Origin of the sequence: Streptomyces sp. NPDC047028, assembly GCF_040644095.1 — a bacterium.
In the GTDB taxonomy this organism is placed as follows: Bacteria; Actinomycetota; Actinomycetes; order Streptomycetales; family Streptomycetaceae; genus Streptomyces.
This window is the reverse complement of the sequence record NZ_JBEYVS010000001.1, coordinates 110,900-166,809: the sequence shown is the minus strand read 5'-3', so window position 1 is coordinate 166,809 and position 55,910 is coordinate 110,900. Positions and strand designations below refer to the sequence as shown.

Annotated in this window: 52 protein-coding genes, 3 tRNA genes, 2 pseudogenes and 1 riboswitch (2 of these 58 running past the window's edge); of the genes and pseudogenes, 21 read left to right on the top strand and 36 right to left on the bottom strand. The window is 71.0% G+C overall.

From position 1 onward, the window contains the following. The 8 genes from ABZ854_RS00830 to ABZ854_RS00795 form a co-directional block, all read right to left on the bottom strand. A protein-coding gene (locus tag ABZ854_RS00830) for a UDP-N-acetylmuramate dehydrogenase (protein ID WP_361202300.1) crosses the window boundary here: on the bottom strand, positions 1–687 show its 5' portion. The gene continues 369 nt to the left of window position 1, outside the view; the window shows 687 of its 1,056 coding nt (coding positions 1–687); it begins with the start codon at positions 685–687; the stop codon falls past the left edge of the window. A gap of 170 nt (positions 688–857) precedes the next feature. After that, positions 858–2,294: an MFS transporter gene (locus ABZ854_RS00825; protein WP_361202298.1), complete on the bottom strand. Its 1,437-nt coding sequence runs from the start codon at positions 2,292–2,294 to the stop codon at positions 858–860. A 117-nt stretch (positions 2,295–2,411) separates the two neighbouring features. Next, positions 2,412–2,981, bottom strand: a complete 570-nt coding sequence (locus ABZ854_RS00820; protein WP_361202296.1) for a helix-turn-helix domain-containing protein — start codon at positions 2,979–2,981, stop codon at positions 2,412–2,414. A gap of 121 nt (positions 2,982–3,102) precedes the next feature. Next, a complete protein-coding gene (locus tag ABZ854_RS00815) occupies positions 3,103–3,531 on the bottom strand; it encodes a MaoC family dehydratase (protein ID WP_361202294.1) in 429 nt (142 codons plus the stop codon). 7 nt (positions 3,532–3,538) lie between these two features. Continuing rightward, positions 3,539–3,991, bottom strand: a complete 453-nt coding sequence (locus ABZ854_RS00810) for a MaoC family dehydratase N-terminal domain-containing protein (RefSeq protein ID WP_129307426.1) — start codon at positions 3,989–3,991, stop codon at positions 3,539–3,541. Between the two features lie 146 nt (positions 3,992–4,137). Continuing rightward, positions 4,138–4,302, bottom strand: a complete 165-nt coding sequence (gene rpmG, locus ABZ854_RS00805; RefSeq protein WP_003948671.1) for a 50S ribosomal protein L33 — start codon at positions 4,300–4,302, stop codon at positions 4,138–4,140. A gap of 90 nt (positions 4,303–4,392) precedes the next feature. Continuing rightward, positions 4,393–4,465 (bottom strand) — tRNA-Met (locus tag ABZ854_RS00800). 45 nt (positions 4,466–4,510) lie between these two features. Then, positions 4,511–4,583 (bottom strand) — tRNA-Thr (locus ABZ854_RS00795). A gap of 356 nt (positions 4,584–4,939) precedes the next feature. Between ABZ854_RS00795 and ABZ854_RS00790 the strand changes: the two genes are divergently transcribed. Together ABZ854_RS00790 and ABZ854_RS00785 are read left to right on the top strand one after the other, a co-directional pair. Further along, positions 4,940–6,208, top strand: coding sequence for an amidohydrolase family protein (locus ABZ854_RS00790; protein WP_361202292.1), 1,269 nt, complete (start codon positions 4,940–4,942; stop codon positions 6,206–6,208). A 185-nt stretch (positions 6,209–6,393) separates the two neighbouring features. Next, entirely contained in the window at positions 6,394–7,050 is a 657-nt protein-coding gene (locus ABZ854_RS00785; RefSeq protein ID WP_361202290.1) for an SDR family oxidoreductase, read from the top strand. Between the two features lie 105 nt (positions 7,051–7,155). Here ABZ854_RS00785 and ABZ854_RS00780 read toward each other — a convergent pair whose 3' ends face one another. Next, positions 7,156–7,653, bottom strand: coding sequence for a hypothetical protein (locus ABZ854_RS00780; RefSeq protein ID WP_361202288.1), 498 nt, complete (start codon positions 7,651–7,653; stop codon positions 7,156–7,158). A gap of 554 nt (positions 7,654–8,207) precedes the next feature. After that, positions 8,208–8,831: a TetR family transcriptional regulator gene (locus ABZ854_RS00775; RefSeq protein ID WP_361202286.1), complete on the bottom strand. Its 624-nt coding sequence runs from the start codon at positions 8,829–8,831 to the stop codon at positions 8,208–8,210. A gap of 66 nt (positions 8,832–8,897) precedes the next feature. On the opposite strand from ABZ854_RS00775, the gene ABZ854_RS00770 reads away from it, so the two are divergent. Then, a complete protein-coding gene (locus ABZ854_RS00770; RefSeq protein WP_361202284.1) occupies positions 8,898–10,496 on the top strand; it encodes an FAD-binding oxidoreductase in 1,599 nt (532 codons plus the stop codon). 216 nt (positions 10,497–10,712) lie between these two features. On the opposite strand, the gene ABZ854_RS00765 is transcribed toward ABZ854_RS00770, so the two are convergent. Further along, positions 10,713–10,961, bottom strand: a complete 249-nt coding sequence (locus tag ABZ854_RS00765; protein WP_361202282.1) for a hypothetical protein — start codon at positions 10,959–10,961, stop codon at positions 10,713–10,715. Between the two features lie 974 nt (positions 10,962–11,935). Here ABZ854_RS00765 and ABZ854_RS00760 point away from each other — a divergent pair. Then, positions 11,936–12,964, top strand: a complete 1,029-nt coding sequence (locus ABZ854_RS00760; RefSeq protein WP_361202280.1) for a hypothetical protein — start codon at positions 11,936–11,938, stop codon at positions 12,962–12,964. 695 nt (positions 12,965–13,659) lie between these two features. On the opposite strand, the pseudogene ABZ854_RS00755 reads toward ABZ854_RS00760, so the two are convergent. Next, a pseudogene (locus ABZ854_RS00755) lies at positions 13,660–13,995 on the bottom strand (lamin tail domain-containing protein); the annotation flags it as partial. A gap of 1 nt (position 13,996) precedes the next feature. Here ABZ854_RS00755 and ABZ854_RS00750 point away from each other — a divergent pair. Then, positions 13,997–14,594, top strand: a pseudogene (locus ABZ854_RS00750) (tyrosine-type recombinase/integrase); the annotation flags it as partial. 155 nt (positions 14,595–14,749) lie between these two features. On the opposite strand, the gene ABZ854_RS00745 reads toward ABZ854_RS00750, so the two are convergent. Beyond that, positions 14,750–14,831 (bottom strand) — tRNA-Tyr (locus ABZ854_RS00745). 226 nt (positions 14,832–15,057) lie between these two features. Between ABZ854_RS00745 and ABZ854_RS00740 the strand changes: the two genes are divergently transcribed. Beyond that, positions 15,058–15,546 (top strand): YajQ family cyclic di-GMP-binding protein, encoded by a 489-nt coding sequence (locus ABZ854_RS00740; protein ID WP_129307430.1) that lies wholly within the window; start codon positions 15,058–15,060, stop codon positions 15,544–15,546. A 96-nt stretch (positions 15,547–15,642) separates the two neighbouring features. Here ABZ854_RS00740 and ABZ854_RS00735 read toward each other — a convergent pair whose 3' ends face one another. Next, entirely contained in the window at positions 15,643–15,909 is a 267-nt protein-coding gene (locus ABZ854_RS00735; protein ID WP_129307431.1) for a GlsB/YeaQ/YmgE family stress response membrane protein, read from the bottom strand. A gap of 162 nt (positions 15,910–16,071) precedes the next feature. Continuing rightward, a complete protein-coding gene (locus ABZ854_RS00730) occupies positions 16,072–16,641 on the bottom strand; it encodes an SMI1/KNR4 family protein (RefSeq protein WP_361202277.1) in 570 nt (189 codons plus the stop codon). A gap of 313 nt (positions 16,642–16,954) precedes the next feature. Between ABZ854_RS00730 and ABZ854_RS00725 the strand changes: the two genes are divergently transcribed. After that, positions 16,955–17,356 (top strand): YccF domain-containing protein, encoded by a 402-nt coding sequence (locus tag ABZ854_RS00725; protein ID WP_361202275.1) that lies wholly within the window; start codon positions 16,955–16,957, stop codon positions 17,354–17,356. Between the two features lie 74 nt (positions 17,357–17,430). Here ABZ854_RS00725 and ABZ854_RS00720 read toward each other — a convergent pair whose 3' ends face one another. Then, the gene (locus ABZ854_RS00720) at positions 17,431–18,330 is read right to left on the bottom strand and encodes a DMT family transporter (protein ID WP_361202777.1); all 900 of its coding nucleotides are present in this window, start codon (positions 18,328–18,330) and stop codon (positions 17,431–17,433) included. Between the two features lie 334 nt (positions 18,331–18,664). Here ABZ854_RS00720 and ABZ854_RS00715 point away from each other — a divergent pair, with 334 nt between their 5' ends. Next, a complete protein-coding gene (locus tag ABZ854_RS00715; protein WP_361202273.1) occupies positions 18,665–20,092 on the top strand; it encodes an MFS transporter in 1,428 nt (475 codons plus the stop codon). A gap of 40 nt (positions 20,093–20,132) precedes the next feature. Here ABZ854_RS00715 and htpX read toward each other — a convergent pair whose 3' ends face one another. The 11 genes from htpX to ABZ854_RS00660 all read right to left on the bottom strand — a co-directional run bounded on the left by htpX (position 20,133) and on the right by ABZ854_RS00660 (position 31,290). Further along, positions 20,133–20,996, bottom strand: a complete 864-nt coding sequence (htpX, locus tag ABZ854_RS00710) for a zinc metalloprotease HtpX (protein WP_129307435.1) — start codon at positions 20,994–20,996, stop codon at positions 20,133–20,135. A 165-nt stretch (positions 20,997–21,161) separates the two neighbouring features. Continuing rightward, positions 21,162–22,685 carry an NADH-quinone oxidoreductase subunit N gene (locus tag ABZ854_RS00705; RefSeq protein WP_361202271.1) on the bottom strand — a complete coding sequence of 508 codons (1,524 nt, stop codon included), beginning with the start codon at positions 22,683–22,685 and terminating at the stop codon, positions 21,162–21,164. Further along, entirely contained in the window at positions 22,682–24,256 is a 1,575-nt protein-coding gene (locus ABZ854_RS00700) for an NADH-quinone oxidoreductase subunit M (RefSeq protein WP_361202269.1), read from the bottom strand. Before ABZ854_RS00700 ends, ABZ854_RS00705 begins: the two co-directional genes overlap by 4 nt. A 6-nt stretch (positions 24,257–24,262) precedes the next feature. Continuing rightward, entirely contained in the window at positions 24,263–26,257 is a 1,995-nt protein-coding gene (locus ABZ854_RS00695; protein ID WP_361202267.1) for an NADH-quinone oxidoreductase subunit L, read from the bottom strand. After that, positions 26,254–26,634, bottom strand: a complete 381-nt coding sequence (nuoK, locus tag ABZ854_RS00690) for an NADH-quinone oxidoreductase subunit NuoK (RefSeq protein WP_361202265.1) — start codon at positions 26,632–26,634, stop codon at positions 26,254–26,256. The genes ABZ854_RS00695 and nuoK overlap by 4 nt, the downstream gene beginning before the upstream one ends. Continuing rightward, positions 26,634–27,362, bottom strand: coding sequence for an NADH-quinone oxidoreductase subunit J (locus tag ABZ854_RS00685; protein WP_361202263.1), 729 nt, complete (start codon positions 27,360–27,362; stop codon positions 26,634–26,636). The genes nuoK and ABZ854_RS00685 overlap by 1 nt, the downstream gene beginning before the upstream one ends. Further along, positions 27,359–27,934, bottom strand: coding sequence for an NADH-quinone oxidoreductase subunit I (locus ABZ854_RS00680; RefSeq protein WP_361202261.1), 576 nt, complete (start codon positions 27,932–27,934; stop codon positions 27,359–27,361). Before ABZ854_RS00680 ends, ABZ854_RS00685 begins: the two co-directional genes overlap by 4 nt. Then, entirely contained in the window at positions 27,934–28,902 is a 969-nt protein-coding gene (locus ABZ854_RS00675) for a complex I subunit 1 family protein (RefSeq protein ID WP_361202259.1), read from the bottom strand. The genes ABZ854_RS00680 and ABZ854_RS00675 overlap by 1 nt, the downstream gene beginning before the upstream one ends. Continuing rightward, positions 28,899–30,263 (bottom strand): NADH-quinone oxidoreductase subunit C, encoded by a 1,365-nt coding sequence (locus ABZ854_RS00670; protein WP_361202257.1) that lies wholly within the window; start codon positions 30,261–30,263, stop codon positions 28,899–28,901. The genes ABZ854_RS00675 and ABZ854_RS00670 overlap by 4 nt, the downstream gene beginning before the upstream one ends. Continuing rightward, positions 30,260–30,883 (bottom strand): NADH-quinone oxidoreductase subunit B family protein, encoded by a 624-nt coding sequence (locus ABZ854_RS00665; RefSeq protein WP_361202255.1) that lies wholly within the window; start codon positions 30,881–30,883, stop codon positions 30,260–30,262. The genes ABZ854_RS00670 and ABZ854_RS00665 overlap by 4 nt, the downstream gene beginning before the upstream one ends. Further along, positions 30,874–31,290 (bottom strand): NADH-quinone oxidoreductase subunit A, encoded by a 417-nt coding sequence (locus tag ABZ854_RS00660; RefSeq protein ID WP_129307445.1) that lies wholly within the window; start codon positions 31,288–31,290, stop codon positions 30,874–30,876. The genes ABZ854_RS00665 and ABZ854_RS00660 overlap by 10 nt, the downstream gene beginning before the upstream one ends. A 221-nt stretch (positions 31,291–31,511) precedes the next feature. Here ABZ854_RS00660 and ABZ854_RS00655 point away from each other — a divergent pair, with 221 nt between their 5' ends. The 5 genes from ABZ854_RS00655 (at position 31,512) to ABZ854_RS00635 (ending at position 38,598) form a co-directional block, all read left to right on the top strand. Continuing rightward, positions 31,512–32,750, top strand: a complete 1,239-nt coding sequence (locus tag ABZ854_RS00655; RefSeq protein WP_361202253.1) for a sensor domain-containing protein — start codon at positions 31,512–31,514, stop codon at positions 32,748–32,750. Between the two features lie 359 nt (positions 32,751–33,109). Further along, positions 33,110–34,465: a sensor domain-containing protein gene (locus ABZ854_RS00650; protein WP_361202251.1), complete on the top strand. Its 1,356-nt coding sequence runs from the start codon at positions 33,110–33,112 to the stop codon at positions 34,463–34,465. Between the two features lie 191 nt (positions 34,466–34,656). Further along, entirely contained in the window at positions 34,657–35,316 is a 660-nt protein-coding gene (locus tag ABZ854_RS00645; protein WP_361202774.1) for a response regulator transcription factor, read from the top strand. A gap of 299 nt (positions 35,317–35,615) precedes the next feature. Then, positions 35,616–37,544, top strand: a complete 1,929-nt coding sequence (locus tag ABZ854_RS00640) for a 2-oxoacid:acceptor oxidoreductase subunit alpha (protein ID WP_361202249.1) — start codon at positions 35,616–35,618, stop codon at positions 37,542–37,544. Continuing rightward, the gene (locus ABZ854_RS00635) at positions 37,537–38,598 is read left to right on the top strand and encodes a 2-oxoacid:ferredoxin oxidoreductase subunit beta (protein ID WP_361202247.1); all 1,062 of its coding nucleotides are present in this window, start codon (positions 37,537–37,539) and stop codon (positions 38,596–38,598) included. The genes ABZ854_RS00640 and ABZ854_RS00635 overlap by 8 nt, the downstream gene beginning before the upstream one ends. Before the next feature lie 28 nt (positions 38,599–38,626). On the opposite strand, the gene ABZ854_RS00630 is transcribed toward ABZ854_RS00635, so the two are convergent. Continuing rightward, the gene (locus tag ABZ854_RS00630) at positions 38,627–39,091 is read right to left on the bottom strand and encodes a helix-turn-helix domain-containing protein (protein WP_361202245.1); all 465 of its coding nucleotides are present in this window, start codon (positions 39,089–39,091) and stop codon (positions 38,627–38,629) included. A gap of 91 nt (positions 39,092–39,182) precedes the next feature. Between ABZ854_RS00630 and ABZ854_RS00625 the strand changes: the two genes are divergently transcribed. The 3 genes from ABZ854_RS00625 (at position 39,183) to ABZ854_RS00615 (ending at position 41,707) form a co-directional block, all read left to right on the top strand. Next, positions 39,183–40,037 (top strand): SDR family oxidoreductase, encoded by an 855-nt coding sequence (locus tag ABZ854_RS00625; protein WP_361202243.1) that lies wholly within the window; start codon positions 39,183–39,185, stop codon positions 40,035–40,037. Between the two features lie 126 nt (positions 40,038–40,163). Beyond that, positions 40,164–41,198 carry an EamA family transporter RarD gene (gene rarD / locus ABZ854_RS00620; RefSeq protein ID WP_361202241.1) on the top strand — a complete coding sequence of 345 codons (1,035 nt, stop codon included), beginning with the start codon at positions 40,164–40,166 and terminating at the stop codon, positions 41,196–41,198. 38 nt (positions 41,199–41,236) lie between these two features. After that, positions 41,237–41,707 (top strand): VOC family protein, encoded by a 471-nt coding sequence (locus tag ABZ854_RS00615; protein ID WP_361202239.1) that lies wholly within the window; start codon positions 41,237–41,239, stop codon positions 41,705–41,707. 16 nt (positions 41,708–41,723) lie between these two features. Here the strand turns inward: ABZ854_RS00615 and ABZ854_RS00610 are convergent, their stop codons facing one another. Beyond that, complete coding sequence (locus tag ABZ854_RS00610; protein WP_361202237.1) at positions 41,724–42,710, bottom strand: hypothetical protein; 987 nt, start codon at positions 42,708–42,710, stop codon at positions 41,724–41,726. A 195-nt stretch (positions 42,711–42,905) separates the two neighbouring features. Here ABZ854_RS00610 and ABZ854_RS00605 point away from each other — a divergent pair, with 195 nt between their 5' ends. Further along, entirely contained in the window at positions 42,906–43,499 is a 594-nt protein-coding gene (locus tag ABZ854_RS00605) for an NAD(P)H-dependent oxidoreductase (RefSeq protein ID WP_361202235.1), read from the top strand. A gap of 118 nt (positions 43,500–43,617) precedes the next feature. Here the strand turns inward: ABZ854_RS00605 and ABZ854_RS00600 are convergent, their stop codons facing one another. The 4 genes from ABZ854_RS00600 to ABZ854_RS00585 form a co-directional block, all read right to left on the bottom strand. Further along, positions 43,618–44,568, bottom strand: a complete 951-nt coding sequence (locus ABZ854_RS00600; protein WP_361202233.1) for an ABC transporter permease — start codon at positions 44,566–44,568, stop codon at positions 43,618–43,620. Beyond that, positions 44,555–45,547 carry an ABC transporter ATP-binding protein gene (locus ABZ854_RS00595; RefSeq protein ID WP_361202231.1) on the bottom strand — a complete coding sequence of 331 codons (993 nt, stop codon included), beginning with the start codon at positions 45,545–45,547 and terminating at the stop codon, positions 44,555–44,557. Before ABZ854_RS00595 ends, ABZ854_RS00600 begins: the two co-directional genes overlap by 14 nt. A 34-nt stretch (positions 45,548–45,581) precedes the next feature. After that, positions 45,582–46,784 carry a sigma-E factor regulatory protein RseB domain-containing protein gene (locus ABZ854_RS00590; RefSeq protein ID WP_361202229.1) on the bottom strand — a complete coding sequence of 401 codons (1,203 nt, stop codon included), beginning with the start codon at positions 46,782–46,784 and terminating at the stop codon, positions 45,582–45,584. 327 nt (positions 46,785–47,111) lie between these two features. Beyond that, positions 47,112–48,122 (bottom strand): polyprenyl synthetase family protein, encoded by a 1,011-nt coding sequence (locus ABZ854_RS00585; protein WP_129307458.1) that lies wholly within the window; start codon positions 48,120–48,122, stop codon positions 47,112–47,114. A 532-nt stretch (positions 48,123–48,654) separates the two neighbouring features. Next, positions 48,655–48,838: riboswitch (cyclic di-AMP (ydaO/yuaA leader) on the top strand. A 5-nt stretch (positions 48,839–48,843) separates the two neighbouring features. Here ABZ854_RS00585 and ABZ854_RS00580 point away from each other — a divergent pair. Further along, positions 48,844–49,332 (top strand): transglycosylase SLT domain-containing protein, encoded by a 489-nt coding sequence (locus tag ABZ854_RS00580; protein WP_361202227.1) that lies wholly within the window; start codon positions 48,844–48,846, stop codon positions 49,330–49,332. Between the two features lie 26 nt (positions 49,333–49,358). Here the strand turns inward: ABZ854_RS00580 and ABZ854_RS00575 are convergent, their stop codons facing one another. From ABZ854_RS00575 to ABZ854_RS00565, 3 genes are all read right to left on the bottom strand, one after another. Continuing rightward, positions 49,359–50,171, bottom strand: a complete 813-nt coding sequence (locus ABZ854_RS00575) for a Cof-type HAD-IIB family hydrolase (protein WP_361202225.1) — start codon at positions 50,169–50,171, stop codon at positions 49,359–49,361. A 301-nt stretch (positions 50,172–50,472) separates the two neighbouring features. After that, positions 50,473–51,675 carry an FAD-dependent oxidoreductase gene (locus ABZ854_RS00570; RefSeq protein ID WP_361202223.1) on the bottom strand — a complete coding sequence of 401 codons (1,203 nt, stop codon included), beginning with the start codon at positions 51,673–51,675 and terminating at the stop codon, positions 50,473–50,475. Between the two features lie 73 nt (positions 51,676–51,748). Beyond that, a complete protein-coding gene (locus tag ABZ854_RS00565) occupies positions 51,749–52,993 on the bottom strand; it encodes an ATP-grasp domain-containing protein (RefSeq protein WP_361202221.1) in 1,245 nt (414 codons plus the stop codon). A 316-nt stretch (positions 52,994–53,309) separates the two neighbouring features. On the opposite strand from ABZ854_RS00565, the gene fahA reads away from it, so the two are divergent. From fahA to ABZ854_RS00550, 3 genes are all read left to right on the top strand, one after another. After that, the gene (gene fahA, locus ABZ854_RS00560; RefSeq protein ID WP_361202219.1) at positions 53,310–54,527 is read left to right on the top strand and encodes a fumarylacetoacetase; all 1,218 of its coding nucleotides are present in this window, start codon (positions 53,310–53,312) and stop codon (positions 54,525–54,527) included. A gap of 211 nt (positions 54,528–54,738) precedes the next feature. After that, positions 54,739–55,677 (top strand): M56 family metallopeptidase, encoded by a 939-nt coding sequence (locus tag ABZ854_RS00555; RefSeq protein ID WP_361202217.1) that lies wholly within the window; start codon positions 54,739–54,741, stop codon positions 55,675–55,677. 120 nt (positions 55,678–55,797) lie between these two features. Beyond that, on the top strand, positions 55,798–55,910 hold the 5' end (the start) of the coding sequence (locus ABZ854_RS00550; RefSeq protein ID WP_361202215.1) for a GntR family transcriptional regulator. Its footprint extends 679 nt past the window's final position; only the first 113 of its 792 coding nucleotides appear in the window; it begins with the start codon at positions 55,798–55,800; the stop codon falls past the right edge of the window.

The following is a 55,910-nucleotide window of genomic DNA, read 5'->3' as shown; positions in this document are numbered from 1 at the left end:
GGGGTCGAGCACCATGCCCTTCCCGGCACGCAGCTTCAGCACGGTCTCGCGGGCCGCGGCGAGCGGCACGCGTGCGCCCGGTTCGACGCCGAGGGCCCGGGCGGTCTCGGCGTACTTGAGGGGCGCCGACAGTCCGGCCGCGTCCTCCAGCTCGAAGCGGACCCGCAGCACGACATGGCGCTCGGGGTCGGCCTTGAAGCGGCTGTGCCGGTAGGAGAAGGCGCACTCGTCGTTGGTCAGCGTCACGGTCTCGCCGGCCCGGCGGTCGTACGCGATCACCTCCGTGATCGTCGAGGAGACCTCCTGACCGTAGGCGCCCACGTTCTGGATGGGCGTCGCGCCCGCGCAACCGGGAATCCCGGCGAGGCACTCGATCCCGGCGAGCCCTGCCTCGACGGTGCGGGCGACGGCGTCCGTCCAGACCTCTCCGGCGGCCAGCTCCAGCGTCGTACCGCGCAGTTCGACGCCGCGCGTGGCGATCCGCAGGGCGGTGCCGTCGAATCCCTTGTCACCGATGACCAGGTTCGACCCGCCGCCGACGACCAGCAGCGGGGTCCCGCTGTCGTCGGCCTCCCGGACAGCGGCGATCACCTCGGCGTCGGTGGTCGCGGTGACCAGCCGAGCCGCGGGTCCACCGAGCCGGAAGGTGGTCAGCGGGGCGAGGGGGGCATCGTGGAGTACCTGCACGCGCCCAAGACTACGAGACGCCACCGACAGCCCCGCGTGGCGCTACGCACGCGCGCGCGTAGGGCCCGATTTCCGAATCGGGGCCCTACGCGCGCGTGCGTGCGGTGGCGGCGGCCGGCCGTCCCGCCGGCCGGGGCTGCCAGTTCACGGCCGACCCGCCGGGGGCGTCGTCAGTGGACGGCAGTGGCCGGTTCCGCGGTCCGCTCCGCCGTCTCGACCACCCGGCCGGTCCGGCGGCGCGCCGGGATCACCAGGGCCGCGACCGCCGCGAGTGCGACCACGGCGGCGCCGGTGACGAGGGCGGGCCGCAGGCCGTCGACGAAGTTCTGCGCGGACTCGTAGCCGCCCTGGGCGGAGAAGATCGACGACATGACGGCGATACCGAGCGCGCCACCCACCTCCCGGAGCGCGTTGTTGGCGCCGGAGGCTATGCCCTGCTCCTGCGGACGGACGCTGGACATCACCAGGTTGGCGGCTGGCGCGAAGTACAGGGCCATGCCGACACCGCTGATGATCAGACCGGGCAGCTGGGCGGCGTAGGAGGCGTCCGCGGTGACCACGTAGGCCAGGTAGCCGAGCCCGGCGGCCTGGAGGAACAGGCCCGCGGCGACGACCGGACGGCCGCCTGTGCGGTCGGAGAGGATCCCGGCGACGGGCGCGACCAGCATCGGCATCCCGGTCCAGGGCAGCATCCTCAGGCCCGCCTCGGTGGGCGAGTAGCCGAGCACGCCCTGCATGTACTGGCTGAGCAGGAAGATCGAGCCGAACATCCCGACGAACATCAACAGGCTGGCCGCGTTGATCCCGGAGAAGGCCCGGGAACGGAACAGCCGCATGGGCAGCATCGGGTTCTTCGCGCGGGAGCTGTACTGCACGAACCCGGCCAGCAGGGCCGCGCCGGCGAACAGGGCGGTCAGCACGAGGGAGTCGGTCCAGCCGTCGGCGGGGCCGCGGACCAGGCCGTACACGATTCCGAACAGTCCGCCGCTGGCCAGCAGCGTGCCGGGGACGTCGAGCCGTGCGCCGGCGCCGTACGACTCGGCGAGGCGGAGGCGGGCGAGCGGCAGCAGCGCCAGGCCGATCGGGACGTTCAACCAGAAGATCCAATGCCAGGACACGTGTTCGGTGAGGCTGCCGCCGATGAGCGGTCCGGAGGCGACCGCCAGCCCGTTGACGGCGCCCCATATGCCGTACGCCGTCCCGCGCTTCTCGGCGGGCACGGCCGCGGTCAGCAGCGTCAGGGTGAGCGGCATCATCACGGCCGCGCCGACGCCCTGGACCGCGCGGGCCGCGATGAGGGAGTCGATGCCGGGCGCCATGGCCGCCGCCGCGGAGGCGCCGGTGAAGACGGCGAGCCCGGCGAGGAAGAGCCGGCGGCGGCCGAAGCGGTCACCGAGCGCGGCGCCGAACATCAGCAGGACGGCGAAGGTGAGCGTGTAGGCGCTCACGGTCCACTCCAGGTCGTCCAGCGCGCCGCCGAGGTCCTGGCGGATGGAGGGCAGCGCGGTGGTGACGACGAGGTTGTCGAGGGCCGCCATGAACCCGGCGACGCTGGTGATGACGAGGGCCCAGGCTGCGCCCCCGCGACGTGCGGTCTGCTGTGACATCGCTCCCCCAGTGGGTGATGATCCCGCTGATTAGTTATTGCTGACTAACTTCTGTGGTCATGAGGCGGCCCCGAGGGCGCCCGGCAAAGGGGCGCCCACCCCTCTCGTTTCGTTCCGCTAATTCTCCAGCCGGCCGGTGATCCGGGCCGACGGGTACATCGACTGCCACACCCGGTGCCGGGGCGGAAACCCCATGGCCGTGAGGGTGTTGACGAGCATCCCGTACGCCAGGAAGGTCGTCGTCTCGTTGTCGTCCGCGCCGAGCGGCAGGTGCACGGTGTCCCAGAGGTTCATCCAGCCGGCCCGGACGGCCTCGCCGAACTCGTGGTCGCCCTCCGCCTCGGCCGCCGCCACCGTGATGTACGTCTGCATCTGCATCTGGAGCTTCTCGGGATGCTCCGTGATCAGCCGGACGTACGCGGCGGCCATGGCGTGCAGGGCCTCCTCGCCGTGCAGCCCTTCGGCCGCCTCCTCGAAGATCCGGCACGTGTCGGCCACGCACCGCAGCGACGCGGCCGCGAAGATCGCCTTCTTCCCCGGGAAGAGCCGGAAGAGGTACGGCTGCGACACACCGACCCGCTTGGCGATCGCCTCGGTGGAGGTGCCGTAGTAGCCCCTCTGCGCGAACTCCGCGATCGCCGCAAGAACGACGCTCTCGCGCCGCTCTTCTGCGCTCATCCTGACCATGAGAGAAAGTTAGTACTCAATCACTAACTAAGTCAAGAGGCAGTGCGAGCGGAGCAAGCGGTAAGGGGCGCTCCTCAAAGGGAGGACGCCCCTTACCGCACCACCTTCGTCGCGCCTCGACTCAGGCCAGTCGCACGACCGCTCGGGACATGCCGAGCACCTTCTGGCCGCCGCTCATGGCCGTGAGGTCCACGCGGACGGTGTTGTCGTGCAGCTTGGCCGCGACCTTGCCGCTGACCTCGATCACGGCGCCCTGGTCGTCGTCGGGCACGACGACGGGCCGGGTGAAGCGCACCCCGTACTCGACGACGGCGGCCGGGTCACCGGTCCAGTCGGTGACCACGCGGATCGCCTCGGCCATGGTGAACATGCCGTGCGCGATGACGTCCGGCAGACCCACCTCCTTGGCGAACCTCTCGTTCCAGTGGATGGGATTGAAGTCCCCGGAGGCACCCGCGTACCGCACGAGCGTGTCGCGGGTCACGGGGAAGGTCTGCGCCGGCAGTTCGGTGCCGGCCTCGACGTCGTCGTACGCGATCTTCGCCGTCATCGGTCCCTCACGCCTCCTCGGCCGCGCGGGCCACGAGCTTGGTCCAGGCGGTCACGACGTGCTCGCCGGCCTCGTCGTGCACCTCGCCGCGGATGTCCAGGATGTCGTTGCCGGCGAGGGACTTGATGGCCTCGATGGTGGAGGTGACGGTGAGCCGGTCACCGGCGCGCACGGGACGCTTGTAGGCGAACTTCTGGTCGCCGTGCACGACCCGGCTGTAGTCCAGGCCGAGCTGCGGGTCCTCGATGACCTGTCCGGCCGCGCGGAAGGTGATGGAGAACACGAACGTCGGGGGCGCGATCACATCGGGGTGACCGAACGCCTTGGCCGCCTCCGGGTCCGTGTACGCCGGGTTGCCGTCCCCGACGGCCTCCGCGAACTCGCGGATCTTCTCGCGGCCCACCTCGTAGGGCGCGGTGGGGGGGTAGGTCCGCCCCACGAAGGACTGGTCGAGCGCCATGGCCCGGCACCTCCTGATGTCTGCTGTGTTGGACCGGAAACCCACTGGATACCGGTCGTCGCTCCCGGATCGATACCGGCCGGTACCGCGGCCACAAACGACGCGAGGCCGCCCCCGGCAGGGGACGGCCTCGCGTACGAGCCTGTTTATCGCGTTTCGCGGTGCGCGGTGTGCGCGTTGCAACGCGGGCAGTGCTTCTTCATCTCAAGACGGTCCGGGTTGTTACGCCGGTTCTTCTTGGTGATGTAGTTCCGCTCCTTGCACTCCACGCAGGCCAGCGTGATCTTCGGGCGGACGTCGGTGGCAGCCACGTGAGTGCTCCTAGGACGAACGGATTGACTGATTTAACGCAAGCAAGAGTAGCCGATCGAAGGACCGACCCCGCAATCGGCTACTGTCAGTAGCGGTGACCGGACTTGAACCGGTGACACAGCGATTATGAGCCGCTTGCTCTACCGACTGAGCTACACCGCTTTGATGAGATCAGCCCCGCCTCGCGACGGGAACCTCTCACACCAGAGCCCCAAAACGGAATCGAACCGTTGACCTTCTCCTTACCATGGAGACGCTCTGCCGACTGAGCTATTGGGGCGAGCGATGAAGACATTACACGCTCCGCCGCCGTTCGCCCAAATCCGTATCCATGCCCTCACGGCGGCCGGCGCCCGGGGCCCCCTGACCGCCCCTCAACCTCCCCATCAGCCCCGCACGAGCCGCCCGTTCACGCACGCGGACCGCCGGCCCCGAGTCGCCGCCGGCGCGCGCCGCGAGGAACGCACGTACCGCCCTGGGGGGGGACCCGCCGGTACGACTATTGCGCTCCTCCGCGACCCGCGCGGCTCGCCACCCTAGGCTCGACCCACTCTGCGTGATCTTGACTCCTCTACCCGCCCCCTTCCTCGTTCCCCGGCCCCCCGGCCCTCTCTCCCCCCGATCCCCTGGAGTGCGATGCCCGACAGCCAGCCGCAGCCGCCCTCGTCGTCGAACTCGCCGGGATCCTCCGCAGGGCACGATCAGACCGCCCTCCTGCTGTGCGGGGCGCGGCTGACCGACGGCCGGACCGTGGACGTACGGCTGGGCGGCGGGCGGATCGAGGCGGTCGGTACGGCGGGCAGCCTCGCCCCGGGTCCGGCCCGCACGAGCGCCGCGCGCGTGGACCTGAGCGGCTACCTGCTCCTCCCGGCGCCGGCCGAGCCGCACGCGCACGCGGACACGGCCCTGACCGCCGAGCAGGACGGCCCGGTCTCGTACGCCCCCGAGGACGTCCAGCGCCGGGCGACGGAGGCGGCGCTGCTCCAGCTCGGCCACGGGGCGACCGCGTTGCGCGCACACGTGCGCGTGGGCGACCTCCAGGGCCTGGGTGCCCTCGGCGCCGTCCTCCAGGCCCGCCGTTCCCTGCGGGGACTCGTGGAGCTGACCACGGTGGCGATGCCACGGGTGCTGACCGGCGTGGCCGGGGCGGAGGGGCTCGCCGTGCTGCGGGACGCGGTGAAGATGGGAGCGTCAGTGGTGGGCGGCTGCCCGGACCTGGACCCGGATCCAGCCGGCTATGTGGAGGCGGTCCTGGAGGTCGCCTCGGAGCACGGCTGCCCGGTGGACCTCCACACGGACGCCGCCGACCCGGCCCGGCTGTCGCGTCTCGCGGCGATGGCGGGGGGTCTGCGCCCCGGCGTGGCGATCGGTCCGTGCTCCGGACTCGCGCGCCTGCCCGGCGAGGCGGCGGGCCGGCTCGCGGACCAGCTGGCGGCGGCCGGGGTGAGTGTGGTGTGCCTGCCCCAGGGTGGCTGCGACGGCGTGGACCTGCGGGGCACGGCTCCGGTACGGCTGCTGCGCGCGGCCGGGGTGCGGGTCGCGGCGGGAAGCGGCGCCCTGCGGGACATGTCGAACCCGGTCGGCCGGGGCGACCCGCTGGAGGCCGCCTACCTGCTCGCCTCCCGCGGCGGCCTGCGCCCAGAGGACGCCTACGACGCCGTCAGCGCGTCGTCCCGTGCCGTCCTCGGGCTGCCCCGGGTACGCGTGGAGGCGGGCTTCCCCGCCGAGCTCCTGGCCGTCCGCGGCGACCACCTGGCGGGCGCGCTCTCGCTGGCGTACAGCCGCATCGTCGTCCACCGGGGCCGCGTGGTGGCCCGTACGAGCGCGGTCCGCGAGTACTGCAACACGGCGGCGTCGTCGTCCGATCTGGGCCTGCCACGACAGGGCCGCGGCGAGCTGTCCTGAACCGGGCGCGAGCGAGGCGGGGGTGCCGGGGGGGCGTGCAGAGGCGCGCGTTACCCGGGGGGTGCGTGCCGGGGGGTGAGCCGTCCGGCGGACGTCAGCGCACGGCGGCGCGGGCCCCCGGGCGCTTCCCGGCACGCCGGTAACTCGTGCGGCGGAGGCGTCCCTTCGGGCGTACGGTCGGTCCCATGCGCATTGTCATCGCTGGTGGTCATGGTCAGATCGCGTTGCGGCTGGAGCGGCTGCTCGCCGCGCGCGGGGACGAGGTCGCGGGGATCATCCGCGCGGCGGAGCAGGGCGACGACTTGAGGGCGGCCGGCGCGGAGCCCGTTCTGCTGGACCTGGAGTCCGCCTCGGTCGAGGAGGCCGCGGCGTGCCTGCGGGGCGCCGACGCGGCGGTCTTCGCGGCGGGCGCGGGCCCGGGCAGCGGTACGTCCCGCAAGGACACGGTGGACCGGGGCGCGGCGGTGCTGTTCGCGGACGCGGCCGTCAGCGCGGGCGTACGCCGTTTCGTGGTGGTCTCCTCCATGGGCGCCGACCCCGCGCATCAGGGCGACGACGTGTTTGACGTCTATCTGCGCGCCAAGGGAGAGGCCGACGCGTACGTCACCCGTCAGGTCGCCCTCGACTGGACGATCCTGCGGCCCGGTGCGCTGACGAACGACGCGGGCACCGGCCTGGTCCGCCTGGAGGCGCACACCGGGCGCGGTCCGGTCCCGCGGGACGACGTGGCCGCCGTCCTGGCGGAACTGGTGGACACCCCGGCCACGGCCGGTCTGACGCTGGAGCTGATCAGCGGGTCGGCCCCGGTGTCGGTGGCGGTGAAATCTGTGGCGGGCAACTGAGCTGCGTGGCGGGCAACTTAGGTGGCTGAGCCTCCTGGCACTCATGGCACGGGTGGGCGAGTTGCGTAACCCTGCAGGAGTCGCGCCGTAAGCGGTCAATGCCCCCTAGGGCAGGGTCCCCACCCAGTGTTCACTGACGTACTTGCCGATGAAATCGGGATCGACCTCGACGTCGAATTTGTTGCCCACGGTGTCTTTCGGTATGTCAAAGCCGAACGTCACAGTTTGTGAAGCACCGGCAACGATCGTTCCGGCGAAATCGATGCCCAGGCCCTCCCCCGCGATTGTCCCAACCTGCCGTCCGTTGTCCCCGGCCGTTGCCCGGACTGTTACCCCAGACGCATCGAAGACACCGCTCGTACCGTTGGTCAGCGTGACTGCGAGTTTGACAGTCTTGTCCCCTGGGGTTGCCCCCGCGTCGACGTCGCTGGGGGTAAAGACAGCGGGCCCTTCGACCTTCACTTGCAGCCCGTCCTGATAGGCGAAGGTGTCCCCGAACTTAGTGGTGGAAACCTGATTCGAAGGCGCTGTCGAAGCGGACGACGCGGATGGCGCCGTCGAGACAGGTGACGGGGATGCCGGTGACACGGCGGGCGTTGACACCGCGGCACTATGACTGGTCGTCGATGTCACACTTCCTCCCGTGCTCGAGCACGCGGCAAGCGTCACCATCGTTACACCTGCGGCCAGAAGACCAGCCGTGAGTCGTGATTTTTTGTTCATGACGCGGCGACCAAGTTATGGCCGGCGCGAGCAACATGCGACCCTGGCGGAAAGAATGCGGCCGCACCCCTCTCACCGACCTCGTTCCGGCAGGGGCGAGAAGGCAGTTTGCCTGCCTTCGCGGTCCGGGCTGCGACGATCTGCCCAAGACCACCACAACTCCTACGACCAGGATCCTCCCGAAAGCGAATCACCGCACCCCAGGCCCCCACATCCGTGCTTCCGGTGCGCCGACTTCGGCGAGCCATCGGCTTGCCGACGGCACAGACAGCCTTCGCACGCGAGCAGCCCACACGCACCCTCACCACCCTGAGCAACTCAAGCCGCCGGCGAGGAACCGACGGGCTCGCCGAACCGGCTTTCACGCGTCTCCCAGGCCCTACCAGCAAACCCGCCAACCCGGCGCCTGCCGCGCACCCAAACGAAGATCCGCATCAGGACCTCACGATCACGCTGCCGGCCGCGAAGAGCCGAGCACAGCGTTGGGCCATGGCCTCCGGCGACTGGTCGGGGTGATTCGCCCACCAACGGACCAGAGCGGTGCACAGGCCGCGCCACGCGTGTTTGAGGGCGTCGGCATCCAGCGGATCGCTGGAGCCGCTGGCGCGCAGAAGGTCTGCGGTGCCCGTCGCGGCGAGGTCGTCGATGGCGCCGCGATAGTGCGCCGCACGGCGGGCCGCCTCGCTGTCGGGCGGCAGTGACGCGTCGTAGAGGACGAACCATGCCTCACGCTGCCCTTCCAGGGCGTGGAACAAGGCGTTCAACACCCGCAGCGCGACAGATGGCGCGCCGACGGCGTGCTCGGCCATCGCGGCTCGGATCGCAGCGAGCAGCTGGTCGCCGATCCGGTTCAGGCAGGCGAGGTAGAGGTCTTGTTTGCTGCCGAAGTAGTGGTGCAGCAAGGGCTTGGTGACCCCCACGCGGGCGGAGATGGCGGCGACGGTGGTTGCGCTGTAGCCATGACGGCCGAACTCCTCGGTGGCCGCGACCAGGAGTTGCTGCTCGCGCGCGGCCCTGGGCACGCCCTTGGTGCCGGCTCTGGAGGGAAGTGTTGCCATGGATCTGATATTACCCTACGGTAATTTACCAATCGGTAAATTACTTGAACCCGTGGGAGCACAGTGATGCCTGCGACTCCATCCCCCTCCTCCCGTACCCGCTCGTGGTGGGGCTGGGGCTATGCCGACGCCCACCCCGACGACGCCGAATGCTCGGCCATGGGCGCCCTGCTACCAGGCACCCTCGCCCGTCCGCTGCCCATACCCCGCATAGCCGACTTGTCCATCGCCAGCCCCGGTGTCACGCCCCCAGCCACGCTGGCGCACCTGGTCACCGACGCCCCGGAAGCCCGCGCCGCCCACGCCATGGGCAAGGCATACCGGGACGTCGTCCGCTCGCTGCGCGGGCGGCCCGGCCGGATCCCCGATCTTGTCGCACACCCGACCAGCGCCCAGGACGTGGCCGACCTTCTGGACTGGGCCGGCGAGCATCGCACAGCCGTCATCCCATTCGGTGGCGGCTCGTCCGTGGTCGGCGGGGTGGAGTACCGCGGCGACGCCCACCGCGCCGTGTTGTCACTCGACTTGACCTCTATGGACCGGGTCCTGGAGATCGACACCACGAGTCGCTCGGCACGCATCCAGGCCGGCGCACTCGGTCCCGTCCTCGAAGAGCAATTGCGGCCCCACGGTCTGACCCTGCGCCACTTTCCGCAAAGCTTCGAGTTCTCGACCCTCGGCGGCTGGCTGGCCACCCGCGCCGGGGGACACTACGCCACCGGCCGCACTCATATCGACGACTTCGTGCAGTCCCTGCATGTGGTGTCGCCTGCCGCAGTCGGTGCCTCTTGGCGGCTGCCCGCATCCGGCGCCGGACCATCACCCGACCGGCTGTTCCTCGGCTCCGAGGGCACGCTCGGCGTCATCACCGAGGCATGGATGCGCCTGCAGGAACGCCCGCGTTACAAAGCCTCGGCCTCCTTGGCCTTCACCGACTTCCACCGGGCGCTGGAGGCGGTGCGCGCCATCGCCCAGTCGGACCTGGCCCCAGCCAACTGCCGCCTGCTCGATCCCGGCGAGGCGCTGCTGTCCGGCGCTTCGGCCGACGGCTCCGCCGTCCTGGTGCTGGGATTCGAATCAGCGCTCACGCGCGTGGACGACAATCTGGCATGTGCCGTGGACCTGGCTCGCGCCCATGGTGGTCGCGGCAGCGTGCCGACGGCGGACGGAGGGGCTACGGCCGACGCCGCCGTCAGCGCATGGCGTTCCGCTTTCCTGCGCATGCCCTACCTACGCGACGGCCTGGCCCGGATGGGCGCAGTGGTCGAGACTTTCGAGACCGCTGCAACTTGGGACCGGATTCCCGCCTTGATCGACGCCGTCAGGACCCAGGTCGGCGCAGCCGCGTTGAAGGCCACGGGGAACCCGGCCACGATCAACTGCCGCCTCACCCACGTCTACCCTGACGGCGCCGCCCCTTACTTCACCGTGGCCGTAGCCGGTGCGGGGGGCGACGAGCTTCAGGTATGGGACGACATCAAAGCTGTCGCGACCGACGTCCTGGGGCAATTCCATGCGACCATCACCCATCACCACGCCGTCGGCCGCGACCACCGTCCCGGCTACGACCGTCAACGCCCGGAGCCATTCGCCGTGGCACTGCGCGCCGCCAAGCACGCCCTGGACCCGCACCGGATTCTCAACCCAGGCGTTCTGATCGACTGAAGACAGAACGGCAGACGGCAGACGGCCCATCCCGGGTGATACCAGAACGCGCCCGGTAGACCCGGTTTCTGTCAAAGGCCCTGAACCACTCGGGGTCCAGGGCCTTTGACGTCCACTCTGAGATGACTGCAGTCGTCACCTCCGGTTCGGCCTACGTTTCCTGGGCAAACATCGGCCCCCCCGTCAGTGATCTACACGATCCGGCTATCGGCCGTGTCAGCAACCTGAACCGAAGTAAGTGTGCTGGCCACCCGGGTCACCCTCGCCATTGAGCAAGTTTCCCGCGAGTCCGTTGGCAACGCCCAGCTCACCCAGGATGTCGATGTTCAGATTGTGGGACTGGCATCCGCCGCCGCCATGCATACCTCCACGCATGCCCGTCTGGGCCGCGGCGGGACCGATGCCCACCAAGCTGACGCCGACTGCCATGGCGGTCGCGGCAACGACCTTGGATATCTTGCGCATTTGCCCTCCTTGACGCCAAAAGTAGAGCGCACCATCAGAAGATCCACTCAGCGCTCATTCCAGAGGCTAGATCGACACCTCGCACGGCGCTCGTCGGACAGCCAATCAGAGCAATGTCGCCGCAACACATGGTCTACTCCGGGAAGGTTCAGGCGGCATGCGGCGAGACCGCCCATGCGCAACCGAGGCCGATCGAAATCGGCCCGCGACGCGAACCTCCGCTTCTCGGACGTAGGCACAGGCACGTCGCAGGAACGGCTTTCAAGACCGGCCAGCGATCAAGCGCGAATGCGCTCCTGACCTGGCCGCTTGCTAGGCAACGGAGGCTACCTAGCGGGCTCCTGGCCGGAGGATGGCCGCATGGCTCTTGCCCGCACGATCTACCGTCACCTTCGTTAGGTCGGTCACGGGCACTCCAGGCCGATCGAACGGCGACGGCCGGTTCAGGGTGCCTGCAGATTGACCGCCGCGGATGACCGTGAGTTCAATCTTCGATGACGACGGCGCCGGCATCGAGCATCACAAGGCAGTTCGGGCACAGGCAAGGCACGTTGTCTGTAGTGTCCGGGACATTGCTAGTGCCCCCAGGGGTCCGAATGTGAGCGCCTCGCTGTAGCTGCCGCCGGGAAACTCGTTGTGTAGGTCGCGGAGCTAACACCGGTTGTCGTGTCCGCCTTGACTGCCCCTTCGGGGCGCTGCTTCGCACGGAGCCAGTGCGGTATCGCTGGCGAAGCCAAAGACCCAGATCCCGCGGCGGAGACATCCATTCGCGGTACACCGCTTCCGACACGGCTGGTCCATCTAGGTCATCACTTCAATGATCGCGCTCGCATTTGGTGTTGTGGCCGGTAACTAGAGCTCCTTGCCCTATTTTGCACAGGGACGGATATCGTGATCCCGGTCGAACAAGGAGCACCATGCATTCTCCCTCAGCCCTGTCAGGTCAGATTTGGCGGGTAGGAACCGCGGTCACCATGGCCGCCACAATCGCACTCGGGGGCGTCGCCGGCATGGCCCCTGCTCACGCCGTCCAGACTTCACAAGTACATTGCGAGGAAGGCGACTCCCTCCAGGACGCGATTGACAATGCCCTCTCCGGATCGACCCTGACGATCACCGGAACATGTAGAGGCACCTTCACCATCGGCGGCAAGGACCTCAACCTCCAAGGGGAGCCTCTCGCAGTACTCGATGGGTACAGCCACCCGGGTACCGTGATCACCATCACCAGTGGTGAGGTGCAACTATCCAACCTCGTTATCAAGAACGGGAACACGCAAAACACTCGATTCAAAGGAGGCGGCATCAACGTAAACGACGACGCGTCTCTCACACTCAGCGCCTCTCGGATCACGGGCAACGCCGCGGTATCAGAAGAAGGCGGAGGCGGCGAGGGTGGCGGTATCTACAACGAAGGCTCCCTTACGGTCACGCGTTCCCTGATCACCGGGAACACAGCAGAGTCCGGTGGCGGTATTTATAGCCTCGGTGGCCAAGTGACTCTTCAGAACTCTCGAATCGCCCGCAATACCGCCCGCTTCAGTGGCGGAGGCATCGAAAGCGTGGGCGGGGGTAGCGGCTCTCTAAAGCTCACTGCTTCCCAGGTTGCCAACAACAATGCTCGCGGTGGAGATGGCGGCGGCATTGACAACAACGGCGGAAGCAGTCTGACCCTCACGAGCTCCACTATTTCCCGCAATACCGCCTCTGACAACGGCGGCGGCATCAACAACTCCACCAGCGACTTTTCCGTGCATGGATCGCTCATCGCCCTCAACCACGCGAGGACCGGCAACGGCGGCGGCATCAACACTACGGACAGCGACGTTAAGGTGATGATGAGTTCCCTCATCGCCCTGAACCTCGCGGTAAACGGTCGCGGCGGTGGCATCAACAACAACAGCAGCCTCCCCGGCAGCGGCACGGTAGCTCTCAGCGCATCCCAAGTAATCGGGAACCGTCCGGACAACTGCTTTAGCGTCGCAAACTGTCCTAACCCGTAGAGCCCGACGCAGGGAGCCCCCTCACGAGGGCCACAGGTCAGGTCCTGTGATCTAGCCGAATGGCTAGATCGCTAACCTCGCGCTTTCATGAGGCGGGCTGTCCGGTAATGGGGATTTTCGAGGTCCTTGTTCCTGCCACCACCGGAGGCACTTCCCATGTGAAGCACTTGATCGGGTTGTACCCCCGTGTCCGCGTCCAGGACGGCGGCGCCAGGTCGTCTCCCAGGCCGGCTCGGTCCTACTCGTCGAAACGGCCCGCAAGAGCGTCGGGGCACCCCTGCCCCTCCTCCCTTTGACCTGCGTGGATGCCACCGGCGGCCGTCAGGTCGAGCCGTGGAACGTCTACCGGTCCGTCACCCGCGTCGCCGGCCCCTGCTTGATCCAGCTGGTCCGGCCGTTGCTGCCGCCGGTGCCGAGAACCTCGAAGCGACCGTGCCACCGGAGTGGCTCAGCGCCCGGTAGATCCGGCATCTGCACAACCGGCGGCCGGAAGGTGCGGCGGCCCCTCTATCTGCAGCGGTGGAGAGGGGCCGCCATCCGTGTTCGGGTGAACGCGTCTCAGCAAGGCATGCCCACGTCGCCTACCGGGCCCGGCCCGTAGGCCGCGTGTCCGGCAGCAGGTGGGCCTCCCCGCAGGCAGGCCCACCCTGGACGCCGTCTTACAAGCTGGCGTCATCTACTTTCGGCTGGCGGGGTCAGCGGCGGTGTCCCCGGCGGCCCCAGGAGGCGTCGTCGACGAGGCGCCTGTGGTCGTTGCGCAGGGTCGCGGTGTCACCGTTGTTGTCCCAGACGTAGGAGCGACGGTCCTGGTACAGGTCGTGCCGAGTGTCGCGGCCGATGCCGGTGTGGACGCGGACGGTTGAGCGGCCGTCGAGGCGGTAGTGGTGGAAGTTGTAGGTGTGGCCGTCCTCGTCTCGCAGGGTCCAGCCGTCCAGGTTCACCGCCCGGCGCGTGCTGTTGGTGATGTCCACCCACTCCTTGTTCAGCGAGCGGTTGGAGCGGTCATCCAGTCCCGGGGAGTCGTACTGAACGCGTGGTCGACGGCTCATGGCGTTCTTCGGCTGCATGTACTACGCGGCTGCGGCCGGCGGAAGTCATCGGATTGCGAGTCGGAGACTGCGACCTGCCACGTCGCGGATGGGGCCTGCTCCGACTCCGTGAGACACGCCCTCGTTCCGGTACCGCCTGGACGGACAGTGGCGAGGCACATGAGAAGAAGGGGCTGAAGCATCGCCCACGCAAGGCGGTGCGACGCGTCCCGATCCCGCCCGAGCTGGTCGCCCTGCTGCGATGGCAACTCACCGCGTATGGCGAGGCCCCCGATGGCCGCGTGTTCCAGACGATGCGCGGCGGTCTCATCCAGGACACCGGGTACGGCGAGGTCTGGGCCGAGGCGCGCAAACGGGCCCTGACCGCAGCGGAGTTCGAGTCGGTGTTGGCCAAGCGGCCGTATGACCTTCGTCATGCGGCCGTGTCCACCTGGCTTAGCTCTGGAGTCGAGCCTCAGCTTGTGGCAGAGCGTGCCGGCCACAGTGTTGCCGTCCTGTTTCGCGTGTACGCCAAGTTCCTCAAGGACGGAGACGAGGCCGCGAACGCCAAGATCTCCGCCCGGCTGGGCCAGGGCGGCTGACGGGCCGAAAATCCCGTCCACGCCCCGTCCGCAGAGTTCGAGATGAGGCGTTCGAACGCGAGACAGAGTGAGACAATGCGCCCATCAGCGGAGTGCACGACTAAGGGCCCTGTGACCTGCTATTTGAGCAGGTCACAGGGCCCCTAGTTCCCGTGTGGCGGCGCCAGGATTCGAACCTGGGAAGGCTGAGCCGGCAGATTTACAGTCTGCTCCCTTTGGCCGCTCGGGCACACCGCCGGGTTGTGCTGCCCGGCGAACCCCGCTTTTCGGCGGTGCTGCCTGGCAACGACGTAAACAATACCCGATGCCGAGGGGTGCTTCGCCACCCGATTGATCTCCACCCCGACGGCGTGGGGTGGCTAGGCTGGTGCGGATGTGGCCCGGCGGTGTGCCGGGCCCGGCGGCCGTCACCGCACAGCCGGCACGCACCCGATTCGCACCCCGATACAAGGAGCCACAGGACATGGCCGACTCCAGTTTCGACATCGTCTCGAAGGTCGAGCGGCAGGAGGTCGACAACGCCCTCAACCAGGCCGCGAAGGAGGTCTCGCAGCGCTACGACTTCAAGGGCGTGGGCGCCTCGATCGCCTGGTCCGGTGACAAGATCCTGCTGGAGGCGAACTCCGAGGAGCGGGTCAAGGCGGTCCTCGACGTCTTCCAGTCCAAGCTGGTCAAGCGCGGTATCTCGCTGAAGGCGCTGGACGCGGGCGAGCCCCAGCTGTCCGGCAAGGACTACAAGATCTCCGCGTCGATCCAGGAGGGCATCTCCCAGGACAACGCGAAGAAGGTGGCGAAGATCATCCGCGACGAGGGCCCGAAGGGCGTGAAGGCCCAGGTTCAGGGTGACGAGCTGCGGGTCAGCTCCAAGAGCCGCGACGACCTGCAGACCGTGATCTCCCTGCTGAAGGGCAAGGACTTCGACTTCGCCCTGCAGTTCGTGAACTACCGGTAGTCCGGCAGGACACCGGCGCCGACTCGGCGAGCCGGACCCGCGCGCGAAGGGTGGGGCCTGTCCAGGTGCCCGCCCTTCGCCGCGTCCGGGCGCGGTTCAGTCGCGCGAGTTGCCGAACAGGATGCGGTAGACGATCAGCAGGACCAGCGAGCCTCCCACCGCCGCCGCCCAGGTGGCGCCGTCGTAGAAGTGCTTGCTGACCGGGTGGTCCAGCCAGCGGGCGGAGATCCAGCCGCCGATGAACGCGCCCGCCACGCCGATGAGGGTCGTCCCGATGAAGCCGCCCGGGTCGCGCCCCGGAAGCAGCAGCTTGGCGATGGCCCCGGCCAGCAGCCCCAGAATGATCCAACCGATGATGCTCATGCCGTGAACCTGCCCTCCCGTGCCGCGCCCGCACTGTTCCGCCCGTGTGAAAACGGTTCGGATCGTCCGTCGAGCGCGTGTTCGTGCCGTGTTGAGGAAGAGGACGCCCCGGGTCCGTCACCCGGTTGCGGCCGGCACACAGGTGCGACGCAGCGGTGACTCCTAGGCCACCTCGGCGCGGGCCGTGCGTATCCGGAACTCCGTCCAGGGGGCCAGGTCGTCCGTTCCGTCGCTGGTCTCCTCGTACCAGCCGGCGCGGTCGAGCCAGGTGCGCAGCCAGTCGGTGAGGGTGGGCGCGTCCACGTACCACGCGGTGTCGGCGTCGTGGGCGTTCGGCTCGAAGAGCAGGACCGGGGCTTGAGGACTACGGCAGTCCACGCACGCGTACATCCCGCAGCCCCAGTGGGACACCGGCAGGACACCCTCGGGCCAGGGCCAGTCCGGGTCCTCGCTGCCGTCCTTGCGGTGGGCGAGGTACTGGGCGACGGCGGCGGGCTCGCCGGATGGCGCGCTGTCGAGCAGCGGCAGCAGGCCGTAGGACGGACCGAAGCCGCCGTCACCCACACGGCGGTAGAGCGCGGCGAGGAGGGGCGGCAGGCGGAAGCCGAGCGCGGTCTCGGCCCGGTCGAGCGTGGCCGCGTCGACGGGGGCGGGCAGAGAGGTCCAGCCCCAGGGCCGGGAGGCGCGGGCCTCGGCCGCCACACGTGTCAGCAACTGCTCGGTCTCGGTCATGGCTTCATCATGCAAGACGCCACTGACATTCGGTCGCGCCTGTGGATAACTCGGCCATTATGGAAAACTCCGACGAGCAAGGGCCCTTGACGGGCACTCAGGCGGCACCCGGGCAGCGCTCGGGCATCAGGCAGACGGGCAGAGCAGCGATGCCCTTCGCCTCAGGACGTTGCGAACGGGCCCGGTGCCGTCCAACGGCGCCACACGTGTCGCATGCGCCACGAGCGGCCTTCCGTTTAACAGGAACGCGCGCCCGGCTGATACTTGTGTTCAGCAGGCAGTGCCGGCGGAGCGACCTGGAGAGGTGCCGATCATGAAGGTGTTCAACCTGCTACTCAACATCCTGTGGCTGATCCTGTGCGGCCTCTGGATGGCGGTCGGCTACCTGATCGCCGCCCTGATCTGCTTCGTTCTGATCATCACCATCCCGTTCGGCATCGCGTCGCTGCGCATCGCGGGGTTCGTGCTCTGGCCCTTCGGGCGGACGACCGTCGAGCGGCCGGACGCCGGGGCGGGATCGGTCGTCGGCAACGTGATCTGGGTGATCTTCGCGGGCTGGTGGCTGGCACTCGCCCACCTGGTGACGAGCATCCCGTTGTTCCTGTCGATCATCGGTATCCCGTTCGGGTGGGCCAACCTGAAACTGATCCCCATCTCCCTGATGCCGCTGGGGCGTGAGGTGGTCCCGTCGGACGCGGGATTCGCCGGGCGCTGAGCACACAGGGCGGAATCCGCCGCCTGGGTGCCGTCGAGCCCCCGTCCACCCGCGCGGGATGACCGCCATGGCCGTCACTGGGCGTCCGCATGCCCCCGCGCCGCCTCCTCGGACGTCCTGGGGCTGTCCGCCGCGGGGATGCGGGACAGGGCGAAGACGCCCGTGACGATCAGCGCGATGCCCAGAACCTCGGGGACCAGCCACCAGCCGGCCCTGACGTGCTCCTCGTAGACGAGGATGCCCAGCGTCAGGCTCACCGTGGCGTCGCCGAGGGTGAGCGCGGGCTGCGAGGCGACCAGCGGGCCCGCCTGCATCGCGTTCTCCAGCAGGAACAGCGCGGCCACCCCTGCCGCCCCGAACGCGTAGGTCTGCCAGGAGAGGAAGAACGCCACCAGCCCGTCGTCGGCCAGGATGTGCATCGCTGTCTTCATCAGCCCCGCCGTCAGCGCGTAGCTGATGGCCGCCGCCGTACCCAGCATGGCCGCGCGCGCCCGTCCCTCGGGGCGTTTGAGGGCCACCAGGGACAGTACGACGACGACTCCCGCGCACACGGCCAGCGCGGGCAGCCAGCGGTCGATCTCCACGCGCGTCCGGTTGCCCGAGGGCGACGCGCCGGCCAGCGCCACACCCAGCCCCGCCACCACCCCGGCCACCGCGAACCAGGCGAGGCGCGGCATGCCGTGGTGGGCGAAGAGCGACGCCACGAGCAGAGTGAACGGCAGTTCGAGGACGAACAGCGGCTGCACGATCGTCAGCGCGCCCGTCACCAGCGCCAGCGCCTGGAACACCCCGGCGAGGATCACCGTGAGAATGCCGGCGAGCCAGACGGGCCGCCGCAGCAGGTCGAGGATCAGCCCCACCCGGAATCCCTGCGACCGGGGCACACTGAGGGCCGCCCGGCGCTGCAGCACCGTGGCGAAGGCGTTGCTCAGCGCCGCTGACAGGGCGAAGAGCACCGGCAGCAGGAAGTGCACCTTCCCCAGGGTGACGAGATCGGCGCCGATCCGCGATCCGAGCGGCACGGGTGCCCTGGGGGGGCCTACGACCGGCGGAACCGGAGGAACGGGCGGGACCGGCGGCAAGGGAAGCGGTGCGACTTCCGGGACCCACGCCCCGTACAACCGCCGCACCCCGCACGACCAGCGGGCGCCGTACGATCCCGCGCGCCCCGTACAGCCACCGGCCGGGCCGCCCCGGAATCGCCGCCACCACCGGATCGCGGGCCGCCTGTCCCCCGCCGAGAATGAGCACAAGGGCGCTCTGCCCGCCACGGTCCCCGCGACGGCGTCGCCGAGAGGAGCGGACCGGATGCGTACACGGTCGTCAGCACGGACGTCACCCGCGATCGCGCCCCCCACCCACCGGACCGGGGCCTTCGTCGCGGTGGCCGTGGCGCTCTTCTGCATCCAGGTCGATTTCTTCGCTCTCAACCTGGCCATCCCGGGCATCACCCGGGACCTCGACGTCACCGCGTCCGCCGCCCAGTGGACCCTGTCGGCGTACATGCTCGCGATCGGCTGCTGCTTCATCGTCGGCGGGCGGCTGGGCGACGTGTACGGGCGGCGGCCCAGCCTGCTGTGCGGTGTCGCGCTGTTCACGGCCGGCTCGGTGGTCTGCGCCCTGGCACCCGGTCTGGGTCTCCTGGTGGGCGGGCGGCTCGTGCAGGGCGTCGGCGCCGGAGTCGTCATGCCCGTGTCCGTCTCGGTGATCAGCAACGCCTTCCCGGACGAGACCCGGGCACGGGCGCTGGGCGCCGTCTTCGGCATCGCCAACATCGGTACCGCGCTGGGTCCGTTCGTCGGCGGTGGCTTCACCGAGGGGCCGGGATGGCGGTGGATCTTCTGGCTGCTGGCGCCGCTGAGCGCCGTGTCCCTGCTCATCGCCGTACGTCACGTGCCCGACTCGCGCGACCCCGCCGCGCCCCGCCAGTTCGACCTGCCGGGATGCTTCGCCCTCATGGGCGCGCTCGCCGCGCTCACGATCGCGGTCGAGCGCGGCAGCGCCTGGGGCTGGGACAACGGGCGGACCCTGGCCCTGTTCGGGGTGGCCGCCGTCCTCGGCTACGCCTTCGTGGTGCGCGAACGCCGCGTGCGTCACTCGCTGGTCGACCTGAACCTGTTCCGGAACATCCCGTACGTTCTGGTCACCGGCATGGGCTCGGTCTGCAACATGGGCTACGGCGTCACGGTCTTCGTCGCCACGCTCTACCTGCAGGGCGTGCGGGGGCTGTCCCCGCTGATGGCGGGCATCGTCTTCCTCGCCCCCGCCCTGGTCGTCGCGCTCACCGGTCCGCTGGGCGCGCGACTGGCGCCGTACCTGCCGGGTGAGGTGGTGATGGCGCTCGCCGGAGCGGTCGCCGGCAGCGGCATGATCGTGTTCAGTCTGGTCACCGCCTGGTGGCTGTACATCCTGGTCTTCGCCTGGTGCACGCTCGGCCTCGGACTGGGCTGGACCTTCTCCAGCGTCGCCACTCAGGAGGTCGTGTCCCCCACGCGCGCGGGTGAGGCGTCGGGCGTGGTGCTGACCGCCCTCGTCACCCTGGGTGCCGTCGCCCTCGCCGCGGCTGCCGCGGCCATCGCCGCGATGACTCCGGAGCAGCCGCCCGCGCACGCGTACGACGCCATCCTTGTGGTCGGCGGCGTCGTCATCCTGCTCGGTTCGCTGACGACCATGGGCGTACGGCACCGGCTCGCCTCACTCGGGAAGGTGCCCTCGCTGTCGCCACGCGCGCGCTGACCCGCGCGCGTGCCGCGCCGGGCGGCGGCCGACGCCGTCGTCACCCCTGGCGGCCGGCCATCCGCTCCAGCCGGGCGATGCGCTCCGCCATGGGCGGGTGCGTGGAGAACATCTTCGACAGACCCTGACCTGGTCGGAACGGGTTCGCGATCATCATGTGGCTCGCGGTCTCGATCCGCGGTTCGGGGGGCAGCGGAAGCTGCTTCGTGCCGGTCTCCAGCTTGCGGAGCGCGCCGGCGAGGGCGAGCGGGTCGCCGGTGAGCTGGGCGCCCGAGGCGTCCGCCTCGTACTCTCTGGAACGGCTGATCGCCAGTTGGATGAGGGTGGCGGCGAGCGGCCCCAGGATCATGATCAACAGCATGCCGAGCAGGCCGGGGCCGTCGTCGTCGTCCGAACGGCCGACCGGGATCAGCCAGGCGAAGTTCACCAGGAACATGATCACCGAGGCGAGTGCGCCGGCGACCGACGAGATGAGGATGTCGCGGTTGTAGACATGGCTCAGCTCGTGGCCGATGACACCGCGCAGCTCGCGCTCGTCCAGGAGGCGCAGGATGCCCTCGGTGCAGCACACGGCCGCGTTGCGCGGGTTGCGGCCCGTCGCGAACGCGTTGGGCGCCTCCGTCGGGGAGATGTACAGCCGGGGCATGGGCTGGCGGGCCTGCGTGGACAGTTCACGGACCATCCGGTACAGCCCCGGGGCCTCGAACTCGCTCACCGGGCGGGCGCGCATCGCCCGCAGGGCCAGCTTGTCGCTGTTCCAGTAGGCGTACGCGTTCGTGCCGAGCGCGATCAGGACCGCGACGATCAGCCCCGTCCGGCCGAAGAAGCTGCCGATGACGATGATGAGCGCGGACAGACCCCCGAGGAGTACTGCGGTCCTGAGCCCGTTGTGCCGGCGGTGCACGGTACGCCCTCCAAGTCGTGCGGCAGGGGAACCCTTTGGTCCAGTGGACCCTTCCGCTCTGGTCAACGCCACGCGGCCGCCGCGAGTTCCCCGCCGTCCACGGCGGCGCGCGTCGGCCGTACGGGTGACGTGCCCTTATGCCGTCCACGCGCGCGTGGAGGGTGATCAGAACAGGCCGTTGGCCGCGAAGCGCAGGACCAGTTGGGGTGCCCCGGAGAGGGCCACACCGAGGACGCCGGTGAGGGCGAGGGCGGCCGTCAGGGGCACGGGCACGCGATGCCGCGCGGCCTCGCCCTCGGGCGCGCGAAACAGCAGTGCCGTCCACTGGAGGTAGTAGAAGAGGGCAATCACGACGTTCACGGCCATGACGACGGCGAGCCAGCCGAGGCCGGCGTCGACGGCCGCCGCGAACACGGTGACCTTGGCGAAGAGCCCGATGACGCCGGGCGGCAGTCCGGCCAGGCACAGCAGGAAGAACGCCATCAGGAGGCCGGTCAGCGGGTTCGACGCGTACAGGCCGCGGTAGTCGCTCACCCGGTTCAGCGACCTCGTACGGCCCACCAGCGCGGCTACCGCGAAGGCGCCGAGGTTCACGACGGCGTACATGAGCGCGTAGGCGACGGTGGAGCCGATCGCCTTCTGGGCGTCCTCGGCGTACCCGGCGGCGGCGATCGGCACCAGCAGGTAGCCGGCCTGTCCGACGGAGGACCAGGCGAGCAGCCGTACGGCGCTGTACGCGCGCGTGGCTTTCTGGCGCAGCGCGCCGACGTTGCCGACGGTCATGGTGAGGGCGGCCAGCCAGGCGAGTGCCGGTCCCCAGACGTCGGCGTACGAGGGGAAGGCGACGACGGTGACGAGGATCAGCCCGGAGAAGCCGACCGCCTTGCCGACGACCGACAGGTAGGCGGCGATGGGCAGGGGGGCTCCCACGTAGGTGTCGGGCACCCAGAAGTGGAAGGGGACGGCGGCCGTCTTGAAGGCGAAGCCGACCAGGGTGAGGACGACGCCGGTCTGGGCGAGGGTGTGGAGTTGCCCGTCGACGTGCTGGATGCGCTGGGCCACCTGGGTGAGGTAGAGCGTGCCGGTGGAGGCGTAGACGAAGCTGACGCCCATGAGACTGACCGCGGTGGCGGTGACCGAGGACAGGAAGAACTTCAGGGCGGCCTCGGACGACCGCTTGTCGCCGTGCCGGATGCCGACGAGGGCGAACGCGGGCAGTGAGGCGACCTCCAGGCCGACGATCAGGGTGGCCAGATCGCGGGAGGCGGGCAGCAGGGCGGCGCCGGCCGCGGAGGACAGCAGCAGGAACCAGAACTCGCCCGCGGGGACGCGCCGGCGCTCGTCGTCGACGTTCGTCACCGACAGCAGGGCCGCCAGCAGGGCGCCGCCGAGGACGAGGAACTGGATGACGAGGGTGAAGTGGTCGGCGGTGTAGCTGCACGCGCGCACGTGGCCGGGCACGCAGAAGGTGCTGCGGTGGCCGTCCAGCAGCGGCAGGAGCGTCAGCGCGGCGGCGGCCAGGCCCGCGACAGACACCCAGCCGAGGACGGCCTTGCGCGCCTCGGGGACGAAGAGGTCGGCGACGAGCACGCCGATCGCGACGACGGCCGTGAGGGTGGGCGGGGCGATCGCGAGCCAGTCGACGGACTGCACCGCGGACGCGGCCAGCGGCTGGGCCAGGGCGCTCATCGGGTGCCTCCTGCGAGGAGCTGCTGGACGGCCGGGTCGGTCAGGCCGAGCAGGGCCTTGGGCCACAGTCCGGCGAGAACGGTGAGGGTGACGAGCGGGGTCCAGGCCGCGAACTCGTACCCGTGGACGTCGGCGAGCTTCGGGGTCTGCTGTTCCACGGAGCCCATGCAGACGCGGCGCACCACGACCAGCATGTACGCGGCCGTCAGCAGGGTGCCGAAGGCGCCGATGGACATGAAGGTGAGGAAGGCGGGCCGGCTGAGGCCGGCGGCGGGCTGGAACGCGCCGAACAGGGAGAGCATCTCGCCCCAGAACCCGGCGAGTCCGGGCAGCCCGAGGGAGGCGACGGCGGCGAAGGCGAGCAGTCCGCCGAGCCGTGGCGCCTTGCCGTAGAGGGCGGCGCCGGTCTCCTCCGCGAGGGTGTCGAGGTCGGTGGTGCCGGTACGGTCCTTCAGGCCGCCGACCAGGAAGAAGAGCAGGCCGGTGATGAGGCCGTGGGCGATGTTGGCGAACAGGGCGCCGTTGACGCCGGTCGGGGTCATGGTGGCGATGCCGAGCAGGACGAAGCCCATGTGGCCGACGGAGGAGTAGGCGATCAGCCGCTTGAGGTCGCCCTTCGCGCCCCGTTTGGCGAGGGCCAGGCAGGCCAGGGACCCGTAGATGATCCCGACGACGGCGAAGGCGGCGAGGTACGGCGCGAAGGTGCGCAGACCGTCCGGGGCGACCGGCAGCAGGATCCGGACGAACCCGTACGTGCCCATCTTCAGCAGGACGCCGGCGAGCAGGACCGAGCCGACGGTCGGCGCGGAGGTGTGGGCGTCGGGCAGCCAGCTGTGCAGCGGCCACATCGGCGTCTTGACGGCGAGCCCGATCCCGATCGCCAGAACGGCGATGACCTGCACGGATGTACTCAGTGACCGGCCGTTGTCAGTGGCGAGTGCCACCATGTCGAACGTGCCCGCCTTGATTCCGATGAGGAGCAGGCCGAGCAGCATGACGACGGAGCCGAGCAGGGTGAAGAGGATGAACTTCCACGCGGCCCGGGTCCGTCCCTCGCCGCCCCAGCGGGCGATGAGGAAGTACATCGGGATGAGCACCATCTCGAACGCGAGGAAGAACAGCAGCAGGTCGAGGACGGCGAAGGTCGCGAGGGTGCCGGACTCCAGGAGCAGCAGCAGTGCCACGAACGCCTTCGGGGTCGGGCCCGACGGCGTCTTGAAGTAGGAGTACAGCGCGCAGAGGAAGGTCAGCAGCGCGGTCAGGACCAGGAGGGGGAGCGAGATGCCGTCGATGCCGAGGTGGATCCGCACGTCGAGCGCGGGGATCCAGCTGATGTCGGTGGTGGCCTGCATCGTCGACGGGTGGTCGTGGTCGAAGCCGACCGCGAGGACGATCGCGGCGGCGAGGACGACCCCGGTCACGGTCACGCCGTGGCGGAGTACGGCCTGGTCGGGCGACTTCCCCTTCAGCCCGGGCGGGGCCGGCAACAGAGCGGCGGCGGCGCCGAGGAGCGGGCCGACGACGACGAACGCCAGAAGGACCTGCATCACGGACTCGTTGATATCGATCACGCCTGCTCACGCTCCCGTGGCGACGAGGAGGACGGCGACCGTCAGGACGACGGTGCCGGCGAGCAGCGCGCTCACATAGGTCTGCACATTGCCGGTCTGCGCGCGCCGGACGCCGGCCCCGAGCAGCCGGGGCAGGGCGGCTGCGCCGCGTACGTAGGTCTCGACGACCTCGCGGTCCAGGAAGCGGACGAGGTCGGCGCCGGCCCGGACCGGGCGGACGAACAGCGCCGTGTACACGGCGTCCAGGTGGAAGCCGGCGGCCGCGTGCCGGTGCAGCGGCCCGAGCAGCAGCCGTCCGGGGTCCGCCGGGTCGGGCGCGTAGGCGATGTCGCCGTACGCGGGTTCGTGGCTGGCGATGGCCTCCGCCTCGACCAGTCCGGCGTCGCCCTCCGGGTGGGCGGCGACGGCACCGAGGGGGACGCGGGCGGCGAGCGCGGTGGTGCGCTGCCAGGCGCCGTAGGTGACGAGTCCGCCGACGACGGCGAGGCCGGTTCCCAGGATGGAGGTGGTGAGGGCCGGGGTCAGGTCACGGCCGTCGAACCAGCCGGGCAGCGAGCGGTAGGCGAGCCCGCCGAAGGCGAGGGAGGGCACGGCGAGCACCCACAGGACGACGGTCATGGTCAGGGGCTGGCGTCCGTGGTCGGGGGCGTCGGCACCCCGGCCGCGGAAGGCCAGCAGCCACAGCCGGGTGGCGTAGGCGGCGGTCAGCAGGGCGGTGAGCAGCCCGGCGACGAGGACGATCCAGCCGGCGGCGCCGGGCGCGTGATCGGTGTGGCCGTGGGCGGCCCGTTCGGCGGCCCCGAGGACGGACTCCTTGGAGAAGAAGCCGCTGAACGGCGGGATCGCGGCGAGCGCGAGCAGCGCCACGGTCATCGTCCAGTAGGCGTCCGGGACACGGTCGGCGAGGCCGCGCATCCGGGACATGGCGGCCAGCGAGTTGGTGCCGGCGGCGTGGATGACGACGCCGGCCGCGAGGAACAGCAGCGCCTTGAAGGCGCCGTGGGACAGGAGGTGGAAGACGGCGGCACCGCGGTCGCCGACGGCGAGGGCGCCGGTCATGTAGCCGAGCTGACCGATCGTCGAGTAGGCCAGGACGCGTTTGATGTCGTCCTGGGCGAGCGCGGCGATCGCCGACCCGGTCATGGTGACGGCGGCCATGACGGCGAGGACCAGCATCGCGGCCGCGGAGGCCTCGAAGACGGGGAGGAGACGGGCGATGAAGTAGACACCGGCGGCCACCATCGTCGCGGCGTGGATCAGCGCCGACACCGGGGTGGGGCCGGCCATCGCGTCGGGGAGCCAGGTGTGCAGCGGGAACTGCGCCGACTTGCCCGCGACGCCGGCGAGCAGCAGCAGGGCGATCACGGTCGGGTGGTGCAGACCGCCGCTCGTGACGGCGCCGAGCACCCGGGTGATGCGGAACGACCCGGCGTCGGCGGCGAGCGCGAACAGGCCGATCAGGAACGGGACGTCGCCGAGCTTGGTGACGAGGAAGGCCTTCAAGGAGGCGGCGCGGGCCTCGGGGGTCTCCCAGTAGTGGCCGACCAGGAAGTAGGAGCAGATGCCCATGACCTCCCAGCCGACCAGCAGCACCATCAGGTCGCCCGAGTAGACGACGACGAGCATCGCGGAGGTGAACAGGGAGACGAGAGCGGCGTAGGAGGGGTAGCGCGGGTCGTCGCGCAGGTAGCCGGTGGAGTAGATCTGCACGCAGCTCGCGACGAACGCGACGAGGACGGCGACGAGCGCGGCGAAGCCGTCGATGTGCAGGGCCAGTTCGATGGGCACCGACCCGGTGGGCGTCAGCTCGGTGTGCGCGTCGAGGGCCCGGCCGCCGCCCTGGCGTACGGCGACGAGAGCGGCCAGCGCCAGCGCGGCCAGGGGCGGAAGCACGGCGAGAGGGCGGACGAAACCGGGCGCGGTCCGGCCCAGCAGCAGTCCGCCGGCCGCGCCGAGGAACGGCAGGAGGGGGACGAGCATGGCGAGGGTGGTCGTGGTCACGCGGTGGCCTCAGCCTTCTCGGCCGCGGGGCTGTCGCCGTCGGGGCCCTCGGGCGTGGGGCCTTCGGCGGTGTCGCGGAGCTTGTCGATGTGGGAGGTGCCGCGGTTGCGGTGAACGGCGAGGACGATCGCCAGGCCGATGCCGATCTCGGCGGCGGCGATGGCGATGGTGAACAGGGTCAGTGCCTGGCCGGAGTGCAGGGTGTCCTCGGCGGCCCGGCTGAGCCAGACGTCGAAGGCGACCAGGTTGAGGTTGACGGCGTTGAGCATCAGCTCGACCGACATCAGGACCAGGATCGCGTTGCGGCGGGCGAGGACGCCGTACAGGCCGGTGCAGAACAGGAGGGCGGAGAGCACGGCGGGATAGGCGAGGTGCATCAGCGGGCACCTTCCTGCTCGGCCTGGTCGGTCTCACTCGTCCGGGTGATCCGGGAGGCATCCGGGGACGAAGGGGAACTTGCGGAGGCGGCCCGGGAGTTCTCGGATCGTGGCGGTTGCTCCGCCTTCGCCTTGCGGGACAGGACGATCGCGCCGACCAGTGCCGCGAGGAGGAGGACGGACAGCGCCTCGAAGGGCAGGACCCAGTTCTGGAACAGGCTCTCGCCGGTGACGTGGGTGGTGCCGGCGGGCGGCCCGTCCAGGTCGATCCAGGTGGTGCGGAAGGCGTCGGCGACCACCCAGACCAGGCACCCCGCGGCGGCCACGGCGACGGTCAGGGCGGCCCAGCGGTTGCCGGAGTCGGCATCCGGTGAGCGTCCGATGGGGGCCCTGGTGAGCATCAGACCGAACAGAAGGAGGACGACGACGGCACCGACATAGATGAGGACCTGCACCCAGGCGATGAACTCGGCGGTGAGCAGGAGGTATTCGACGGCGAGGCCACCGAGGGCGACGATCAGCCACAGGGCGGCGTGGACCAGTTGCCGGGTGGTGACGGTGACCAGCGCGGCGCCGAAGGTGACCAGCCCGACGAGGAGGAACGCGACCTCGACACCGGTCGGGGACAGGAAGCCGTGACCGCCGCTTCCGGCCGCGGTGGTCGTGGCGTGGGCTGCGGTGGTCGTGGCACGGGCCGCGGAGGCAGCGGCGGCTGCGGCGAGGCTCACGAGTCTCCCTCCTGTGGTTCGGCCTGGGCGGCGGCCAGTTTCTCGGCGGTCTTGCGGGCGGCGGCGATCTCCTTCGGCTCCTCCGCACCGGCGTCGAGCGCGGGCGGCGCCGGAACGGTCCACATCCACTCGCGGAGCTTGTCCCGCTCGTGAGTGAGTTCGCGGATGTCGGTCTCGGCGTACTCGAACTCCGGGGACCAGAACAGGGCGTCGAAAGGACACACCTCGATGCAGATACCGCAGTACATGCACAGGGAGAAGTCGATGGCGAACCGGTCGAGGACGTTGCGGCTGCGCTCACGGCCACCGGGTACCGCGGCCGGCACCGTCTCCTTGTGGGAGTCGATGTAGATGCACCAGTCCGGGCACTCGCGGGCGCACAGCATGCAGACCGTGCAGTTCTCCTCGAACAGGCCGATCACGCCGCGGGTGCGGGGCGGGAGGTCGGGCAGGGCGTCCGGGTACTGCTCGGTGACGGTCTTCTTCGTCATCGTGCGCAGGGTGACGGCGAGGCCCTTGGCGAGGCCGGAGCCGGGGATGCGCGGCCGGGTGGGCGGGAGTCGCTCGGCCATCAGGAGATCACCACCTTCACGATGCCGGTGAGGGCGATCTGGGCGAGGGAGAGGGGGACGAGGAGGGTCCAGGAGAGCTTCTGCAACTGGTCCTCGCGCAGGCGGGGGTAGGTCACGCGGAGCCAGATGACGACGAAGGCGAGGATCGCGGTCTTCAGCAGGGTCCACAGCCAGCCCAGGCCGTCCGCGCCCCAGGGGCCGTGCCAGCCGCCGAGGAAGAGGACGGTGGTCAGGCCGCACAGGACGACGATGCCGGCGTACTCGGCGAGGAGGAACAGAGCGAAACGCAGACCGGTGTACTCGGTGTACGCGCCGAAGATGATCTCCGAGTCGGCGACGGGCATGTCGAAGGGGGGACGCTGCAGTTCGGCGAGGCCGGCCACGAAGAAGACGATCGCGCCCACGATCTGCCAGGGCAGCCACCACCAGTGGAAGGCGTGCAGGATGCCCGGGAGGGAGACGGTGCCGGCGGCCATGGCGACCGAGGCCGCGGTGAGCAGCATCGGGAGTTCGTAGGCGAGCAACTGGGCGGCCGTGCGCAGACCGCCGAGCAGGGAGAACTTGTTCGCGCTGGCCCAGCCGGCCATCAGCGAGCCGAGGACGCCGACGCCCATCACCGCGAGCACGAAGAACACGCCGGCGTCCACGACCTGGCCGACGGCGCCCTGGCCCGGACCGATCGGGATGGCGAGCAGGACGAGGAGGTACGGCAGCAGGGCCACGGCCGGGGCGAGCTGGAAGACACGGCGGTCGGCGCCCGCCGGGACCACGTCCTCCTTCTGCGCGAACTTCACGCCGTCCGCGACGAGCTGGGCCCAGCCGTGGAAGCCACCGGCGTACATCGGGCCGAGGCGGCCCTGCATGTGGGCCATCACCTTGTGCTCGGTCTGACCGACGATCAGGGGGAAGGTGAGGAAGACGACGAACACGACGAGGAGACGCAGGACGACGTCCAGAGCGTCGTTCACTGCGGGCCTCCTGCGGGGTCGTCGGGGGTACGGTCCGGGGATGGGGCCGGGGGCTGGTTCGGGGATTCCTCGGGCGGTTGCTCGGGGCGTGGCCCTGGGGACTGCTCCGGTTCCGGTTCCGGAGCCCCGTCGGTCTCCGGCTGCTCGTCGAACGCCGGGCGGGCGTGGTGCCAGGGGGCGTCCGAGCTGCGGGGGGAGGTACCACGGCGGGCAGGGCGGGCCGCATCGTCCGAGTCCGCCGGTTCAGATGGTGCGGCCGGTTCAGATGGTGCGGCCGGTTCGGTCGCTTCCGTCGGCTGGGGGCGCTGGGAGGCCGAGCCCTCCGAGGCGGTGCGGGCGCGGCGCGGCGGGCGTACCGGTGCCGGGGCGGGCTCATGGGCCACCGAAGCCTCCGCGGCCGGACCTTCCGGGGCCGCGGCCTGCGCGGCGTCGCCCTCGGCCGCGGTCTGCTTCCGCACCGCCGCGTCCTCGGCCGGCGCGGCGGCCTGGCTCACCGAGCCCTCGCTCGTGCTCCGCGTCCGGCGCGGCCTCGCGCCGGCACCGGAGCCGGCTCCTGAGCCCGCACCGGCAGCGGCAGCGGCACCGCCACCCGTGCCCGCGCCCGTGAGCCCTGCGGTCCCCGCCGTCGACGCGGTCCCGGGCGTTTCCGGCTCCGTGGAACGGGGCCGGCCGGTCGAGCCCTCCGCCGCCGTGCGGGTGCGGCGCGCCGGGCGTTCGCCGGTCGCGCGGGAGGGGCGGTCTCCTGCCGTGCGGGCCGCCGCGCCGCGGGCGGGGCGGGGCGGGGCCGGTGGGAGCTGGCCCTTCAGGGGGCCCCACTCGTTCGGGTCGGGGACGCCGGGGGGCAGCATCTGGCGGCGCTTGGGCCCCGCGTGGTCGGACTCCCCCGGCTCCTTGGCGCCGGGCCAGGCCTTGGCGACCCGGGCCGCGAGGACGAAGTCCTTGCGCAGGGGGTGGCCCTCGAAGTTCTCCGGGAGCAGGAGGTGGTCCAGGGCCGGGTGACCGTCGAAGGTGATGCCGAACATCTCGTGGGTCTCACGCTCGTGCCAGGCGGCGCCCGCGTAGACGCCGACGGCGGAGGGCAGGGTGGGCGCCTCGTGCGGGACCGTCGTCCGGACGAGCAGGCGGCGGACGGGGTGCAGGGCGGCGACGTGCGCGGAGACGCGGAAGCCCACGCCCGGTTCGTCGACGGCGCTCAGCCAGTCGAAGTAGGTGCAGGACAGGGTCGTACGGGCCGTGTCCAGGGCAGTGAGCCAGGTGGACGGGGGGACGTCGACGGTCAGGACCTCGTACGACTCCTCGGCCGTGGCGTCCGCGCCGAACAGTTCCTCGGCGGGGGCGGGCAGCCAGCCGACCGTGCTCATGGCGTCTCTCCCTCGGCGGGGGCCGGGGGCCGGACCAGGCCGCTCTGGAGGGCGGCGGCGGACGGGCGGGCGGACCCGGTGCCGTAGCGCTCGCCGAGGGACTCGCGGGCGATCTTCTCCTGGAGCTTGAGGATGCCCTGGAGCAGCGCCTCGGGCCGGGGCGGGCAGCCGGGGACGTACACGTCGACCGGGATGATCTGGTCGACGCCCTTGGTCACCGAGTACGAGTCCCAGTACGGTCCGCCGCAGTTGGAGCAGGCGCCGAAGGAGATGACGTACTTCGGCTCGGGCATCTGCTCGTACAGGCGCTTCACGGCCGGGGCCATCTTGTCCGTGACCGTGCCCGACACCACCATCAGGTCGGCCTGGCGGGGTCCGGGAGCGAACGGGATGACGCCGAGACGGATGAAGTCGTGGCGGGCCATCGACGCGGCGATGAACTCGATGGCGCAGCAGGCGAGGCCGAAGTTGAAGACCCAGAGGGAGTAGCGGCGGCCCCAGTTGAGGACCACCTTCATCGGCTCGGGTGCCAGCCGGGCCAGCGCCCCGAGCCGCTTGGGTTCGGGCAGCAGAACGGGGGGCTCGGCGGCGGGCGGAGTCGAGGAGGCGTTCACGTCCATGCCAGGACTCCCTTCTTGTACGCGTAGAGGAGGCCCACGGCGAGGAAGCCGAGGAAGACGAACATCTCCACGAGGGTCGTCGCGCCGTAGCCGGGGGCGGCGAAGACCGTCGCCCAGGGGAACAGGAAGACGGAGTCGACGGCGAAGATGACGTAAAGGAAGGCGTAGACGTAGTAGCGGACCTGGGTGTGGGCCCAGCCCTCGCCCACGGGGTCGACGCCGCACTCGTAGGTGAGGAGTTTCTCCGGGGTGGGCACCACGGGCCGCAGCAGCCGGCCGGCACCGAACGCGACCGCCACGAAGAGCACGCCGACCAGGGCGAGCAGTCCCACCACCGAGTAGGACCGGAAATACCCGGCCGCGATGTCCGCGGCGGCGACCGTCGGGCCCCCCAACGTCTCCCGCACCGTCCGTCCCTCGCTCCCTGACCTGGTGACCTTGGTGAACTCATGGATCCCGGATGATCCGAGGATCCGTACGCAGGGGAGTCTAGGCCCCGATAAAGAGAGGGTAAGCAGCCTGTCACGCCGTGAGACGCGGGCCCCCCGGGGGGTGGGGTTTTCCCCCGGCGTACCGGGGCGGGGAACCGCATGGCGCGAGGGGTGCCCGGCACGGCAGGCTGACCGGTATGACCGCTCCCATTCCCGCCGCCGACCGGGCCGACGGCCACGACAGGTTCGGCGGCCTCGACCGGGCCGAGGGCCACCACGGGGCCGGCGGCTCCGACCGGCTGCCGCCGGCCCGGTTCGCCTACCCCGCGCAGACCTGGAAGGAGATCGCGCATCTCCTGCTGAACCTCCCGGTGGCCGTGTTCGGCTTCGTCTACGTGGTCACGGTGCTGTTCACCAGTGCCGCGCTCACCATCACCGTCATCGGACTCCCGATGCTCGCGGCCTGTCTGCTCGGCGCCCGGCAGCTGGGAAAGCTGGAGCGGACGCGGGCCCGGGCGCTGCTCGGGGTGCGGGTCGACGAGCCGTCGCCACTGCCCATCTCCAAGGGGCGCGGCGGTCCGGTGCAGCGGCTGTGGATGGCGTTGAAGGACCCCGTGGGCTGGCGGACGCTGCTGTACGACTTCATCCGGCTGCCGTGGGGCATCCTCACGTTCTGCGTCGCGCTGACTTCGCTGTTCGTGCTGTGGCCGGTGCTGCCGTTCCTGGCGCGGGGGCTGACCAACGTGGACCGGGCGATGGTGCGGGGCCTGCTGTCGCCGTCGGACGAGCTGGAACGCCGTATCGCCGAACTGGAGTCGGACCGGGGGGTCGTGGTCGACACGGCCGCCGCCGATCTCCGCCGTATCGAGCGGGACCTGCACGACGGCGCGCAGGCCCGGCTCGTCAACCTCGCGATGGGGCTCGGTCTGGCCAAGGAGAAACTGCTGGAGGACCCCGACGCCGCCGCGGCGATGGTGGAGGAGGCGCACGGCGAGGTGAAGCTGGCGCTCCAGGAGCTGCGTGACCTGGCCCGCGGCATCCACCCGGCCGTCCTCACCGACCGGGGCCTGGACGCGGCCCTGTCCTCGGTGGCCTCCCGCTGCACGGTCCCGGTGAAGGTGACCGCCGACCTGCCGACCCGGCCGGCGCCGGCCATCGAGGGCATCGCCTACTTCACCGTCTCCGAGCTGCTGCAGAACATCAGCAAGCACAGCGGCGCCCGGAGCGCCTCGGTCGACGTGTGGCGGGCGGAGCAGCGCCTCCTCATCCAGGTCCAGGACGACGGCCGGGGCGGGGCCCGGCTCGACGGCGGCAGCGGCATACGGGGCCTCGCGGACCGACTGGGCGCCGTGGACGGCCTGTTCGTCGTCGACTCCCCGCCCGGCGGCCCGACGGTGGTGACGGCGGAACTCCCCTGGCGGGACCGCACGGAATAGCGGCACGCCCCCGCAGGCGCCCGCGCGCCCACACCGGGCCACCGCGCATTCCCGCGCCACGTCACCGCGCGCCCCGCACACCGGGCCACCACATCCGCGCCCCGGGCCACCACGCGCCCTCGCCCAGGGCCGCCACGCGCCCCAGCGCCCGCCCACGGCGCGCCCCGCACCGATCCGCGCCGCACGCCCCGCCCCGCATCACCACACATCCCCCACCGGACCGGCCGGCGCCCCCCAAGGTGGGGAAAACCCCCCGCCCGAGACGCCGACGGACTCCATGGCTCGCGGGGCCGCGGTGCGGGAGCGTGGAGGTACGGCAGGAAAACGCCGCCAGGACGAGGAGAGACGGGACTCCACCGATGACCACGGAGTATGGGCACCACGGACAGTACGGCCCCTACGGGCAGCGGCGCGGGCAGGCCGGCACCGAGCGCCGCCACCGCATCCCCGCCCCCCTGCGCGCGCCCTTCGAGGGCCGCACCTGGCGCGAGCTGGGCCATGTGCTGCTGGGCTTCCCGGTCGCGATCGTGATGTTCGTGTGGTCGGTGACCATGGTCTCGCTCGGCGCGGGCCTGCTGGTGACCTTCCTCGGCATCCCGGTGCTGGCCGCCGCGCTCGTGGGCTGCCGGGGCTTCGGGGTGCTGGAGCGGGCGCGGGCACGGGCCCTGCTGGACCTGGAGGTGGCCGACCCGGAGCCGCTGCGGGCGCGCAAGCCCGGGGCGCTCGCCTGGATGGGTGCGGTCCTCAAGAGCGGCACCTCCTGGCGGCACCTGCTGTACACGCTGCTGCACTTCCCGTGGGCGGTGTTCTCGTTCACGGTGACGGTGGCGTTCTGGACGTACGGCTGGGCCGCGCTGACGTATCCGCTGTGGTTCTGGGTGTTCCCGGCGTACGCGGGCCAGGGCGGCATCCAGCTGTACGGCGACGCGCACCACAGCGTCTATCTCGACAACCCGTTCGAGATCACCCTGACCGCGCTGGTCGGGCTGCTGTTCACGCTGGCCACGCCGTGGATCGTGCGGGCGCTGACGACGGTGGACCGGCTGCTGGTGCGCGGTCTGCTCGGTCCGACCCGGCTGTCGGCGCGGGTGGTGGAGCTGGAGTCGGACCGCGGGGTCGTGGTGGACGCGGCCGCCGCCGACCTGCGCCGTATCGAGCGCGATCTGCACGACGGCGCGCAGGCCCGCCTGGTGGGCCTGGCCATGGACCTCGGTCTGGCCAAGGAGAAGCTGCGGGAGGACCCGAAGGCCGCGGCCCGCATGGTCGACGAGGCGCACGGCGAGGTGAAGACGGCGTTGCAGGAGCTGCGGGATTTGGCCCGGGGCATCCACCCGGCGGTGCTGACCGACCGCGGTCTGGACGCGGCCCTGTCCTCCGTGGCGTCCCGCTGCACGGTGCCGGTCAGGGTGGAGGTCGATCTGCCGGCCCGGCCGGCGCCGGCCATCGAGGGGATCGCCTACTTCACCGTCTCCGAGCTGCTCCAGAACATCAGCAAGCACAGCGGCGCCCGGTCGGCCTCGGTGGACGTGTGGCGCTTCGAGGACCGGCTGATGCTCCAGGTCACCGACGACGGCGTGGGCGGCGCGAACCCCGCCGGGGGCTCGGGCCTCGCCGGACTGGCCGGACGCCTGACCGCGGTGGACGGGATCCTCGTGGTGGACTCCCCGGCCGGCGGCCCCACCCGCGTCACCGCCGAACTCCCCTGGCGCGGCTGAACACCCGCGAGGGCGCCCGGGGAACCGGGCCCCCGCCCGCACCGAGTTCCTCACACCCCACGCGCCCGCGTGCGACGGCACCCCGAATGCTGGAATGCTGGACCACGTGACGGACGTACACAGGACGTACGCCGTTCGGGCACCGGGAAGACCGGGCAGGCTGTGGGGGGCCGAAGATCGTGGAGGACAGGGTGCGGGTGGTCATCGCCGAGGATTCGGTGCTGCTCAGGGAGGGCCTGACCCGGTTGCTGACCGACCGCGGGCACGACGTGGTGGCCGGTGTCGGGGACGCGGAGGCGCTGGTCAAGACGATCGCCGACCTGGACGCGCAGGGCGCGCTGCCCGACGTGGTGGTGGCGGACGTGCGGATGCCGCCGACGCACACCGACGAGGGCGTGCGGGCCGCCGTACGGCTGCGCAAGAGCCACCCGGGGCTGGGCGTGCTGGTGCTGTCGCAGTACGTGGAGGAGCGCTACGCCACGGAACTGCTGGCCGGCTCCAGCCGGGGTGTGGGCTATCTACTGAAGGACCGGGTCGCCGAGGTGCACGAGTTCGTGGACGCGGTGGTGCGGGTGGCCGAGGGCGGTACGGCGCTGGACCCGGAGGTCGTCGCCCAGCTGCTCGGGCGCAGCCGTAAGCAGCACGTGCTGACGGGGCTCACCCCTCGGGAGCGCGAGGTGCTGGGGCTGATGGCGGAGGGGCGGACGAACTCGGCGATCGCCCGGCAGCTGGTGGTCAGCGACGGGGCGGTGGAGAAGCACGTCAGCAACATCTTCCTGAAGCTGGGCCTGGCCCCGAGCGACGGCGACCACCGGCGGGTTCTGGCCGTGCTGACCTATCTGAACTCCTGAGCGGCTGACATTGTGTCAGCACGGTGTCAGGTCCGCCCGCTTCCGTGGAGTCCTCAGAACGTGATTCCGGGCCGCGGAGCGGGTGCACGGCGAGAACCGGACAACACGCGGCGAGCGTCTTCGAGCAAAGCTCCGGGGGGTCGGGAAATCATGAGCAGGCAGGGCGACAGACCGTCTCACCCAGCCGTCCATCATGCGGATGGTCCCGGGAAGGCGACCCTTACCGACGTAGGGTTGATCCTGGGACGGTCCGTGGGACGACCACGCCCGGACAGCCGCCTCGAAGGAGGTCCAGTTCAGTGACCAGCCAGGTCAGCAGCCCAGAGGAGCAGACCGACCAAGCAGTCGTCTCAGAGCAGCGCGCACCGGGTGGAGCGAAGGACGTGCGGCGCCTGGACCGGGTGATCATCCGGTTCGCGGGGGACTCGGGCGACGGTATGCAGCTCACCGGTAACCGGTTCACCTCGGAGACCGCGTCGTTCGGCAACGACCTCTCCACCCTGCCGAACTTCCCCGCCGAGATCCGCGCCCCCGCCGGCACCCTCCCCGGCGTCTCCAGCTTCCAGCTCCACTTCGCCGACCACGACATCCTCACCCCGGGCGACGCGCCGAACGTGCTGGTCGCGATGAACCCGGCCGCCCTGAAGGCCAACATCGGCGATCTGCCGCGCGGCGCCGAGATCATCGTCAACACGGACGAGTTCACCAAGCGGGCCCTGCAGAAGGTCGGCTACGACGCCTCCCCGCTGGACGACGGCTCGCTCGACGGCTACCACCTGCACCCGGTGCCGCTGACGACGCTCACGGTGGGGGCGCTGAAGGAGTTCGACCTCTCCCGCAAGGAGGCCGAGCGCAGCAAGAACATGTTCGCGCTGGGCCTGTTGAGCTGGATGTACCACCGGCCGACGGAGGGCACCGAGAGGTTCCTGAAGACGAAGTTCGCGAAGAAGCCCGAGATCATGGCGGCGAACATCGCCGCGTTCCGCGCGGGCTGGAACTTCGGCGAGACGACGGAGGACTTCGCGGTCTCCTACGAGGTCGCCCCGGCCGCGCAGGCCTTCCCGGTCGGCACCTACCGGAACATCTCCGGGAACCTGGCACTGGCCTACGGCCTGATCACCGCGTCCCGGCAGGCCGATCTGCCGCTGTTCCTCGGGTCGTACCCGATCACCCCGGCCTCGGACATCCTGCACGAGCTGAGCCGGCACAAGAACTTCGGCGTGCGGACCTTCCAGGCGGAGGACGAGATCGCGGGCATCGGCGCGGCGCTGGGCGCGGCGTTCGGCGGTTCGCTGGCGGTGACGACGACGTCCGGTCCCGGTGTCGCGCTCAAGAGCGAGACGATCGGCCTGGCGGTCTCTCTGGAGCTGCCGCTGCTCGTCGTCGACATCCAGCGCGGCGGCCCCTCCACCGGTCTGCCGACCAAGACGGAGCAGGCCGACCTGCTGCAGGCGATGTACGGCCGCAACGGCGAGGCGCCGGTCCCGGTGGTCGCGCCGAAGACGCCGGCCGACTGCTTCGAGGCGGCCCTGGAGGCCGCCCGGATCGCGCTGACGTACCGGACGCCGGTCTTCCTGCTCTCCGACGGCTACCTGGCCAACGGCTCCGAGCCGTGGCGGATCCCGGACCTGGAGGAACTGCCCGACCTGCGCGTGCAGTTCGCGTCCGGCCCCAACCACACACTCGACGACGGCACCGAGGTCTTCTGGCCGTACAAACGGGACCCGCAGACCCTCGCCCGCCCCTGGGCGGTGCCGGGCACGCCGGGCCTGGAGCACCGCATCGGCGGCATCGAGAAGCAGGACGGCACGGGCAACATCTCCTACGACCCGGCCAACCACGACTTCATGGTCCGCACCCGCCAGGCCAAGGTGGACGGCATCACCGTCCCCGACATCGAGGTCGACGACCCGGACGGGGCGCGCGTCCTGGTCCTGGGCTGGGGTTCGACGTACGGACCGATCACGGCGGCGGTACGGCGGCTGCGCGCGGCCGGCGACTCGGTCGCGCAGGCACACCTGCGCCACCTCAACCCGTTCCCGCGGAACCTGGGTGAGGTTCTGGCGCGGTACGACAGGGTCGTGATCCCCGAGATGAACCTCGGGCAGCTCGCCACACTGATCCGGGCGAAGTACCTGGTCGACGCCCACTCGTACAACCAGGTCAACGGCATGCCGTTCAAGGCGGAACAGCTCGCCTCGGCGCTGAAGGAGGCCATCGATGACTGACGCCACGAACGGGCTGCTGCAGCTGGTCCCCAAGGCCGAGGCCAAGCAGTCGATGAAGGACTTCAAGTCCGACCAGGAGGTCCGCTGGTGCCCGGGCTGCGGTGACTACGCGATCCTGGCCGCCGTCCAGGGCTTCATGCCGCAGCTGGGCCTGGCGAAGGAGAACATCGTCTTCGTCTCCGGCATCGGCTGCTCCTCCCGCTTCCCGTACTACATGAACACCTACGGGATGCACTCCATCCACGGCCGTGCCCCGGCCATCGCTACGGGCCTGGCCACGAGCCGGCGGGACCTGAGCGTGTGGGTGGTCACCGGTGACGGCGACGCCCTCTCCATCGGCGGCAACCACCTGATCCACGCCCTGCGGCGCAACGTCAACCTGAAGATCCTGCTGTTCAACAACCGGATCTACGGCCTGACCAAGGGCCAGTACAGCCCGACCTCGGAACTCGGCAAGATCACCAAGTCGACGCCGATGGGCTCTCTGGACGCGCCGTTCAACCCGGTGTCCCTGGCACTCGGCGCGGACGCGTCCTTCGTCGCCCGCACGATCGACTCCGACCGCAAGCACCTGACCGAGACGCTGCGCGCGGCGGCCGACCACCCCGGCACCGCGCTGATCGAGATCTACCAGAACTGCAACATCTTCAACGACGGTGCCTTCGACGCGCTCAAGGACAAGCAGCAGGCCGAGGAGGCGCTGATCCGGCTGGAGCACGGGCAGCCGATCCGGTTCGGCGCCGAGGGCTCCCGGGGCGTCGTACGGGACGCGGCCACCGGCGACCTGCGGATCGTCGACGTGACCCCGCAGAACGAGGCGGACCTGCTGGTGCACGACGCGCATGCCGCGTCGCCCACCACCGCCTTCGCACTGTCCCGGCTCGCCGACCCGGACACCCTGCACCACACGCCGATCGGCGTCCTCCGTGACGTCGAACGGCCGGTCTACGACACGCTGATGTCCGACCAGCTGGACGCTGCCATCGAACAGCACGGCAAGGGCGACCTGGCGTCGCTGCTGGCCGGCGGCGACACGTGGACGGTCGTCGGCTGAGCGCCGTTCTTCATCGTAAACGTCCGCTTCACGAGGCCCGGGACTTCTCCTCCCGGGCCTCGTCGTATGTCTGCGTCCTGGCCTCCGGGGCCTCGTACGTGCGGGCCTTGGGCTCCCGGGCCTCGTCGTAGGCCAGGCGGGCCTTCTCGATGTCGGCCAGGTGGGCGTCGGTCCAGCGGGCGAGCGCGCGCACCTGTTCGGCGGCCTCGCGGCCGAGGGCGGTGAGGGAGTAGTCCACGCGGGGCGGGATGACCGGCTTGGCGTCCCGGTGGACCAGGCCGTCGCGCTCCAGGGTCTGCAGGGTCTGGGTCAGCATCTTCTCGCTGACGCTGCGCCCCCACCGGCCGACGGCCCGGCGCAGCTCGCTGAACCGGTACGGCCGGTCGAGCAGCTCGATCAGCACGAGCACGCCCCAGCGGCTGGTCAGGTGCTCCATGACGAGGCGTTGCGGGCACAGGCCCCCGCCCTCCACGCTCTGGTTACTTACCGGCATGCCAGTACCTTACTTCAAGGTGGGTACTTTCCTTTGGTTAGCGCCTCACCTATGGTTAGTGCCAGACGCACCCACAAGGAGACCGCACATCATGAGCATCGTCGTCACCGGAGCCACCGGACACCTCGGCCGCCACGTCGTCGAGCAGCTGCTGGAGAAGGTCCCGGCCGAGCAGATCACCGCCGTCGTACGGGACGAGAGCAGGGCCGCCGACTTCGCGGCCCGGGGAGTGCGGCTCGCCGTCGCCGACTACAACGCCCCCGAGACCTTCGTCGGCCTGTTCGCGGCCGCCGACAAGGTCCTGCTGATCTCGGGCAACGAGTTCGCCAAGGGGCGGGTCGCGCAGCACCGGGTCGTCATCGAGGCCGCCAAGGCGGCCGGTGTGGCGCTGCTGGCGTACACGAGCGCCCCGGGCACCCTGACGGCCGCACTCGCGGACGACCACCACGGCACCGAGGAGGCGCTGCTCGCGTCGGGGCTGCCGTACACGCTGCTGCGCAACGGCTGGTACCACGAGAACTACACCGAGAACCTGGCCCCGGTGCTGGCCCACGACACGGTCGTGGCGGCCGCCGGCGAGGGCCGGATCTCCACCGCCTCCCGCGCCGACTACGCCGCCGCCGCGGTCGCGGTACTGACCGGCGAGGGGCACGAGAACCAGACGTACGAGCTGGGCGGCGACGCGGCGTGGAGCTTCGCCGAGTACGCGGCCGAGCTGAGCCGGCAGACCGGCAGGGAGATCACGTACTCGCCCGTGACCGTCGACGCGCTGACGGGCATCCTGGCGGGCGCCGGGGTGCCCGAGGCGCTGGCCGCCGTCCTGGCCGGGGTCGACGCGTCCATCGAGAAGGGCGAGCTGGTCGTGTCCTCCGGTGACCTCTCCCGCCTGACCGGCCGCCCGACGACCCCGCTCACCGAGGCCGTCACCGCCGCGCTCAAGGGCTGACCCGTCCACCGGCTGAGCACGAACCCCTGCCTGTCATGACCGTATGCCGATACGGGCATGACAGGCAGGGGTCTCCGGCGTTACCGTCTCTCTCGCGTGCGTGTGTGAGGTGAGAAGGAGGGGCCCGTGGCCGGGACGACCAGGGGTGAGCAGCGGACAGGCATGCTGAACGGCATAGCCGCGTACGGCCTGTGGGGGCTGGTCCCCCTGTTCTGGCCGCTGCTGAAGCCCGCCGGCGCGACGGAGATCCTGGCCCACCGGATGGTGTGGTCCCTGGTCTTCGTGGCCGCCGCGCTGCTCTTCGTACGACGCTGGGCCTGGGCCGGGGAACTGCTGCGCCAACCCCGGCGGCTGGGACTCGTGGTGGTCGCCGCCGCGGTCATCACCGTGAACTGGGGCGTCTACATCTGGGCAGTGAACTCGGGTCACGTGGTCGAGGCGTCCCTCGGCTACTTCATCAACCCGCTGGTCACCATCGCCATGGGCGTCCTCCTGCTGAAGGAGCGGCTGCGGCCCGCGCAGTGGGCGGCGGTCGGCGTCGGCTTCGCCGCGGTCGTCGTCCTGGCCGTCGGCTACGGACGCCCGCCGTGGATCTCCCTCTGCCTCGCCTTCTCCTTCGCCACCTACGGCCTGGTCAAGAAGCGGGTCGGCCTCGGCGGCGTCGAGTCGCTGACCGCGGAGACCGCGGTCCAGTTCCTGCCCGCGCTCGGCTACCTGATCTGGCTCGGCGCGCACGGCGACGCCACCTTCGCGACCGAGGGCGCCGGACACGCCGCCCTGCTCGCCTCGACGGGTGTCGTCACGGCGCTGCCGCTGGTCTTCTTCGGCGCGGCGGCGATCCGCCTGCCGCTGTCCACCCTCGGACTGCTCCAGTACCTGGCGCCCGTCTTCCAGTTCCTGCTCGGCATCCTGTACTTCCACGAGGCCATGCCGCCCGAGCGCTGGGCCGGCTTCGCCCTGGTCTGGCTCGCCCTGACCCTGCTGACGTGGGACGCGCTGCGCACCGCCCGCCGCACGGCCCGCGCCCTCGCGACGGCGAGGGCGGCGGAGGCGGTGCTCGCTGCGGAGAGTACGGTCGCCGCAGCCGTTCCCGGTGCAGAGGCCGCCGTGGCGGACGGCGAGAGCGGGCTCGGCCTGGCGGACGAGGTCGGCGCGGGCTGAGTGCCGGTCCCGCTGTATGTGGTCTATATGTGGTCGGCATGACACAGACGCCCACCCCCGCCCCGCTGCACTTCAAGCTCGTCATCGACGCGGCCGACCCGCACACCCAGGCCGACTTCTGGGCGGCCGCCCTGCACTACGAGCCCGAGGACAACAGCGCGCTCGTCGAACGCCTGCTGGCCGCGGGCGCGCTGCCCGGCGCGGCCACCGTCGAGTACCACGGCCGGCCCGCCTTCCGTGACCTGATCGCCGTACGGCATCCCGGTGACCCGCACGACGAGACCACCGGTACCGGCCTCGGACGGCGGCTGCTCTTCCAGCGCGTGCCGGAGGCGAAGACGGTGAAGAACCGGCTGCATCTCGACCTGCACGCACCGGAGGGCCGCCGCGCGGACGAGGTGGCCCGGCTGGAGGCCCTGGGCGCGCGGATCCTGCGCGAGGTGGACGAGCCGGGCGGGCGGTGGACCGTGATGTGCGACCCCGAGGGCAACGAGTTCTGCGTCCAGTGACCGCCGGCGGGCCGGCCTACGGCCGGGCCGCCGCCTTGGCGGCACGGTCGGTCAGCCGGACCATGCGGGCACGCGCGGATTCCAGCGGCTCCGGGTCGCTCGCCGCTGGCCCCGGCTCCGCCGCGAGGTCCGTCCACAGGTCGATCAGGTCGCGGCCCAGGCGCAGCCCCTCCTCCGGGTCACGCACGGCACGCCAGGCGGTCGCCGCGCTCCGCACGTTGTCGTAGGCCGCGTCGGCGTCCGACGCCCGCCTGCGCTGCCCGGCGAGGTCGAGGGAGAGCCGGAAGGAGCGGATCGGATCGCCCGCCAAGTAGGCGATGTAAGCGGTCAGTTCCCGCAGGTGCAGCACCTCGACATGGTGCGGGCCCAGCACGGCGGACGCCTGCTCGACGGTACGGTCGGCCAGGTCCGCCGCCTCCTCGATACGACCGTCCCGCACCGCCTCGTTGATCCTGGCCAGCGGCTCGGCGAGCAACTCGGCGCCCTCGGCGGTCTCGGTGAGCGGCCCGTCCCCGAGCACCTCCTCGGCCACGGCGTCGAACCCGCGCGCGGGGGTGGGAGCGGAAGAGGAGGAGGAAACCGGCTCCGGGTCGTGCAGGGGTGCAGGCGGCGTGGGGGTGGGCGGCGGTGTCATGGCGGGGGCCGGCGCGAACTCGCCGGTGGGCGCCGGCGCCGGTGTCACGCGCGGAGCCGTCCGCCGGCCCGGCGAAGCCACCCGCATCGGCCTGCCCGCGACCTTGCTGGCACCGTCCGCGCTCACCTCCAGCGGCACCACGCAGCCGGCGCCGTCGTCGTGGACGGTGGCGTGTATCGAGCCGCCCAGGCTGATGGCCAGGCGCTGGAGGTGGTCGAGAACCGCCTGCTGGACCTCGACGCCCGGGGCCACCACGACCGGTGTGCCGTCGACCGTCGCCGTGCCCGTGCCGGACACCCGGACGCTCACCATCGCCGGATGGGCCGCGGGCTCCTGTGCCCGCTCCTTCTCGAAGCTGAGTCGAGACATCGGTTTCCTCACTCCCCCGGCGTCACGATCCGGTCGTACGCGTCCTACCGACCAGTCTGTCCGCTCAGCTCGGCTCCCACGTCACCGCAACGTCACAGCCTCGCACCAGGGAACCTGGACCTGATCGCATGCGTGTGCATATGATGCGCACGCCTTTATTCGTCGGGCATCATCCATCTCATCCCTGGGGGACCCATGAGCCGCCGCTTCCTCTTCGTGCTGGGCAGCGCCCGCACCGAGGGCAACACCGAACTGCTGGCCCGCCGGGCCGCCGAACAGCTACCTCCGGACGCCGAACAGCGCTGGATCCGACTCGCCGACCACCCGCTGCCGGACTTCACCGACCTGCGGCACGACAGCGACCACGTCCGGCCGGCCCCGGACACCAACGCCGGACTGCTGCTGGACGCCACGCTCGCCGCGACCGACATCGTCATCGCCTCCCCGCTGTACTGGTACTCGGTCTCCAACCTCACCAAGCGCTACCTGGACTACTGGGCGGGCTGGCTGCGCACCCCGGGCGTCGACTTCAAGGCGACCCTGGCCGGGCGCACCCTGTGGGGCGTCGCCGCGCTCGCCGACCGCGAGCCGTCCGTCGCCGACCCCCTGGTCGACACGCTCAACAACGGAGCCGCCTACCTGGGCATGCGCTTCGGCGGAGTCCTCCTGGGCAACGGCACGGCCCCCGGCGACGTACTGAAGGACACCGAGGCCCTGACCAGGGCGAAGACGTTCTTCGCTCACAACCCGCCCCCGGCCCGCTTCCCCCACCAGACGCCGACCACCTGAGCGATCCTGTCAGCGCCCCAAAGGGGCGCGGGGCTGTGTTTGATATGCGGCTCCGCCGCGTGAGCGCGACAAGCCCCCACCGGCCCGCACCGAACACGCGCCCCCGCCGGAGGCCCCCTCACACGGTGATGTCCTTCGTCGTGAACCGCGCCCACGCCAGCGACCCGAAGACCGCCGCGTACAGCCCTTGCAGCGCGAGGTTCTTCGTCAGGTCGTCCCAGTAGACGGGATCACGCATCAGGTCGGCGAAGGACAGCCAGTAGTGGGAGAAGAAGTACGGCTGCAGGGCGTGCAGCTGGGGGATCTGGTCGAGGATCTGGACGGTGATGAGCAGGCCGACCGTGGTGGCCATCGCCGCGATCCCGCTGTTGGTCAGGGTCGACACGAACAGGCCGAGGGCGGCGACCCCGACCAGTGACAGCGCGACGACCAGGGCGATGAGCAGCGCCCGGCCCAGCCCTTCACCGAACCCGATCCGGGTCCCGGAGATGGTCGTCAGGTCGCCGAGCGGGAACAGCAGCGCGCCGACGATCAGGGCGGACACGGCGACGACCAGCGTGGCCAGCAGGCAGAAGGCCAGGACGGTCGTGTACTTGGTGAGCAGCAGGCGGGTACGGCCGGCCGGGGCGACCAGCAGATAGCGCAGCGTCCCGGCACTCGCCTCGCCCGCGATCGCGTCGCCCGCGACGACGCCGACCGCCATCGGCAGGAAGAACGGCAGGGTCGCCGCGAGTGCCGTGAACACCAGGAACAGGCCGTTGTTGGTGATCTGCGCGATGAACGCCGGGCCGCCCCCGTTCCCGCCGCCCGCCGACGAGCCCCCGCTCGTCTCGACCTTCACCGCGATCCCGACCAGGACCGGTACCGCCGCCAGCACCCCGAGCAGCGCAAGGGTGCGCCAGCGCCGGACCGTGGTGGCCAGTTCGCTGCGCAGCAGCCCGAACGTCCACAGCGGACTCGGCCGCCGCCCGGCCGGAGCCCGAGTCTTCCGTGCGCCCGGTGACCCGGCCTCCACCCCCTCCGTCGCCTCCACCGCCCCCGGCACCTCCGCCGGCTCAGCCCGCGACATCGAAACCCTCCCCCGTGAGCGCCACGAACGCGTCCTCCAGGGAGGCGCGTTCGAGCTGGAATCCGCGGACCCGGACGCCCGCCGCGACGAGGGCCGCGTTCACCTCGGCCAGGTCCCGCTCCGGCGGCTCGCCGGTCACCCGGTCGCCGTCGGCGGTCACGTCGCCCACGCCCTGCTCCTTCAGCACCCGGGCCGCCTCGCCGGGATCCGGTGTGGTCACCACCAGCCGGCCGCGCGCCCCGGCGGCCAGGTCGGCCACCGCGCCCTGCGTGATCAGGCGGCCCCGGGCCATCACCGCCGCGTGCGTGCACACCTGCTCGATCTCGTCGAGGAGATGGGACGAGAGGAAGACGGTCGTACCGTCGGACGCCAGTTCCCGCACGAGTGCCCGGATCTCCCGCATGCCCTGCGGGTCGAGGCCGTTGGTGGGCTCGTCCAGGACCAGCAGCCGGCGCGGCTGGAGCAGCGCGGCGGCCAGGCCCAGGCGCTGCTTCATGCCGAGCGAGTACGCCCGCGCCCGCTTCCCCGCCGCGGCCGTGAGGCCCACCCGGTCCAGCGCGGTGGCGACCCGCGCACGCCGGGTGCGCGGGTCGGCGGTCGGGTCCGCGGCGTCGTAGCGCAGCAGGTTGTCCCGGCCGGAGAGGAAGCCATACAGGGCGGGACCCTCGATCAGTGCGCCGACCTCGGGGAGGACGGTGCGCGCCGAGCGGGGCATGGGGCGACCCATGACGCGTACCGTGCCCGAGGTCGGCTCGATCAGGCCCATCAGCATGCGGATGGTGGTGGTCTTGCCCGAGCCGTTCGGGCCGAGGAAGCCGAAGACGCTGCCCGCCGGGACGGTCAGGTCGAGTCCGTCCACGGCGAGCTGGCCGCCGTGGTAGCGCTTGGTGAGGCCGCGCGTGGCGATGACGTGCGCCGCGGTGTCACCCTCCCGTCGGCGCTCGACGGCGTTCCGCTCCGTGACGGACCGTCCGTCCATCGGCTCCCCCTCCACTCGTCGTGCCCGGGAAGGGTCACTTCCCTTCGTCGGCCGCCTTCACCAGGGCCTCCTTGGTGACCGCGCCGGCGTACACCTTGCCGTCGTCGGTGATGAGGGCGTTGACCAGGCGGGTGGAGAACACCGTGCCCTTGCCGAACGAGCCCGAGACCTGGTCACCGAGCGAGCCGAGGAAGCCGCCCAGGTCGCCGCCCTTGGAGCCGGTCGGCAGGCCGCCCCTGGAGCCGGTGTCGAAGGTGGCGATGGAGGTCCAGCCCTTGCCGAGCACCTTGGCGCCCTCCATGCCCTGGGCGAGCCCGCCGCCGGGCTTGCCGGCCTCGTGCCGCGGTGCCTTGTGCTCCTGCTTCCCCTCGGTGACCTTCGCGCCCTTGGGCGGGGTGAAGTCGAAGGTGGAGGCACCCGGCGCGGAGAAGGAGACCTGGGTGAAGCCGGCGTCGAGGACGGCGGCGCCGCCGCTCTTCGGCGTCAGCGTGAACTTCAGCGGCATGCCGGTCTTCGCATCCACCGCGATGCTGATCGCGCCGACCGTCGTACCGGACTGCTTCGGTGTGATCAGCAGCTTGTAGGCGTCGCGCCCGGCGACCCGTTCGGTGCCGTCCACGGTGACGGCCGTGGTGTCGTCGACCGACTTCAGGGCCTCGTCGGCGAAGTCCTTCGGCGTGGCCGGCGGCTCCGCCCGGTGCTGCTTTCCGGAGTCGGCGGCGGTGGAGTGGTAGACCTCGTTGCTCTTGCTGTCGTAGCCCCAGACGTCCTTGCCGTCGTGGATGAGGCTGTACTCGGAACCGCTCTCCAGCAGGGACAGCTTCTGCTTGTCCGGGCCGTTCTCGGCCACGCGCAGGGTGTGCGTACCGGAGACGAGTTCGGTCAGTTTGGACTGCGGGTCGGCGGACGAGCCGTCCCCGTCGCCCTTGGCCATGCCGGACGCGAGGCCGCCCTCCAGGCCGCCCAGGTTCGGCAGTCCGAGGTCGGTGCTGAACCTCACGGTGCCGGACAGCTGCTGCACGTCCGACTTCGCGATCTTCTCGATGAGCTGCTGGGCGGTGATCTTCGGCAGGTCGGGGTCGCCCGAGGCGGCCAGCGCCGGGACCAGCCCGATCGTGATCGCCGCCACCCCCACCACCGCGACCGGGACCGCGTACCGTGCTGCCTTGCGGCGCGCCGAGGGCCGGTCCTCGTCGTGCGCGGCGCCCGCCACGTCGTCGGTTTCGTACGGTGCCATGTGTGCCCTACCTCCGTCGTCGGCGGCGGCTGTCGTCACGCTGGTCCCCCTGAGCCGCCATTCTCACCCGAATCGGTGAGGAGTGGTGATTTCCGTGGTTTCCATCTCACCAAATCGGCCGTGAGGAAGCGTCAGACCTCGGAGCCAACTCGTGTACGACTGCGGTATGACATGCCGGGGCGGCATCTCCCCCGACCCGTAGGGGTCGTACGGGAGACACCGCGGGTGCGGGTCGGACACGGCGGGACCGTGCACGGCGGACCGTGTACCGCGGGACCGCGGCTGCCTACGCCGAAGGGGCGGACGGGCGTTCAGGCGTCCGGCCGTTCAGCCCGCGCGGTGCACCACGGCGTCGCACAGTTCGAGCAGCGCGGCCTTGGAGTCGCACTCGGGCAGCGGCGCGAGCGCGGAGCGCGCCTCCTCCGCGTAGCGGACGGTGTCGCGGCGGGCCTGCTCCAGCGCGGGGTGCGCGCGCAGCGCGGCGAGCGCCTCGGCGTGCCGGGCGTCGTCGCTGAGGTCGGAGTCGAGCAGCGCGCACAGCGCGACGTCCTCGGCCAGCCCGAGCCGGGCAGCCCGCTCGCGCAGCCGGAGCACGGGCAGGGTCGGGATGCCCTCGCGCAGGTCGGTGCCGGGGGTCTTGCCGGACTCGTGGGAGTCGGAGGCGATGTCCAGGACGTCGTCGGCGAGCTGGAAGGCGACGCCGAGCCGTTCGCCGTACTGGGTGAGGACGTCGACGACCGTCTCGTCGGCGCCGGACATCATCGCGCCGAACCGGCACGAGACGGCCACCAGCGAGCCGGTCTTGCCGCCCAGCACGTCCAGGTAGTGCTCGACGTGGTCGCGGCCGTCCGTGGGGCCGGCGGTCTCCAGGATCTGCCCGGTCACCAGCCGTTCGAACGCGAGGGCCTGCACCCGGACCGCCTCCGGCCCGAGGTCGGCGAGGATCTGGGAGGCGCGAGCGAAGAGGAAGTCGCCGGTCAGCACGGCGACGGAGTTGCCCCAGCGGGTGTTGGCGCTGGCCACACCGCGTCGTACGGCGGCCTCGTCCATCACGTCGTCGTGGTACAGCGTCGCCAGGTGGGTCAGCTCCACGACGACGGCGGACGGGACGACGCCGGGTGCGTAGGGGTCGCCGAACTGTGCCGCGAGCATCACCAGGAGCGGCCGGAACCGCTTCCCGCCGGCCCGGACGAGGTGCTGCGCGGCCTCCGTGATGAACGGGACCTCGCTCTTGGTGGCCTCGAGCAAGCCTTCCTCGACAGCCGCCAATCCGGCCTGGACATCGGCTTCCAGAGCCTGGTCCCGCACGCTCAGCCCGAACGGCCCGACGACGGTCACGAGGGGTCTCCTGTCTGCTGGTGTCTGCTGGCGATTACACGGTTTGTCGATAGGTCGCTGCCATCACTCAAGTCAGCGTATCCGGTCAGCTTTCGATCACCGCTAGCGCCCACCGCTACAGGCCGGGCCGTACCGGACCACTCCCGGCAGGCCCGCGATCGGATGACAGAAACGGACATTTATCGACTTAACGGATTCCGCGAGATTTGCACAAAAGCACGCATCCCCGAGAACCACGGACACGGATGGCGGCATTCCGGGACGAGCAAATCCCCCATGTCTGATTTTGCATAATTTGCCATTTCGTGAATTGGGTCACGCGAGCCCCGTACCGCCCCATGGCGCACCTCCTCCACATCCCCCCTTGCGTCACCGGCTAGTTGAGGATTGGCGGCTGCAAAGGATCAAGTACTCGAAACGGTACAGACCAAGGTCAACTGACGCGTTGTGTGAATCCGGTACTTGTTCCCGACATGTGCTCTCGCATACGTTCCCGGCCGTCGGACGGACGCCGAATCCTGCCACCGCCCGACACCACCCATCGACGAACTCATTTCGTGTGGCAGGAGCGGGGGACCCAGGTAAGTCGCCGGACCGGACGGCAGTCGTCGTACCGGAACGGCTTGGGGTGAAGTCGTGCCGCCGTCCGCGCGGCGCGACCGGGCACCTCCCCGCCCGAACCCGACAGCTCACCTCGCAGGCGACGGAGAGGAACATCCCCATGTCTGCTGCCGCCCAGCACCGCCGCCCCCGCACCCGCCGCCTCGTCCGCACCCTCGCCGTCGCCGGCACCGGCGCCGCCGTCCTCGCGCTTCCCCTCATCGGCGCCACCAGCGCCTCCGCGGCCACCGCCACCTCCGCGACGCCCTCCACCACCCTCGCCGGCTACCCGAACAACCTCGACGGCTGGATCCGCGAGTCCCTGGCGATCATGGCCGAGCGGCACATCCCGGGCACCTACGACGGCATCTACCGCAACGTGATGCGCGAGTCCTCCGGCAACCCCGCCGCCATCAACCTCTGGGACTCCAACGCGGTCGCCGGCACCCCGTCCAAGGGCCTGCTCCAGGTGATCGACCCGACGTTCACCGCCTACCACGTGCCCGGCACCTCCTTCGACCCCTACGACCCGGTCGCGAACATCACCGCCGCCTGCAACTACGCGGCCGCGCGCTACGGCTCCATCGACAACGTGTTCGGCGCGTACTGAGGCCGGCGATCCCAGGCCTGGACTCGTCAGAGGCTCGGGAACAGTCTTTCGAGGACGACGGCGATGCCGTCGTCCTCGTTCGACGAGGTGACCTCGTCGGCGACCGCCTTCAGCTCCGGATGGGCGTTCGCCATGGCGACACCGTGCCCGGCCCACTCGAACATCGGGATGTCGTTGGGCATGTCCCCGAAGGCGACCGCCCGCTCGGCCGCCAGGCCCAGGTGAGCGGCGGCCAGCGCGAGACCCGCCGCCTTGGTGACCCCGCGCGGCTGGAGCTCCACGGTCCCGGGGCCCGACATGGTGACCGTGGCCAGCGAATCGACCACACCGCGCGCGATGGTCGCCAACTCGTCGTCCGACAGGGTGTGGTGGCGCAGCAGCACCTTGCTGATCGGCGCGCGCCACAGGTCGTCGCGCCGGCCGACCCGCACGGCCGGCAGCGTGGGGTGCGGCATCCGGTACCCCGGCTCGATCAGCGTGAGCCCGTCCACGCCGTCCTGGTCGACGGCCGCGTACACCTGGCCCACCTCGGCCTCGATCTTGCCGAGCGCGGTCTCCGCCAGCTCCCGGTCCAGGCGGACCGACCACAGCAGACGGCCGGCGCCGACGTCGTACACCTGCGCGCCCTGTCCGCACACCGCGAGCCCCGTGCAGCCCAGCTCCTTGAGGAGCGGCCGCACTCTGGGCGCCGGGCGGCCGGTGACCACCAGGTGCCGTGCCCCGGCGCGCGCCACCCGCGCGAGCGCGGCGCGCGACCGTTCGGAGACGGTGTCGTCACCGCGCAGCAGCGTTCCGTCCAGGTCGGTGGCGACGAGTGAATATGCGGGGGAGGCGGCCATGATCAGAGAATACGGACATCGCGCCCCACCCACTCACCCTGTCTTTTCGCTCAGTTGTGTGCCCGCTGCCCCCAAGTGGTGCCCACGGGCCCCGTGATGGCGCGCACGGGACCGGAGGCGTGCGGGACGCGGGGGGGCGGGAGTTGCGACGGACCGGCGCAAGGGTTGCGGGGCGCATCCCCCGGCGGCGGCCCACGGGGGGGCGTCCTTCGGCGACGGTCCACGGGGGGCGTCCTCCGGCGGCGGTCCGCCGGGCGCGCTCCGCCGCGGCCTTTCGCCGGGGACGGTCCGGCGGCGGCCCTCAGCCGTGTGCCGCCGACAGGTGTTTCGTCAGCCGTGGGGAGGCGAACTCCGTGCCGCAGACGAACCGCATCACCGGCCCGAACGAGGCCGCCGCCGGAAGGCCGGTGAAGTACAGGCCGGGCACGGAGGAGACGTAGCCGGCTCCGAGCCTGGGCGCGCCCCGGCTCACCGCGAGCCGCGTGCGGAGCTCGGGACCGAGGAAGTCCATCGCCGCGATGTCCACGCGGTAACCGGTGGCCGCGATGACGTGGTCGGCGGTCAGCCGCTCGCTGCGGCCACCGTGCGTGCGGACGGTGAGCACGGGACTGCCGTCCGGCGCCTCCGCGCCCGCCACCCGGGCTACGTCCGTGACGTGCACGGTGCCCTCGAAGCGCTCGCGCAGCCACCAGGCGCCGAGCGGGCCGAGGACCCGGCGGACCAGATAGTGCCGGGTCTGCTCCGGGAGGAAACGGTAGGGGTCGGCGTAGTAGCTGAGTGCCCACAGGGACCACGCGCGGCCGAACGGCGACTCGGGGCGGAGCCTCGGCTGGTTCCACGGCGGCGCCCCGAAGGCGACCCGGCCGCGTCCGCGCGCCACCACCCGCACCCGGGCCCCCGCCTCCGCCGCCAGCGCCGCCGTCTCCAGCGCGGACTGACCGGCGCCGATGACGATCAGGTCCTTGCCGGCGAAGCGGCTCAGGTCGTGGTGCTGGGAGCTGTGGGAGAGCGGGGCGGTCGGGGCGGGCCCGTCGGGCGCGGCCCCCGCCAGCTCCGCCGGCAGGTGTTCCAGCCCCGACAGGCCGGTGGCGACCACCACCGCGCGGGCGGTGAACAACTCCCCCGAGTCCAGTTTCAGTTCGAAGGCGCCGCTCTTGTCCCGGTCCACGGAGACGACCCGCACCCGCTCCAGGCCGGGCACCAGCTTCTCCTGGAACCACTCGCCGTAGCCGATGAACGTGTCCGCCGGGATGATGTCCTCGTCGGTCACCAGGCGTCGGATGCCGGCGGCGTCACAGTAGTCGCCCAGGGTGTGGCCGGGCTGCGGGCAGTCGAAGCTGGAGGCGACCGGGGTCGACTTCAGGAGCATGCCCTCGGGCATATGGGCGCGCCAGCTGACCATGGTGTCGCCGAAGACGCGGACGGGGATGCCGCGCGCCCTCAGGTGGGCGGCGGTGGACAGGCCGAACGGCCCGGCCCCGATGACTGCAACCGGTCGGATCACGAAGTCCCTCCCCAGGAACGCGGTGCGCCACCTTCGTGGCCTTGCCTACTTCGCGGTGGTGCCTGTGACGTGCCTACTTCGCTGTGGTGTGGCCGCCGCGGCGGTTGGTCCGCCACAGCTGGTAGAGGTGCTTCGCGCCCGGACGCACGAAGCGGGCGAGCATCGTGAGGAACGGCAGCGGATCGTCACCCGCGAACCAGGCCAGCTCCGTCCCGCTCGCACGCGCCGGCGCGTGCGGCGTCGTATAGCCGCTGCGGCGGTAGGCGAGCAGGGCGGGCAGGTCGATGTTCTCCACGACATAGCGGTGGCCGGCCCGCTGCTCCCCCTCCGGAACGGGTCGGCCGGTCAGGTGCAGGTGCTGCGCCCGTACGACGTCCACGCCCGACTCGCTCTCGAAGAGCCGGAACTGGGCGCCCATGCGGGGGTTGAAGTCGAGGAGTTTGTACTGTCCGTCGCGCCGGTCGAAACGCAGGTCCAGGTCGATGATGCCGCTGAAGCCGATCTGCTTGATGAAACGTGCGGCGAGGTCCGCGAGTTCCGGATTGTCGACGACGTACGCGTTCGCCGTCATGCCCGCGTGCGGCGGCCAGGAACGGACCTTGACGCCGGTGAACAGGGCGAGCGGGGCGGAATCGGCGTCGAAGCAGGCGTGCACGATCCAGTCCTCGGCCTCCTCCCTCGGCAGGTACTCCTGGAGGATCACCCCCGGCCGCTCGCCCCAGTCACGGGCGAGTTCGAGCAGCCCCGCGCGGGTGGCGATCCTCGTGGTGCCGTTCACCGCGGGCCGGGTGCGCCGGACGAACGCCTCACGGTTCTTGGCCACCACCGGGAAGCGCGCCGTTCCGGCGAACGCGGCGATGTCGTCGTACGACTGCGGGAAGGCGGCCGCGGGCGTCGCGAGGCCGTGCTCCACGCACAGCTCGTGCAGCCCCTGCTTGCTGGCCAGCCGGCGGGGCAGCCCCGGCTCCACGCGCGGGAAGAGGAACGAACCGGCCAGCTCGTCCTGGTGCTCGGCGATCAGGACGGCGGCCTCCTCATCCGTAGGGATGAGGACGGCCGGGCGGCCGATGCGCCGCCCTACGCGCAGCAGACCGTCGACCAGATGACCGGGGTCCTCCGCGCCGGTCGTCGGCCACACGAACGCCCGGGTGAGGTACCGGGAGGCGGCGGCCGGCGTGTGGCGGTCCTCGGTGATCGCGTACATGGGGACGCCCAGCCGGCCCAGGCTGCGGATCGCGCCGACGCCGCCGTGGTGCAGCGGGTAGTCGCCGAACTTGACGATCAGTCCGGGCACTTCACGGTCCGCCTCGACAGGCACACCGACGGAATGTACGGCCACGGGTCCCCCCACGTGTCCCCCTACGGACCGGATCCACCCCGTCCGTGTCCCCAAAGGACGCTAAGCCGGAATTGCCTACTCCGACAAGGCCCTTTCGGACATTGCGAACTCTTTAGACACCGTCCGGGACACCGTCCGCGCATCCCAAGGGGCACTGCCCAAGACACCCGGCACACCCGTAACGTGTGGCGCGACCACATGGAACACAGGGGGCGTCACCGGAGCGATCATGTGTGACGCCACCCCATGGAACGCAACGCCACGCATGGCCAGGAAGAGAGTGAGGCAGCACCCCATGCCCCCCTTCGACGTTGCCGAGGGCGACCCCTTCGGTCCGCACAACCTTCCCTATGGCGTGTTCTCGCCCTCCGGCAGCACGGAGCGAAGGGTCGGCGTCCGCCTCGGTGACCACGTCCTCGACGCCGGAGCCGCGGCCACCGCGCTCGGCTCGCCCTACGCCTCCCTGCTCGCCCGGCCCACCCTCAACCCGCTGCTCGCGGCCGGCCGCACCGCCTGGTCGGACGTGCGGCGCGCCCTCACCGCCTGGGTCACCGTCCCCGCGCACCGAGAGACGATCGAACTGCTGTTCCACCCGTTGTCGCAGGTCACCCTGCACCTGCCGTTCGAAGTGGCGGACTATGTCGACTTCTACGCCTCCGAGAACCACGCCCGCAACGTCGGCCAGATCTTCCGCCCGGACGCCGAGGACTCGCTGACCCCCAACTGGAAGCACCTGCCGATCGGCTACCACGGCCGCTCCGGCACGGTCGTCGTCTCCGGCACCGACGTCGTACGGCCCTCCGGCCAGCGCAAGGCACCGGCCGACCCGGCGCCCGTCTTCGGCCCGTCCGTCCGGCTCGACATCGAGGCCGAGGTCGGCTTCGTCGTCGGCACTCCCTCCGCCATGGGCCGGCCGGTCGCGCTGGGCGACTTCCGGGAGCACGTCTTCGGGCTGTGCCTGCTCAACGACTGGTCGGCTCGCGACATCCAGGCCTGGGAGTACGTCCCCCTCGGCCCGTTCCTCGGCAAGTCCTTCACCACGTCGGTGTCGGCGTGGATCACCCCCCTGGAGGCGCTGGAGGACGCGCGCGTGGCCCCGCCGGAGCGCACCCACGCCCTGCTGCCCTACCTGGACGACGCGGCGCCCGAGGTGGACCCAGGCGGCTACGACCTGCGGATCTCCGTCGCCATCAACGGGCACGTGGTGTCCGAGCCGCCGTTCTCCACCATGTACTGGACGGCCGCCCAGCAGCTCGCCCACATGACCGTCAACGGCGCCTCCCTGCGCACCGGCGACCTGTACGGCTCGGGCACGGTGAGCGGCCCGGAGCCGGCCCAGCGCGGCTCGCTGCTGGAGCTGACCTGGAACGGCCGCGAGCCCCTGGAACTCCCCGACGGCAAGCGCGCCTTCCTGGAGGACGGCGACGAGGTGACCCTGACGGCGTGGGCACCCGGCGCGGACGGGGTCCGCGTGGGTCTCGGCGAGGTCCGCGGGCGGATCGTGGCGGGCTGATCGGGCCCGAGGCCGAGGGCTGCCGGAAGGCGGGTACGCGGTGCGGGACGGACGGTGGCGCCGGTGGTGATTCAGTCGCGTCCGACACCTGACTCAGGGCGGCTCTCCCCGTCATACTGACGGGGAGACGCACGCGTGGCCCGCCTTCGGGCCGTGTCGCCCGTACCACCCGACACCCGCACCCTCTCGGACCAGGAACCGGAGCCCCGGCATGACCGTCTGCCTGCTCCTGCTGACCGTCGTCGGCCTGACGGCCGCCGTACCGGCCCCGCGTGCGCTGACCAGGGCCGCCTGGACGGAACGGGAACCCGTGGTCGCGCTCTGGGTGTGGCAGTGCCTGGTCGCTACGGTGCTGCTGAGCTGCCTGACCGGGCTGCTCCTGGGCGCGGCGGCCGTCTTCCACACGGTCCGCGACCGGGTCTTCGCGCCCGCCCCGCCGGCCGTGACCGCCGCCTACGACCTCTCCGCCGCCCCGGTCTGGGCGGTCGCCCTCACCGTGCTGCTGGCCTGCGGCGCCGCCTGGACGACCGCCATGCTGGCTCGGGAACTCGCCGAGGCCCGCAGACACCGCGGCCGGACCCGGGCCCACCTGCGGGACCGCGCCCCCGACCTGCCCGGGGGACTGCCGGCCGCGCGGGGCCCCATGCTGGTGCTGGAGGACGAGTACCCGGACGCCTGGTGGATGCCGGGCCACCCGCCGCAACTGGTCGTCACCACAGGGGCGCTGCAGCGCCTGACCGACCACCAGCTGGACGCCGTCCTCACGCACGAGCGCGGCCACGCCCGCGCCCACCACGACTGGCTGCTGCACCTGTCCAGCGCGCTGGCCACGGGCTTCCCCCACGTCCCGCTGTTCGCCCACTTCTGCGACCAGACGCACCGCCTGGTCGAACTGGCCGCCGACGACACGGCGTCCCGGCGCTGCGGCCACCTCACCACAGCCCTCGCCCTGATCGAACTGAACCAGCACCGCGGCGTCCTGTCCTGCGCCTCCAGCCGCCGCCTCCTGGGCGAACGCGTGGACCGGCTCCTGGAGCCGCCTCCGCGCCTGCTCCGCCGGCACCGGGCGCTGACGACGACGGTGGCCGCGCTGGTGCCGTTGCTCCCCCTGCTGATCACGTTCGCGCCGGGGCTGACCGCACTGTCCTGAGTGGCAGAACCTATTGAATCCGCGGGAAAGCCGCAGCTCAGCGCATGGGCTGGGTGACCTCCGACTGGCGCAACATTCCCGCAACACCACTTTCCCTATCGGATGAGTATGGTTCCAGCCATGCCAGCCACCGACCGCCCCCGAGACCCCGCCGGTCCGGGCGCCGCGACCACCGTCGCCGCCCACCGCACCCGGCGTCGGCGGCGTTCGGACCGGGCCCGGCAACTCGCGGA

Bases quoted from the DNA above. Each gene is read 5' to 3' on its own strand.
- ABZ854_RS00580 (WP_361202227.1), top strand. From the start codon at position 48,844: ATGTCTGCTGCCGCCCAGCACCGCCGCCCCCGCACCCGCCGCCTCGTC.
- ABZ854_RS00555 (WP_361202217.1), top strand. From the start codon at position 54,739: ATGACCGTCTGCCTGCTCCTGCTGACCGTCGTCGGCCTGACGGCCGCC.
- ABZ854_RS00765 (WP_361202282.1), bottom strand. From the start codon at position 10,961: ATGCGCAAGATATCCAAGGTCGTTGCCGCGACCGCCATGGCAGTCGGC.
- fahA (WP_361202219.1), top strand. From the start codon at position 53,310: ATGCCCCCCTTCGACGTTGCCGAGGGCGACCCCTTCGGTCCGCACAAC.
- ABZ854_RS00725 (WP_361202275.1), top strand. From the start codon at position 16,955: ATGAAGGTGTTCAACCTGCTACTCAACATCCTGTGGCTGATCCTGTGC.
- ABZ854_RS00770 (WP_361202284.1), top strand. From the start codon at position 8,898: ATGCCTGCGACTCCATCCCCCTCCTCCCGTACCCGCTCGTGGTGGGGC.
- ABZ854_RS00665 (WP_361202255.1), bottom strand. From the start codon at position 30,883: ATGGACGTGAACGCCTCCTCGACTCCGCCCGCCGCCGAGCCCCCCGTT.
- ABZ854_RS00635 (WP_361202247.1), top strand. From the start codon at position 37,537: ATGACTGACGCCACGAACGGGCTGCTGCAGCTGGTCCCCAAGGCCGAG.
- ABZ854_RS00730 (WP_361202277.1), bottom strand. From the start codon at position 16,641: ATGACCGAGACCGAGCAGTTGCTGACACGTGTGGCGGCCGAGGCCCGC.
- ABZ854_RS00790 (WP_361202292.1), top strand. From the start codon at position 4,940: ATGCCCGACAGCCAGCCGCAGCCGCCCTCGTCGTCGAACTCGCCGGGA.
- ABZ854_RS00590 (WP_361202229.1), bottom strand. From the start codon at position 46,784: ATGGCACCGTACGAAACCGACGACGTGGCGGGCGCCGCGCACGACGAG.
- ABZ854_RS00775 (WP_361202286.1), bottom strand. From the start codon at position 8,831: ATGGCAACACTTCCCTCCAGAGCCGGCACCAAGGGCGTGCCCAGGGCC.
- ABZ854_RS00705 (WP_361202271.1), bottom strand. From the start codon at position 22,685: ATGAGCGCCCTGGCCCAGCCGCTGGCCGCGTCCGCGGTGCAGTCCGTC.
- ABZ854_RS00655 (WP_361202253.1), top strand. From the start codon at position 31,512: ATGACCGCTCCCATTCCCGCCGCCGACCGGGCCGACGGCCACGACAGG.
- nuoK (WP_361202265.1), bottom strand. From the start codon at position 26,634: ATGCACCTCGCCTATCCCGCCGTGCTCTCCGCCCTCCTGTTCTGCACC.
- ABZ854_RS00630 (WP_361202245.1), bottom strand. From the start codon at position 39,091: ATGCCGGTAAGTAACCAGAGCGTGGAGGGCGGGGGCCTGTGCCCGCAA.
- ABZ854_RS00670 (WP_361202257.1), bottom strand. From the start codon at position 30,263: ATGAGCACGGTCGGCTGGCTGCCCGCCCCCGCCGAGGAACTGTTCGGC.
- ABZ854_RS00825 (WP_361202298.1), bottom strand. From the start codon at position 2,294: ATGTCACAGCAGACCGCACGTCGCGGGGGCGCAGCCTGGGCCCTCGTC.
- ABZ854_RS00810 (WP_129307426.1), bottom strand. From the start codon at position 3,991: ATGGCGCTCGACCAGTCCTTCGTGGGGCGGACCTACCCCCCCACCGCG.
- ABZ854_RS00575 (WP_361202225.1), bottom strand. From the start codon at position 50,171: ATGGCCGCCTCCCCCGCATATTCACTCGTCGCCACCGACCTGGACGGA.
- ABZ854_RS00760 (WP_361202280.1), top strand. From the start codon at position 11,936: ATGGCCGCCACAATCGCACTCGGGGGCGTCGCCGGCATGGCCCCTGCT.
- ABZ854_RS00615 (WP_361202239.1), top strand. From the start codon at position 41,237: ATGACACAGACGCCCACCCCCGCCCCGCTGCACTTCAAGCTCGTCATC.
- ABZ854_RS00605 (WP_361202235.1), top strand. From the start codon at position 42,906: ATGAGCCGCCGCTTCCTCTTCGTGCTGGGCAGCGCCCGCACCGAGGGC.
- ABZ854_RS00625 (WP_361202243.1), top strand. From the start codon at position 39,183: ATGAGCATCGTCGTCACCGGAGCCACCGGACACCTCGGCCGCCACGTC.
- ABZ854_RS00650 (WP_361202251.1), top strand. From the start codon at position 33,110: ATGACCACGGAGTATGGGCACCACGGACAGTACGGCCCCTACGGGCAG.
- ABZ854_RS00595 (WP_361202231.1), bottom strand. From the start codon at position 45,547: ATGGACGGACGGTCCGTCACGGAGCGGAACGCCGTCGAGCGCCGACGG.
- ABZ854_RS00735 (WP_129307431.1), bottom strand. From the start codon at position 15,909: ATGAGCATCATCGGTTGGATCATTCTGGGGCTGCTGGCCGGGGCCATC.
- ABZ854_RS00740 (WP_129307430.1), top strand. From the start codon at position 15,058: ATGGCCGACTCCAGTTTCGACATCGTCTCGAAGGTCGAGCGGCAGGAG.
- ABZ854_RS00785 (WP_361202290.1), top strand. From the start codon at position 6,394: ATGCGCATTGTCATCGCTGGTGGTCATGGTCAGATCGCGTTGCGGCTG.
- ABZ854_RS00715 (WP_361202273.1), top strand. From the start codon at position 18,665: ATGCGTACACGGTCGTCAGCACGGACGTCACCCGCGATCGCGCCCCCC.
- ABZ854_RS00815 (WP_361202294.1), bottom strand. From the start codon at position 3,531: ATGACGGCGAAGATCGCGTACGACGACGTCGAGGCCGGCACCGAACTG.
- ABZ854_RS00600 (WP_361202233.1), bottom strand. From the start codon at position 44,568: ATGTCGCGGGCTGAGCCGGCGGAGGTGCCGGGGGCGGTGGAGGCGACG.
- ABZ854_RS00820 (WP_361202296.1), bottom strand. From the start codon at position 2,981: ATGGTCAGGATGAGCGCAGAAGAGCGGCGCGAGAGCGTCGTTCTTGCG.
- ABZ854_RS00610 (WP_361202237.1), bottom strand. From the start codon at position 42,710: ATGTCTCGACTCAGCTTCGAGAAGGAGCGGGCACAGGAGCCCGCGGCC.
- ABZ854_RS00680 (WP_361202261.1), bottom strand. From the start codon at position 27,934: ATGGCCGAGCGACTCCCGCCCACCCGGCCGCGCATCCCCGGCTCCGGC.